Origin of the sequence: Streptomyces sp. RB17, from assembly GCF_009604455.1 — a bacterium.
Taxonomy (GTDB): domain Bacteria; phylum Actinomycetota; class Actinomycetes; order Streptomycetales; family Streptomycetaceae; genus Streptomyces.
In genome coordinates this window covers 1,130,578-1,185,537 of record NZ_WEGL01000002.1, presented here as the reverse complement: position 1 = coordinate 1,185,537, position 54,960 = coordinate 1,130,578, and the positions used below count along the sequence as shown (strand labels likewise).

Below are 54,960 nucleotides of genomic sequence, written 5' to 3'. Positions count from 1 at the left end.
TGTGCCGAAGACGATCGTCCGTGAGCCCCGCAGCCCGAACCGGGCCAGCCCGTACGCCGCCGGGGCGGAGATCGCCAGGCAGACGACGACCGCTCCGAGCGAGACCACCAGCGACGTCAGCAGGTGACCGCCCTGGTCGGTCAGGGCCTTGGAGAAGCCGGACAGGTCCAGGCTGCCCGGCACCGGGTCGACCTGGAGCAGACCTGCCCCCGGCTGGAGCGCGGTGTTGAGCATCCAGTACAGCGGGAAGAGCATCACGCACAGGATGAGAACGCCGGCGACGGTGGATGCCCATCGGCGCCTGGATGTCGTGGGCGTGGGAGAGGCCACGGACGTCACTTCCCCTCGGTGCGGTTGGCCCGCAGGTAGAACACCGCGAACACCGCGGAGACAAGGATGAGTACGTTGCCGACGACCGCGCCCGCGCCGAAGTCCAGCTGCACGAACGAGCTCTGGTAGGTGAGCGTGCCCAGGGTCTGGGTGGCGTCGGCCGGGCCGCCGTCGGTGAGGGCGAGGATCAGGTCGAGGATCTTCACCGTCGACATGAAGCCGAGCACCAGGACGACCGTGATCACGGGCCTGAGCATCGGCAGGGTGATCGAGCGGAAGGTCCGCCAGCCGGAGGCGCCGTCCAGGGAGGCCGCCTCGTAGAGCTCCTTGGGGATCTCCTGCAGACCGCCGTAGAGGATGACCATGTTGAAGGGGATGCCGATCCAGATGTTGACCAGGATCGCCGACAGCAGGGCCATGCCGGGGCTGGTCAGCCACGGGGTGTGGCCGCCGGGTCCGAACGTGCCCAGGAACGAGTTCAGCACGCCGGTGTCCTGGTCGAGGATGCGGCGCCAGACGACGCCGGACACCACCATGGGCACCAGCCACGGCAGCAGGATCAGGGACCGCAGGACCCCGCCCAGCGGGAACCTCCCGTTGAAGAACACCGCGAGGGCCAGGCCGATGCAGAACTGCCCGAGCAGCGAGCCGGCGGTGAACAGGAGGGTGTGCCACAGCGCCTTGCCGAACAGCGGGTCCTGGAAGACCTTCGACCAGTTGTCGAGGCCGTTGAAGGGGGCATCGCCGGTGAAGAAGGTCTTCGGCGTGTAGTGCTGGAAGCTCATCACGACGTTGCGGACGAGCGGGTAGCCGAAGAACAGCAGCATGAAGACGACGGCGGGAGCGACGAACCCCCACTGCGCCAGACGGCGCCGCAGCCGGATCCGCCGCGGATCCGGGGTTCCGGTCCGTTGCCGTGTCGTGGCACGCGCCGGGACGGTGACGGTGGACGTGGTCATGTGCGCTTACCTCAGTTCCCGCTCGTGGCCCGCTGCTGGGCGCGCGTCAGGGCTGCTTTGCTGGACTCGCCGGTCAGGGCCGACTGGAAGGCGCTCTGCAGGGCGAGCGACACACTCGACCAGCCGGCACCGAGCTCGGCCGTACGGGAGCGGGCGGCTGCCACCTGGTCGGCGAGGGCGTCCAGTTCCGGCACCCGCTTGCGCCACACGGCGGCGGCCTTCTCGTTGGCGGGGACCATCCAGCTGTTGAGCGCGTAGGTGAGCTGCTCCTTCTCACTGGACAGGCAGGCGACGATCCGCCCGGCCATCCGCTCCCGCGCCCTGTCCCCGGTGTTCGGCACCGTGAGCGCGGCACCGCCGAGGGGGCCCACGGACTTGTCCCCGGCCTGCGGCACCGGGATCCGCGCGATACCCCAGTGCAGGGACTTCTTGGTGTTCAGGGTCTCGACCTGCCAGGGGCCGTTGATCATCATCGCGGCGTTGCCCGCCATGAACTGGTCGTTGACGTCCGCCTGCGTCCAGCTGACGGTCGACTTCGACAGCGAGCCGTCCCCCAGCAGGGACTTCCAGAAGTCCAGGGCCTCGACGACCCGCGGCCCGTCGAGCTGCCTTTCGTCGCCGCCGTTGGACCACATGAACGGCGTGAACTGGAAGACGCCGTCCTCGGCGCCGCCCGCGCTCAGCGCCAGGCCGTACTGCTTGCCGTGGGTCAGCTTCTGCGCGGTCCGGCGCAGCTCGGCCCAGGTGCCCGGGATCTTCAGGCCCGCCCTGGCGAGGATGTCCTTGTTGTAGAACAGCGCGAGCGTGTTCACCGAGCGGGCCGCGCCGTAGTACGTCCCCTTGTACGAGCCGAAGTTGACGATGCCCTGGGGGATGTCGTCGGTGCTCAGGCCCAGTGTCCTCAGGTCGATCAGCCCGCCGGCCTCGGCGAACGTCGGCATCTCGGAGGCGTCGAACTGGACGATGTCCGGGAGCGACTTCGAGGACGCCATGCGCAGCGCCTTCGTCATCACCTGCGCGGCCGGGACGCTCTGCTGCTCGATGGTGACGCCGAGCTGCTTGCCGCACCGGGCCATCGCCTGCGCGTCCCAGCGGTGGTAGGTCTCGTCGGTCGAGGAGTTCATCACGGTGTACACGTCGCGGTCGCGCTGCTGTCCGCATCCGGTCAGGGCCGCGCCGGCGACCAGGACGGAGACGGCGGCGAGCGGCGCCACGGCCCCGCGGGTGCGTCGGCGGCGTGCGGCAGCCGGAGTGGGTGCTGTCACGGTGGGTGCCCTTGCGTAGGAGAGGGAGGTACGGCGGCTCAGCGGGTGCCGGGCAGGTGGTCCATGGCGTCGAGGACACGCCGTGTGGCGTCGCCGAGCCGGTCCCGTCCCTGCCGGCCGACGGTCCACCGACCGAACGTGACCCTGTCCTGGGAGGTTTCGTTGAAGCGCTTCGACATGCTGCGACCCTTGCTGTCGTCTCACTCGGCATCGTCGCCGGAGAATTTGTTCGCCGGGATGACTAATACGTCAATCCTCGGTGTCGCGCTAGCCCTGTGTACGTGTCCATCTGAACACCCTCCGAAGTCACGCTTCGCACCCAAACCTAGATAGTCGCAGTTCAGCGACCATCTGCGCGCCCAGTTCGACCTCGCGATCCGCTGTGCGCTGTGTACGATCGAATCGCCGGGTGGCAGTCTCCGCAGTCCCCCGCCGACCAATCCCTCTCCCCCGAGGAAGACCATGAAGTTCACCAACGGGTTCTGGCGCATACGCGACGGCGTCCAGGTGGCGTATGCCACCGAGGTGCGCGACGTGCGCACGGAATCGAAGCGCTTCACCGCCTACGCTGCCGCGCAGAAGGTGACGCGCAGAGGGGACACGCTCAACGCGCCGCTCCTCATCGTCGACTGCTTCTCGCCTGCCGAGGGCGTCATCGGTGTCCGTGTCACTCATCACGCCGGCAAGCGGCACCCGGGGCCCGACTTCGCCCTCGCGGCCGAGCCCGGCGGGGCGGGCGAGGTACGCCGGGACGGCACCGTCACCGAGCTGACGAGCGGGCCGCTGACACTGCGCCTGGACCGTGCCGCGCCGTGGTCCCTGGCCTTCCACGACGCGGACGGACGAGAGCTGACCAGGGCCGGCCGCAAGGGCACCGCCTTCGCCACCACGGACGACGGCACGCACCACATCCTGGCCCAGCTCGCGCTCGGTGTCGGCGAGCAGACCTACGGCCTCGGCGAGCGCTTCACTCCGTTCGTCAAGAACGGCCAGGCCGTCGACATCTGGCAGGCCGACGGCGGCACGAGCAGCGAACAGGCCTACAAGAACATCCCGTTCTACCTGTCCTCGCGCGGCTACGGCGTGTTCGTCAACCATCCCGGCAAGGTCTGCTTCGAGGTCGGCTCGGAGTCCGTCGGGCAGGTTCAGTTCAGCGTCGAGGACCAGACGCTGGAGTACTACGTCGTCGCCGGTCCCACGCCGAAGGACGTCCTCACCCGCTACACCGCTCTCACGGGCCGTCCGGCGCTGCCGCCGGCCTGGTCCTTCGGGCTGTGGCTGACCACGTCCTTCACCACGGACTACGACGAGCGGACGGTGACGTCGTTCGTCGACGGCATGGCCGAGCGCGGCATTCCGCTGTCGGTGTTCCACTTCGACTGCTTCTGGATGCGCGAGTACCAGTGGTGCGACTTCGCGTGGGACCCGGAGGTCTTCCCCGACCCCGAGGGCATGCTCGCCCGGCTGAAGGCCAAGGGGCTGCGGATCAGCGCCTGGATCAACCCGTACATCGCGCAGAAGTCCCCGCTGTTCGACGAGGCCGCCGCGCTCGGTCACCTGGTGCGCCGGCCGAACGGTGACGTGTGGCAGTGGGACCTGTGGCAGGCCGGCATGGGACTGGTCGACTTCACCAGCCCGGACGCCCGCGCATGGTTCCAGTCGAAGCTGAAGCCGTTGCTGGACCAGGGCGTGGACTGCTTCAAGACCGACTTCGGCGAGCGCATCCCGACCGACGTCGTCTGGCACGACGGCTCCGACCCGGAGCGGATGCACAACTATTACACCCACCTGTACAACCAGACCGTGTTCGAACTGCTCGAGAAGGAACGCGGACAGGGCGAGGCAGTGCTCTTCGCCCGCTCGGCGACCGCCGGAGGCCAGCAGTACCCCGTGCACTGGGGCGGCGACTGCTGGTCCTCCTTCGAGGCCATGGCCGAGTCCCTGAGGGGCGGCCTGTCCCTGTCCCTGAGCGGCTTCGGCTTCTGGAGCCATGACATCGGAGGCTTCGAGGGGACGCCCGACCCGGCGGTCTTCAAGCGCTGGCTGGCCTTCGGTCTGCTGTCCTCCCACAGCCGCCTGCACGGTTCGTCGTCGTACCGGGTGCCGTGGGAGTTCGGCGACGAAGCCGTGGCCGTGGCCCGGCAGTTCACCCTGCTCAAACACCGGCTCATGCCCTACCTGTACGGCGCGGCCGTCGAGGCCCACGACACCGGTGTCCCGGTGATGCGGCCCATGGTCCTGGAGTTCCCGCACGACCCGGCATGCCGGACGCTCGACCGCCAGTACATGCTCGGCGCCGACCTCCTGGTCGCCCCGGTGTTCAGCGAGGACGACGAGGTGGAGGTCTACCTCCCCGACGGCACCTGGACCCACCTCCTCAGCGGCGAGCAGGTCGCCGGCCCGGCCTGGCGCACCGAACGGCACGGCTACGACAGCCTTCCGCTCTACGTCCGCGAGGGCGCCGTCCTGCCGCTGGCCTCGGACGACCGCCGGCCCGACGGCGACTGGCTGGCCGATCCGACCCTGCTCGTCCACCCGTCGGCAGCCGCCGAGCACACCACCCGGGTCACCGTGCCCGACCCGACGGGCGCGCCGGCCGCCGTGTTCCACGTCCGGCGCACGGGAAGCGTCGTACACGTGACCGCGGACGGCACCGACCGCCCCTTCACCGTGCGCATCCTCGGGGGCGCGAGCGCGACGGGGACGAGCGAGGTGACCGTCCCACTGGCATGACGTCCCGCCACCCGGCACGGCCGTCCGCGAGATCGGGCCGCTCGGTGTGCCGGCCCGAGGTGCCCCAACGCCGGAAGCCATGGCGATACGGCGGTCTGACGGGCCGGCCTCACCGGTGCTCATCGCCGAACCGGACGCCCTCACTCGCAACGCCTCACGCATGGCGCAGCCTTCGCGGTCCTGAGGGTTCGCCCTGCGTGGGCTCGCCAAGAGCCACAAGAGTGTGCAGCCGGGACCACACATCATCGGCGTGTTCGGGTCGCCGAGGCCTGGGGGGCCGACGCTCCCATCGCGCTGGGCTACTAGCCGCGCTCACCGACCGGATGCTGGTGGGATCCGGGGTCATGGACCGGGGAAGTCGCCGACGGCTGGGCGGGCACCGGCTTCGTACCCGAGGGCGCGGACGGCGCCTACTTCACCCACCTCGACGACGGCCTGACCCGCCGCGGCCGTAACCGCGGCGACCTGGACGTCTGCCAGGGCGCCGAGGTCGCCCTCGCGGCCGACGAGGAGTCCCTCGGCGCGATGACCGACCGGCGCAAGGAGGAACTGGCCTTCAGTCTGGGCGGCATGGGGTCGGCGTCCACCAACTTCTACGGCTGGCCGAGGTCGCCGCCGAGGTGCGCGAGCGTCGGCAGGCCGGCGCCCGGGACGGCGCGGCGGCGCTGGTGACCGACGAGGTGGTCCTGGCCACGACGCTGATGGGAGTCCGGGGCTCTCAGTTGCGAGGAAGCAGGTCGTGGCCCGGCGTCCTCCTGGCCTCCTACCTTCTGAGCAGTCGCCCGGTCGGCCGGTATCGGCCGTCGGTTGCGCGCATCCCTCCCGGACGACACGAAAGCAGAACACGGCATGCGTAACACCACCCTCGGCACCCACGGGCCAGAGGTCGGCGTCATCGGGCTGGTCCCGGCCCCCGTGGGCGCCCGGTACTGACCGTCCTGTCTCCGTGCTCCTCGCCGGTGACCGAAGGGCGACTCTCCTACCTCGATGGCTCCAGGCGGGCCGTGAGCAGGGAGCGCTCGGCGGGGTTGGCGGTGAGGCGGAGAGCCTGTCGGTCGGCCTCGGTGGCCTCCGTGTCGCGGCCGAGGTCGCGCAGGAGGGCGGCCCGGGTGGCGTGGAACAGGTGGTAGCGGCCCAACCGGTCGGCGAGAGCCTCGACTTCGGCCAGCGCGACGGCCGGGCCGTCGGTGTGGCTGATCACGACGGCGCGGTTCAGACGTACGACCGGTGAGGGGTCGACGGCCAGGAACATGTCGTAGAGGCGCAGGAGTTGGGGCCAGTCGGTCTCTTTCCAGGTGGGCGACTCGCAGTGTACGGCGGCGATGGCGGCCTCGATCTGGTACGGGCCCGGCCTGCCGAGCTTGGCCGCCCGCTCGATGAGTGCGGTGGCGCTGCGGATGCGCCGGGTGTCCCACCGGGTACGGTCCTGCTCCGCGAGCGGAATCAGCCGTCCCTCGCTGTCCAGACGGGCGGGCCAGCGGGCCGCGTGCAGGCGGATCAGGGCCAGCAGGGCGAGCGGTTCCGGCTCGCCCTGCAGCGAGCCGGCGAGGAGGGCGGCGAGCCATTCGGCGTCGTCGACCAGTTCACGCCGTACTCCCAGGTCTCCCCCGGTGGTGAAGCAGCCCTCGTTGAAGACGAGGTAGACCACACGCATGACCTGGGGCAGTCGTGCGGCGCGCTCCTCGGGCTCGGGTGCGCGGTAGGGGATGCCGGCGGTGGCGATCTTCTTCTTGGCCCGGGTCACCCGCTTGGCGAGGGTGGCCTCTGGTACCAGGAACGCCCGCGCGATCTCGGCGGTGGTCAGGCCCACCACGGCGCGCAGGGTCAGCGCGACCTGGGCGTCCGGGTCCAGCGCCGGATGGCAGCAGGTGAAGATGAGCCGCAGACGGTCGTCGGGCTCGCGCTCGGCCGTCTCGGGCAGCGCCTCGATACGGGCCGCGAGCTGCGGAAGCCGGTCCTGGAAGCGGCCCTCGCGGCGGATTCGGTCGAGGGCCTTGTTGCGCGCGCAGGTCAGGAGCCAGGCCCCGGGCCGCCTGGGCGGGCCGGTGCTCGGCCAGTGCCGCAGCGCCTCGACGACGGCCTCGCTGACCATCTCCTCGGCCAGGTCGAAGTCGCCGAGCAGGCGGACCAGGCTGGCGGTCAGCCGGCCCGCCTCCTCGCGGAAGACCCGCTCGATCAGCGACCGGGTGTCCCGGACGCCCGCCGGGTCAGCGCTCGACAAGCGGACGCACCTCCACCTTCCCGTCGGGCACCGGGAAGCTCGCGGCCAGCTCCAGGGCGGCGTCCAGGTCGGGCACCTCGACGACCGCGTAGCCGCCGATCGCCTCCTTGGCCTCCAGCAGCGGGCGGTCGATCATGGTGGAGCGGCCCTCCTCGACCACGACCGTGGTCGCGGTCTCGGGTTCGCGCAGCTGCTGGGCCTCGATGATCGTCCCGTCGGTGCGGTACTTGGTGAACCACTCCATGAGCCGGCCATAGACCTCGCCACGCTCCTGGTCGGAGCCCTCTTCCTGCCAGGCGCCGCGGGTCAGCAGCAGTACGTACTTCATGGTGTCCTCCTCAGCCGAGTTTCCTGTCTGCCTTCACGACGAACAAGCCGGCGCCGACAGGACAGGGACGCCCCGAAAACTTCAGGACCGACCTTCGACCCGGTCATCAGCCGACCATCGACCCGACCGTCAAGGGGACATCTCGGCGGCGGTGTCCGCCGCGCCGGGCGGCGCCGTGGTGCCCGGCCGTGCCCGGCGGACGGCCGAGCCGGGCGGCCGTTCCTTGAGTGCGCCGTAGCCGATGAAGTACGCGGGCAGCCGGCGCATCCACCGTGACTCGGCGAGCAGGCGTGCTATGCGCTGGGCCCTCGCCTCACGCCCGAGGGGTGGCCGGCCCTGCAGGACGGGAGCGATGATCCTGGCGTGGGCCACCCGCTGGAGGGTCTGGGTGACGACCGTGGTGGGACGGCGGCGGCGCTGCAGACGGCGTACGTCGGCCGGGCGCACCCTCCCCCGGCGCAGTGGCTCGGTAAGGTAGCGGGCGGCGGCCACGGCGTCCTGGACCGCGAGGTTGATGCCGATGCCGAAGATCGGGGACATCGCGTGCGCGGCGTCGCCGATGCACAGCAGGCCGGGCCGGTGCCAGCGGCGGAGGCGATCCAGTCGTACGTCGAGGAGCTTGACCTCGTCCCACGAGCGCAGGGCGTGCACACGGTCGGCGATCCAGGGCACCGCCGCGGTGAAGTCGGCCCGGAAGCGGTCGAGGCCGGCGGCGCGGCGCTGTTCGTCGGTGCCCTTGGGGATGATCCCGGCGCACTGCCAGTAGTCGCCGCGGTCGATCATCGCGGTCAGGAAGCGGTGACCGGCGGCGCCGTAGAGCCCCTGCGGGTCGCCGTCCCGGCGCGGCAGCCGGAACCACCAGGCGTCCATCGGGCAGGGGAAGCGGCGCAGGCGCAGTTCCGGGCGGGAGCGGGCCAGTGATCCGCGGCCGTCGCAGGCGACGGTGAGCAGGGCGCGCAACTCGCCGGTGCGGCCGTCGGCGGTGCGGTAGCGCACCCCGTTGACACGTCCGGATTCGATCAGGAAACCGGTCGCCTCCGTGTTCATCCGCAGCTCGAAGGACGGCTCGCGCCGGCCCTCGTCCGCGAGCAGGTCCAGCAGGTCCCACTGGGGCACCATCGCCACATAGTTGTAGGGGCCGCGCAGGACCGAGAGGTCGCCGACCGTGACCGCCGAGCCCTCGGGTCCGATCGGCAACTGGACGGTGCGGACCCGGCGCTGCGGCAGCTCGGCGAAGCGTTCGGCCAGACCGAGCTCGTCCAGCAGGGCCAGGGTGGAGGGGTGGACGGTGTCGCCGCGGAAGTCGCGCAGGAAGTCGCCGTGCTTCTCCAGCACCGTCACCGGGACACCGGACCGGGCCAGCAGCAGAGCGAGCACCATGCCTGCGGGGCCGCCTCCCACGATGCAGCACGTGGTCTGTTCCATGGCGGTTTCTGCCCTTCACGAGACCAGTAATTCACCATGCGGCGAATATCTAGCGTACTCCTCCGGACGCCTTCCGACCTCCCGCGCACCGCGCCGCCGCGCCGGTCGGCGGCGTCTCGGAGACGCCGCTGTGGCCGAGTTCGGGGCCGAGTCCGAAGTAGTGCCGGAAGTTGTAGATCAGCGGGCTCCAGGCCGCGGGCTCGATGTGCTGGGTTCCGGGGACCAGCAGGCGTGGATCGGCGTGCACCTTCAGCACTCCGGCCTCGACGATCAGGAAGTCACCGGCGGCGTCGGTTCCCACCCGCACGGCCCGCGCCTCCAGCTGGATCGGGCACTCGGCCACCCGTGGTGGGCGGACCGTGTGCGAGGTCTGGGCCCGGAAGCCGGCCGCCGTGAACTTGTCCGGCTCGTAGCGGGCGCGGCGGGGTCCGCGCCCGGCCGCTGCGGGCCGCCCGGTGAGCTCGCCCAGGCGCTCGACGGCCGCCCACTGCCCGGGTTCGGGCAGACTGATCACCAGCTCCGGCCGGGCGGCCAGGTTCGCGCCGGTCTGGCCGTGCCTCCCCAGCCCCAGCACCACCACCTGCCCGAGCGCCCATGCGGACGAGATCGGCGCCAGGTTGAAGGTGCCGTCGGCGTTCTCGGTGGTCAGCAGCACGACGGGGGTACCGAAGTAGAGGATGCTCGGTGTGATGGCCAGGTGGCTGACGGTGTTCCGGGCCGGGTGCGGTGCCGTTTCCATGCGGTGACGGTAGGGCGCCGACCGTTCGGCGGGAGCCGAACCGTGCACGCGCGATCATGGCGGGCTCACTGCTCCCGGTGCTGGCTCCGGATCCGCGCGGCCACCTCGTTCTGTTCGGTCTCCCACCAGGGGCGCACCCGTTCGGGAGCGCCTGCCTGACCCTGGTCCGGGGAAGGCGCCGTGACGGGCGCGAGTTCCGCGTCGAGGCGGCGGTCGAGGGCCACGGTCTGGACCCGCTCCGCCCGCGCCCACTGGAACAGCAGCGCCAGCAGGAACGGCAACGCGACCAGCTCGGCGATGCTGAGCATCGCACCCCCGCCGATCTGCTGGTCGTGCTGGACGTCCGGGGACCACACCGGCGCGTGGTGCAGGTACCAGGCACCCGCGATCAGCGTGCCGTGCGTCATCACCACGATTCCCGGAACCGCGTCGACGATGCCGTCGAGGAACACCAGCGCCGCTCGCACGGGGTGGGTACACCAGGCGGGCAGTGCCTCTTCGTGGGTCAGCATCGGTACGACGAACAGGGAACCGGCCGCGAGCAGGTGCAGATACATCAGCTCGTGCAGCCAGCCCACGCGCAGGGCGGTCTCGAAGTACGGCGTGAAGTACACCGTCAGCTCGGTGCCGAGCACCAGGGCCGTGCTGACCAGCGGGAACGTCAGCACCCGCACCAGGCGGCCGGTCATGGCCCGGCGCACGCGTCCGGCGGCCGTCTCCGGCAGTGCCTCGACGGCGAGCCGCAGCGGATCGCCGAGGGCCAGGCCCAGCGGTGCGACGAGGTCGAGGAGGATGTTCTGCACGGCGGCCGGCCAGAACAGCACGTGGTCGTAGACGGCCAGGGCGGACATCGTGGCCACCACCAGCGCTCCGAGGCCGAGCAGCGCGAACGCGGCGACCCGGGCGGGTGGCCAGGAGACGCCGCGCTTGCGCAGCCGTGAGACGCCCCAGCCGTAGAGGGCGCCCAGGACGATGACCAGAAGCAGCGCGGGGACGTCCAGGTGCCACGTGGACAACAGACGCCCCGTGGTCAGCTCGGGGAGCTGGCCCGCCGACAGTTCGGTCATCGCGTGACCATCCATGCAGATCGTCCTCCTTCGGCTCGACAGGGAAGAACCTGCTCGGATCCATGACGGCACGACGCTAGTCCCCCGCGGCCCGACGGCGGGCAGCGGGGTGCCGCACGCCGGGGTGAAAACCGCGGATCACGCGGGACCGCCCAGGGCGTGCCGCCGGCGCCGGAGAGGGGACAGCCCCGGACGGCGCGGAGGCCGTCCGGGGCTGGACCCGTGCAGGTGTGCCGGCGGTGGTGCACCCGTGGCAACGGCCACAGGCGGGTGGGTCAGCGGCGGTGGCCGCCGACGTGGTACTCGACGGCGCCGCGGTGGCTGCGGCCCCAGGTGACGGCGTCGACGAGGCGGCCGCGGTCGTTGCGCAGGGTCGCGGTGTCGGCGTTCACGTCCCACACGCGGGTACGGCGGTCCTGGTAGACGTCGGTCCTGGTGTCCCAGCCGACTCCGGTGTGCACGCGCACGGTGGCCCGTCCCGCGAGCCACACGTGATGGAAGGTGTAGGTGTGGCCGTCCCGGTCGGACAGCGTCCAGTGGTCCAGGTTCCTCGCACGGCGGGAGTCGTTCGTGACGTCCACCCACTGCTTGTTCAGCGAGCGGTTGGAATGGTCGCCCCGGAACTGCCAGGCGTGCTGTACGCCGCTGATGTACACCCCTGCCGGGTGCGTACGCCACGGCTGGTCACCGGCAGCCGCGGCCGGGAGCGCCACGGCGCCCACCGTGGCGGCGGCCACGGCGGCCACGGCGGTCATACGGCGGACGGAAGAAGAAACGGACACGAGGTCCCCCTTCACGAGGATGCGTGGTGGGAGTCGGCGACCGGTCGGCCGCACACGCACACCCTGCAACCTATGTCCCTGTTTGTGAGGGAAACGCGCATGGCATTACGGATCCTGCATAAATCCATGACCGTCACCTGTAATGTCCATTTATGTTCTGAATGCAGGACGTTGATGGTCCATCAGTCGCGCTCACCGTGGAAACACGAGCCCGAGGCAACCAACCTCGGATTCCGCCACCCCACACGCCACCCGAGCCGTCCACCCGAAAGTGTGTAACAGACCAGTACGCCGTCCGGGGCAGATGCTTGAGTGGCGTGCGGGATGCGAGGGTCAGCGCACGGGAAGTGCCGCGGTGTGCTCGATGCGGACGGCGTCCAGGTCCCGCGCGTCGAAGCCCAGCAGCCGCAGGATGGTCGGGGCGATCTGCGTGGTGTGCACCGGTCCGTCGACGCGTACGCCGTGCGGGGTGGCGGCGCCGGAGACGACGAGCGGGACGTCGAGGTCGTCGGCGTGGGCGCCCCCGTGCTCGGCGATCTTGCCCTTGCCGCCGGTGTAGACGACGCCGTACCGGGCGACGCCGACCAGGTCGGGCACGCGGGAGTCTCCCGGCCGGGCGTGCAGGTACCGGGCGGCGTCCGCACCCGCGTAGAGGGACTGCAGACCGCTCGCGGTGAAGGGCCTGGCCTTGCCGTCGATGTCGTTGCCGGTGCCGGACTGCGCGAGCAGGTAGGCCTGGGCGAAGTCGGTGGCGGCCCGGGAGCGGTCGGTGAGCCAGATCAGCATGGCGTCGTCGTCCACCGCGTGGGCGACGAGGTCGCCGGCGCCCGGGTGGGCGGACTTCCAGGCGGAGTTGAGGCCGTCGAGCAGCGGGCCGTCGTCGATGCGGGTCAGCGCCGTGGGGTCGATGGGCGACTGTCCGTGCTTGGAGGACAGGATGACGGTGGTGCTGCCGGAGAGGTGCTGCTTGCGCAGTTCGGCGAGGAAGGCGCCGACCTGCCGGTCCACGAAGTCGAGGTTCTTCACCAGAAGGAGACCGGGCACGCCCTTGGCCGCATAACCGCCCGTCAGACCGTCGGAGGTCGGCAGCTTCTGGGCGGTCGAGACGGACTGGAAGTTCATGCCGAAGACAGCCGGCGTGCCGACCTTGTGGGTACGGCCATGGTCGTAGCCGTCGATCTCGTTGAGCACGGCCTGTGCCTTGTACCCGTCGTACTGCTCGGTCGCGGCGTTGTCCTTCGTCCAGTCACCCGCGTCGTAGCCGATGGCCTTGCTGTTGATCTCGGGCGTGAACAGGTCCTGGATACCCTTGCCGGAGGGGCCGTTGAGGATGTCGTAGGCGGCGTGCTTGTCGGACCACGCGGTGCGCAGGCCGCCCGTGCGGACCACGTCGAAGACGGTGTTCACCCGCAGGTAGGAGTGAGGGTAGAGCGGTCTGCAGGTCTTCGGGTCGACCGGGAGCTTCGACGGGTCGATGAGACTGGCGGGGTCGCCGGTCATCTGCAGGATGCTGCCGGGCAGGCCGCTGAGCCCCTGGCCGGCGTCGAGGGAGTCCTTGTTCTTGTCCAGGTCTTCGGTGAGGTCGATCTCGGTCCCGGGCTTGGCACCGGCGCAGTCGGTCGTGCCGGCGGGCAGGAGGGCGGTGCTGTAGGTGTCGTCGTAGTAGACGCCCGTGGTGCCCGGGTCGCCGCCCGTGAGCTGACCGATCATGCCCGGGAAGGAGTCGGAGGGGTTGGTGGTCGCCGCGTGGGTGTACTGCACGCCACCGGCGGTGAGTTGGGCGAGCGCCGAGTGGGGGTGCCGGGCGAGGTACCAGGCCAGGTCGGACTGGTGCAGACCGTCGACGGACAGCAGCAGGACATGCCGGGCGGCCGGATGCGGGTGTGCGGAGGCGTGCGCCGAGCCGGGCGCGGTCGCGGCGGTGAGCGCGCCGACCGCGGCCAGCGCGGCCGCGGCCGCCGTGACGGAACGTGCGGGGCGGGCCGGACGTCGGGACATGGCTTCTCCTCGGACTGTGTCGAACCGGCGAGCGGGTGTGCGTCGTGCACCGACATCCGAGAGGCGGAACATGTACGCCAGCGGGCCGTCATGCCGTGTTCAGCCCAAGAAACGCATCGGCGCGGGCAAAGACTTACGCCACTTCGCCGTCCCCCTCAACGGTGGCTCATTGTTGCCGTCCGCCGAACTGCCAGTTGTGGACCTCGATCTCGGCATACCGGTCCACGGTCAGCACGGCCCGTGCCGAGTCCGGGTCCGGGGCGCGGACCAGCGCCGCCGTCCCCAGCCAGGTGTTGCCGTCGTCGGACAGCAGCGGCCCGTATGCGATCAGCTCGTCCAGGACGGGGGGCACGGCGAGGTCGGCGGCCTGCCCCCGGCCGAGGCCGAGCACGAGGTACCGCGAGCCGCCGGTCCGTCCTCCGGGGAAGTCCCACATGGTGCGGCCCAGCATGTTGCGCCATCGGCGCAGCAGCACGTCACGGTACACACCGGCCTGGTAGCCGGGCTCGCCGAAGGCGAACGCCCGGGCGGCGGCGGGATCGGGCAGGTCGACGATGTGCACACTGCCGGTGGGCACTTCGCCGTCACCGGTGAGGGTCGGACCACGGGCGATCATCTCTTTGTCGAACCGGTCCATGTAGGACCAGTGCGCTTCCAGCAGCTCCATGCGCAGCGCCAGGGAACCTCGCCGGTCACGGTGGTAGCAGAAGAATTCCATGCCCGCAGTCTGTCGTTCCCGGGGCGCGACGGCACATCGATTGTCACGGAGGCCGCCGGCACCGGCCACTGCAGTGATCTTCTTCATGGCCGCCTGGCCCAAGGAATCGTAGGATCCCGGACATGAGCAGTGACGCGACCAGCGCGCAGTTGCAGGGGATGGACAGCACCGCCGGATACGCGGAAGGGGCTGAGGCGTTGGCCGAGCAGTACGAGAGCGTGACCTTCGCCGAGGTGCACCGCGAGGTGCTGCATCTGATCCCCGCCCGGCCGGGCAGGGTGCTGGACATCGGGGCGGGCAGCGGGCGTGACGCGGCGGCGCTGGCTGCGCAGGGCCACCGGGTCGTCGCCGCCGAACCCACCGTCGAGCTGCGCTCGCTGGGCCGGCGCCGCCACGCCGACCGGCAGATCGAGTGGACCGATGACGCGCTGCCCGAACTCCCCGGCCTGATCGCAGCGGGGAGCCGCTTCGACCTGATCCTGCTCACCGCGGTCTGGATGCATCTCGATGAACGGCAACGCGCCCTGGGGATGGGCCGCGTGGCCGGCCTGCTCGCGACGGGCGGACGGATCATCCTCTCCCTGCGCCACGGCCCGGTACCGATGGGCCGCCGCATGTTCCCCGTCACCGCGCAGGAGACGATCGGTCTCGCCCGCGGACACGGCCTGGACGTCCTCCACCACGCCCAGCGGGAGGACCCGCATGGCCGCCCGGGAGTGTCCTGGACCTATCTCGGCTTCGAGCTTCCTCGGTGAGCGGCGGGCCCAACTCCGCGCATGGGTCCAGGGTCGTCGGTGCGGAAGTGGTCCAGGATGGGTCCATGGCAACCGTCCTGGCTTTTCACGCGCATCCCGACGACGAGGGGTTCCTCACGGGCGGCACGCTCGCGCGAGCCGCCGACGAGGGACATCGTGTGGTGATCGTGGTCGCCACGGACGGGCTCATGGACGCCGTGCCGGAGAGCGGAGCGCCACGGCTGGACGAACTCCGGGCGAGTGCTGCCGTGCTGGGCGTGCAGCGTGTGGTGCATCTGGGGTATGCGGACAGCGGCCATGGTGCGGTGCTCTTTCCGGATCCGCCGGACCGGGCACGTTTCGTGCGGGCGGATCCGCCGAGATGCGTCCGGGCTGGATGGCCGTGTGGATGCCGTCGGAGATGACTGCCGCGAGATCTGTTGGAGTCACAGGGCCGACGCAAGTGGGGCCGACGGCCCCACCGACATCGGTTTTCCGGGTGCTGGTGCTCACCAGCCGGTGACACGAGGCCAGAAGGTCTCGATCGTCGGTGCCGGGCCGCCGCCGGTGGGGCGGGTGCCGTCGATGACGTGATAGCCGCGGTGCTGGGCAGCGGTGGCGCACGCATGGTTGGGCAGGATGCGCAGGCGGGTGCCCACCGGCAGGTCGGGCAGGTCGGCGCCGTCGCGGGCCGTGAGCGTGCCGTGCTCCTGGCTCGCGGCCGTCATGACCAGGCCCGGAATGACGTTGCCGGCGAGGTCGGTGACCAGGCCGTAGCCCTGGTCCTGGGCCTGCGCGGCCGTACCGCGGTCGCGCGACATGGCCATCCAGCCGCCGTCGGTCATGATCCACCCGTACTCGGGGCGGTGACCGATGACGGTCACGACCACCGACACGGCGATGTCCTCGACCCGGCAGACGCCGAGACCGGCCATGACCAGGTCGAAGAAGACGTAGTTGCCCGCGCGCAGTTCGGTGACGCCGGTGAGGTCCTCGGCGGCGTGCGCGGTGGGGGTGGAGCCCACGCTGACGACGTTCACGGGCAGACCGGCCGCGCGCAGTCGTTCGGCGGCGGCCACGGCGGTGTCGCGTTCGTTCTTCGCCGCCCGGCGCTGTTCCTCGGCGGTGCAGGCGAAGTAGGACTCTCCGGCGTGGGTCAGGACGCCGTCGAGACAGCCCGCGTCGTGCAGCACGCGCCCGATGGCGAGGAGTGCGGGGTCGTCGGGCTTGAGGCCGCCGCGGTGGCCGTCGCAGTCGATCTCGATCTGGGTGGGCAGGGGTATGCCCGCTCGGCGGGAGGCGTCGGCGACGAACGAGGCCTGCTCGACGCTGTCCAGCAGGATGCGCAGGGTGATGCCGTGGCGCAACAGGGCTGTGACGCGAGGGAGTTTGTGCGGGTCGATGCCCACGGCGTACGTGATGTCGGTGTAGCCGACGTTCGCGAACGCCTCGGCCTCCGCCAGGGTGGAGACGGTGACCGGACAGGGCGTGCCGGAGTGCAGCAGAGAAGCCGCGTCGAGGCTCTTGGCGGTCTTGACGTGTGGACGCAGGGTGACCGCGAGCCGTTCGGCCCTGGTCTCGAGGCGCGCGATGTTCCGCCGCATCGTGCCGACGTCCACGACGGCGAACGGGGTGTCCGGATCGGCCAGGGTGCGCGGGGCCGAAGGGGCGGCGTTCGCCTGGATGTTCACCGGAGGATGCACGGAAAGACGTCCTTACTTGGCATAGTTGTAGACGGTCGCCCGGGACACACCCAGCAGGTCCGCGATGGTCTGCGCGGCGTCGCGCGAGTCGAAGTATCCGTCCCGCTGCAACTGCCGTACGAGCGCCTTCTTGTCCCCCCGGCTCAGCGAACGGGGCGTCGCGGCGCGCTCCGCCGCATGCGCCTCCACCGCCCGACGCAGCTCGCGCGCGGTGCGGTCCCGCAGGGTCTCCAGGGGCTGCTCGCGGTGCTCGGTGTCCGTGGCCACGAGGTTGGACAGGGTGAGGGTCACCGGCGACAGCACGGACACGTCCAGGTTCAGGCAGAGAGCCGCGATGTACTCCCCCGCGGCGTTCTTGATGCCGATGGACGTGCTTTTCGCGGGCCGTCCGTCCGGAAACTGGTTGGGGTAGTTCTGAATGACGCTGGGGTAGTCGGGATCCTCGATGCGGGCCAGGCCCAACTCGGTGGCGCAGTCCCCGACCTGACGGCCGGAGAGGTTGTTCTCGATCGCCCGGATCGCGTGCTCCGGATCCCGCAGGTCGTGCAGCACCACCTCGCACAGGCCGGGGAACATGCGCCCCAAGGCTACGGCGATCTTCTCGGCCTCGCGGATGAGGTGCTCGTCCGCCTGCGCCTCGTCCACGGGAGCCTCTCCAGAAACTGCTTAGACTGATTTTCTATCTCTGGATGTCCAGTCTAGGCGAGGCCTCGTGTTTGTCCAGCGGCCGGCGGTAGGTGTCGGCCAGGGCACTGATCGTCTGTGTCATCAGTGCCCGCAGTCCGGCGGGCGCCACGACCTCGGCCTCCGCGCCGAGGCTCAGCAGCATGCCGACGGCGTGTTCGGCGGACTCGATGGGGATGACGGTCTGGACCCGCCCGTCGGGGCCCGGCGGCCCGGCGCTGTCCAGGGCGGCGTGTGCCACTGCCGGTTCCATGAGGTCGGGCAGCTGCGTCAGGATCCGTGGGGTCAGTCGTACGACCGCTTCGCCCCGGAGCCGGCGGGCGTCGAAGTCGGCCAGGTAGGTCTGCCAGTGTGCGGCCAGGTCGAAGTCATGAGGGCGCTCGAAGCGGTCCTGCAGCACCTGGGTCCGGAGGAGCTGGGAGACGCGGTAGGTACGGACGCCTGCCGGCCGGGCCGCCACCAGGTACCAGCGGCCCGACTTGAGCACCAGCCCGTACGGGTCGAGCGTCCGGGTCACCTCCTGGGGCGCCGTCCACCGCCGGTAGCGGACGCGGATGCGGCGCTGCCGCCACACCGCTTCGGTCACCGCCGCCAGGTGCGGAGTGGGATCCGCTTCGGCGTACCAGCCGGAGGTGTCCAGGTGGAACCGCCGCCGTATCTCACCGGTCCGGTCGCGCAGTTCCTCGGGCAGGGCCGCCGTCAGCTTGAGCTGGACGGTGGCGAGTACGGTGCCGAGCCCCAGGTCGGCGGCCGGTCCGGGCAGTCCGACCAGGGAGAGCGCCTCCGCCTCGTCGCGGGTCAGTCCGGTCAGGCGGGTGCGGAAACCGTCGAGCAGTCGGTATCCGCCGTCGTGTCCGGGATCGCCGTAGAGCGGGACTCCGGCCGCGGAGAGCGACTCCATGTCCCGGTACACCGTGCGGACGGACACCTCCAGTTCGTCTGCCAGCTCCTGGGCGGTCATCCGGCCGCGGGTCTGGAGCAGCAACAGGGCGGACAGCAGTCGGCTCGCACGCATGACGGAAGTCTGCCCCACTCCACTGACATGGTCTGTCAGGGAAGCCGGGCTACGCTCCCGGCCGGGCGTGCACCCCACGCACGGACGGACACGGCAAAGGACATGAACAGATGAGCAACACAACCACCCGCAAGCCCGGCATCGGCGACTTCGACTTCCTGGTGGGCACCTGGGAGGTGACGAACCGGCGGCTGGTCGCACCGCTGACCGGCAGCACCGAGTGGGACGAGTTTCCGGGCACCGTGGTGTGTCACGGCACCCTGTTCGGCGGGGCCGCCAACCTCGACGAGATCAGCTTCCCGACCAAGGGCTTCAGCGGCCTGACACTCCGCCTGTTCGACCCCGTTCGCGCGCAGTGGTCTCTGAACTGGGTGAGCAGCCGGACCGGGAGGCTGCAACCACCTGTCGTCGGCCGGTTCCACGACGACGGACACGGCGAGTTCCACGGGGACGACACCCACGAAGGCACCCCGGTCCTGTGCCGCTTCACATGGTCGCGGATCACACCGGTCTCCGCTCACTGGGAACAGGCGTTCTCGACCGACGGCGGGCGGAGCTGGGAAACCAACTGGACCATGGACTTCCGCCGGACCGGGGAGACTTCCGCGTGACCAGGGCGCCTGCCGCGCAGAAACCCCCGACCCCGCCCGTCGGGAGTCCGACCGTCTGACAGGGGGCGGCGCTGTACGTCGGCGCGGTCCTCGGCACCGGCGTGATCGGCCTCCCCGCGCCGGCCACCCGGGCGGCCGGGCCCGCCCCACTGCTCGCCTGGCTCGGGCTGGTGCTGTCGTCGGTGCCGCTCCCGGCCACGTTCGCGGCGCTCGGCGCCCGCTACCCGGACGGCGGAGGGGTCTCCACCTACGTCCGGCACGCCGTCGGCGCACGGGCGGCGGCGGTGGTCGGCTGGTGTTTCTCTTTCGCCGTACCCGCGGGCACTCCGGCTGCGGGCATGTTCGCCGGTGCGTACGTCGCCGACGCGTTCGGCGGCGGCCGGCGCCCGCTGCTGGTCACCGCCGCGGGCTGCTGGTCGCGGGGCGGTGGCCAACGGATTCGGTCCGACGGTCTCCGGCCGCATGCAACTCGCGCTCGCCGTGCTGCTCGTCGCGCTGTTGCTGACCGCGCTGCCGCACACCCACCCGCGGAACCTGCGTCCGTTCGCGCCGCACGGCTGGACCGCGATCGGCTCGGCCGCGGCACTGCTGGTGTGGAGCTTCGCCGGCTGGGAGGCCGTCACCCACCTCGCCGCAGACTTCCGGCGTCCGGCACGTGACCTGCCCCGCGCCACCGCCGTGGCCGTCGCCGTCGTGGGCGTGCTGTACCTCGCCGTCGCCGCCACCAGCGTCCTGGTGCTGGGCCCGGCCGCCGGCACCTCCGACGCCCCGCTGGCCGAACTGCACGCCCCGGGCATCGGCGGCACGGTCCACGTGCCGGCCGCGGCCGCCGCTGTGCTGCTCACGCTCGGCACGATGAACGCCTACTTCGCCGGCGCGGCCAGGCTGGGCGCCGCCCTCGGTCGCGACGGCGCGCTGCCCGCACGGATCGACCGGGGCGGCAGCGTCGGCGAGGTGCCACGCCGCAGCCTGGCGGTCGTGACGGGGCCGTCGGGCCTCGCCCTGGCCGCAATCGCGCTGGGTGACGGCACGGCCGCCGCTCTACGGCTCCTGCCCCGAGGCAGCCCGCCGCACAGCTCTGCGCTCCTCGTGCTCGCCGCCCTCCTCGTCCTGACGGGCTGGTACCTGCCGTGGCCGCTGGTCATCACAGCGAGCGCACTGTACTGCCTACGACGGCACCGAGCGGAGAGTTCGGTCACGGTGCCTTCCTACGCGGGCGGCGGCCTGTCCCGCATCCCGGGACAGGCCGCCGGTGTCCGGCGGTGCCTGGTTACAGCGCGCGTTCCAGGCGGTCCGCCATCAGCTTGACGAAGCGGGCGGGGTCCTTCGGCTGTCCCCCCTCGGCGAGTACCGCCAGACCGTGCAGGAGTTCCGCGGTCTCGGTGAGCTCCGTGCGGTCCTGGCGCTCCTTGTAGGCCTGGTTGAGGCCCTTCACCAGCTGGTGGTCCGGGTTGAGCTCCAGGATCCGCTTGGCGCGGGGAACTTCCTGGCCCATCGCGCGGTACATGTTCTCCAGCGCCGGGGTCAGGTCGTTCGCGTCGGAGACGACACAGGCCGGGGAGACGGTGAGTCGGGAGGACAGGCGGACCTCCTTGATGTCCTCGTCCAGTTGCTCCTTCATCCAGCCGAGCAGGCCGGCGTAGTCCTCGTGCTGCTTCTCCCGCTCGCCGTCGGAGGTGTCGTCGTCCTGGGCGTCGAGGTCGATCTGCCCCTTGGCGACGGACCGCAGCTTCTTGCCGTCGTACTCGCCGACGGCGTCAGCCCACACCTCGTCGACCGGGTCGGTGAGCAGCAGCACCTCGATGCCCCGGTCCCGGAAGGCCTCCATGTGCGGGGAGTTCTCGATGCTCTGCCGGGACTCGCCGGTGAGGTAGTAGATGTCGTCCTGGCCGTCCTTCATCCGCTCCACGTAACTCTTGAGCGTGGTCGGCTCGGTGTCGTCGTGCGTGCTCGCGAACGACGCGAGGGCGAGGACGGCGTCGCGGTTCTCCGGGTCGGTGACCAGTCCCTCCTTCAGGACGGTGCCGAACTCCCGCCAGAACGTGGCGTATCGCTCGCGGTCCTTGGTCATCATGTCCTTGACCGTGGACAGGACCTTCTTCGTCAGCCGGCGCCGCATCATCTCGATGTGCCGGTCCTGCTGGAGGATCTCGCGGGACACGTTGAGCGAGAGGTCGGCCGCGTCGACGACGCCCTTGACGAAGCGGAGGTACGACGGAAGCAGCGCCTCGCAGTCGTCCATGATGAAGACGCGCTTGACGTACAGCTGCACACCACGCCGGAAGTCCCGCGTGAACAGGTCGTGGGGAGCGTGCGCGGGCAGGAACAGCAGGGCCTGGAACTCGAAGGTGCCCTCCGCCTGCAGCCGGATGGTCTCCAGCGGGTCGCGCCAGTCGTGCCCGATGTGCTTGTACAGCTCGTGGTACTCGTCGTCGGACACCTCGTCACGCGACCGCGCCCACAGTGCCTTCATCGAGTTGAGCGTCTCGGGTTCGGGCGCCGTGTCTCCGTCACCGGTGCCCTCGGGCACCATCCGGATCGGCCAGGTGATGAAGTCCGAGTACCGCTTGACGATCTCCCTGATCTTCCACGGGGAGGTGTAGTCGTGGAGCTGGTTCTCCGGGTCGGCGGGCTTGAGGTGGAGGGTGACCGAGGTGCCCTGCGGTGCGTCGTCGACCGGCTCCAGCGTGTACGTGCCCTCGCCGCGCGAGGTCCAGCGGGTGCCCTGGCTCTCGCCGGCGCGCCGGGTGACCAGGGTGACCTCGTCCGCCACCATGAAGCCGGAGTAGAACCCGACGCCGAACTGTCCGATCAGCCCCTCCGCCCCGGCCGCGTCCTTGGCCTCCCGCAGCTCCCGCAGGAACGTGGCGGTGCCGGAGTTGGCGATGCTGCCGATGAGCTGCCCGACCTCGTCGTACGACATCCCGATGCCGTTGTCCCGCACGGTGAGGGTGCGGGCGTCCTTGTCGATGTCGATCTCGATGTGCAGATCGGACACGTCGGCGTCCAGGGAGTCGTCCCGCAGCTTCTCCAGACGCAGCTTGTCCAGCGCGTCGGAGGCGTTGGAGACGAGCTCACGCAGGAAGACGTCCTTGTTCGAGTAGACCGAGTGGATCATCAGCTGCAGCAGCTGACGGGCCTCTACCTGAAACTCGAGCGTTTCAGTCGGCATGTTCGCGCATTCCTCACTGGTGTTATCGCCGGAAGTGATGCCAGCCACTGTAAAACACCATGTCAGGACCTCGGCCGGAGTTGCCGACGGTGGCTGGATCCAGACCCCGTGGCCCGGCCCGGTTCCGTTCCGCCCCTGGATTACCTGGCAGGTCATCGACCGCGGCGCGCACCGGCGGCAGGATCGTGGGCAGCACAGCAGCCGACCGAACGGAGGGACAACATGACCGCCTACGCGATCGCTCACCTGCGCGAGGCCGCTCCGCACCCGGAGATCGCCGAGTACATCGCGCGCGTCACCGCCACCTTCGAGCCGTACGGCGGCCGGTTCCTCGTCCACGGCAGCCCCCACGAGGTGAAGGAGGGCGCCTGGCCCGGGCACGTCGTCGTGATCGGCTTCCCGTCGATCTCCGCGGCACGCGCCTGGTGGGACTCCGCCACGTACCAGGCCATCGCGCCCCTGCGTGCCCGGCACATCGAGGGCGACATCATCCTGGTGCCGGGCGTGAGCGAGGACTACGACGCGACCGTCACGGCCCGGGCCATGCTGGAGGCTCTTCCCGCCTCCCGTTGAGGCGGTGCCCGTTCGGGAGTGAGCCGAGGACCCCGCGGTTCCGGCGGACGAATTCGGCGAACGGCAGGGCTGCACGGCCGGTGAGATCGAGCACGGTCGAAGTGACGGTCTCGGCACCGCCGTTGCGGTAAGCCGGGCAACTCCTGTGAGCGCGTCGGCGTGGAACTGCGCGGTGATCGACAGCCGACGGATATTGCCTGTCGCGCCGGCCGGAAAGGGCGGAGACTCGTCTCATGGCTGACATGAGGTCGTTCCGAGAGGCGGTCACCGCGTGGGCGGCCGGTGGGCCCGGCGGCCCCGTGCGCGAGCTGGCCGCGCGGCTGCCGGTCCGGGCCGCCGTTCTGCTCGAAGGGCTGAGCGACGTGGCGGCGGTCGAGGCGCTGGCCGCGGGCCGCGACCGGGACCTGGCGGCCGAAGGCGTCTGCGTTCTGTCCATCGGCGGTGCGATGAGCGTCGGGCGCTTCGCCCGCCTCCTCGGGCCGTCCGGCCTGGGTCTGCGCCTCACCGGACTGTGCGACGAGGCGGAGCGTGGCTACTACGCCCGCGCTTTGGAGGGGGCCGGCTCGGCGCAGCACGGGTTCTTCGTCTGTACGGCGGATCTGGAGGACGAGCTGATTCGCGCGCTGGGCGTGACCCGGGTGCAGGAGCTCGTTCGAGCGGAGGGCGAACTGCGCGCCCTGCAGAGCTTCCTGCGTCAGCCCGCGCAGCGGGGCCGCTCCTCGCACCAGCAGTTGCGGCGCTTCCTGGGCACGAAGAAGGGGCGCAAGATCCATTACGGCCGCGTCCTCGTCGAGGCACTCGCCCCCGACCGCGTACCCGCCCCGCTCGACGGCCTGCTGACCAGCCTGTGACCGCGGGGCGACGCCGGTCCTACCTCATCATGCCCGCATGATCGAAGGCATCCGCACCGACGAGGCCCCGTTCGTCCGCTTCCCCGACGGCACCGAGCCGCCCCTGTCCCAAGCCCGACCGTCAACAGGGTGTACCGCGAGTCCTTCGCGGACTGCCCGCAGTTTCCGGCCCGGACGACCGTCGTCACGCAACCCGTGCGTGACGACGTGCGCATCGAGATCGACGGTGTGGCCGTCCTGGGGCGGTAGCGAAGGGGCCTCACGAGACGGCCCCCGGCCGGCACATCTGTGAGAGGACGTCGACCACGCCCTGACGGACCTGCCGGTCGGCGGCATCCCCCGGCACTCGCCCCGGTGGATCCCGGTCACCGTGTTTCTGGTGACGACCTTGTCCCCTCAGGACGGTTCGGATGCGCGGGCGAGCATCCGCTGTCGGGACTCCTCCGCCTGCGCCGAGGGCTGGAACGCAGCGCCAACTGCCGTACCTCTCCCCTTACTTCACTCCTTGACGAAAGTAGGTCAGCTCCTTTAGGTTCACGTCGTCTCAGCGGCGCGCCACCCCCTCCCCCACGTGAAAGGCGCCCCCAACTCATGGCCGAGTCCCCTTCCCAAGCCGCCGGCACCAAGACGTCCGGTGTCAACCGTTCGCGACGCCTGCGACGGTCCGCCCCGGTCGGCGCCCTCGCCGCGCTGGCCCTCGTGCTGTCCCTCCCGGGCCGCGCCGACGCCAACGTCCTGCAGCTGCTGCCGCAGAACGCCGACGGACTGGAGCAGACCTTCTCCCCCGCCTACGACTACGACGGCGACGGCTGCTACGCCACCGCCGCCATCGGCGCCGACGGCACCATCAACCCGGGTCTGAAACTCGGCGGCGACGTCAACGGCCACTGCCACGACTACGCCCAACTCGCCAACGCGAACACCTACTCACGCGAGAAGTGCAACAACGGCTGGTGCGCCGTCATGTACGCCAGCTACTTCGAGAAGGACCAGGCGACCTACGGTCCGGCGGCCATCGGGCACACCCACGACTGGGAACACGTCGTCGTGTGGATCAACACCAACGAGGTCCAGTACGTCTCGGTGTCCCAGCACACCGGCTACCAGGTGGCCGCCCGCTCCTCGGTCCGCTTCGACGGCACCCACCCGAAGATCGTCTACCACAAGGACGGCCTGTCCACCCACGACTTCCGCTTCGCCAACAGCAACGACGAGCCGCCGGAGAACGTGACCGGCGGCTGGTTCTACCCGCGTCTGGTGGGCTGGAACGGCTACCCGGCCGGTTTCCGGGACAAGCTGATGAGTGCCGACTTCGGCGCGGCCACCATCAAGATCAGGGACAGCGACTTCGCGTACGCGCTGGCGCACTCCATGCCCTCGGGCATCCCCTTCGATCCCAACGCCTGACCCCGGAGACGCGCCGGATATTCCGTTGAGGCTCCCATGGACGGACCATAGGGTCACCGGCATGTCTCTGCGCCTTCACATGCGTCAAGCCCTGCGAGAAGCGATGCGTGCCCGCGACAAGGTCGCGGTGAGCGCCCTGCGTTCCACCCTTGCCGCGGTGGACAACGCCGAGGCGGTGCCGGTGAGCTCGGCCGAGCTGCGCGGCTCGGCGATCGAGCAGGTGCCGGTCGGTGTCGGCGCCACCGAGGCTGCCCGGCGGGAGCTCACCGAGCAGCACATCACCGACATCGTGCGAGCCGAAGCCGACGAACGGCTCACGCTCGCAGCGCAGTTCACGGCCCCCGTGCAGGCCGGCCGGGCGTCGCAGCTCCGCGCGGAGGCCGCCGTTCTGCTCCGTCTCCTCGACTGATCCGGCACCAAGGAGCATGGGGGGCGGGCCCGGCTTCACCCATTCAGGCGGTGGCGGGAGCCGCCGCCCGGAGCGGGGCGAGTGCCTCGGCCCAGGTCAGCAGTTCGTCGACCAGGCCGTGCACCTCGGGCACATGCAGCTCCTGCGGACGGAAGTCGGTGAAGCTCACGAAGTCCTCGCGCAGCGACAGCGCCACCTGCGGTCCGATGTCCGCCATGCGCAGCACGCCCGCCTGGGCGCGCAGCTTCTGCACCGCCATCACCGCGCCGAAGACGCCGTAGCCCACGTAGCCGACCGGCTTGCCGCCCCACTCCTCGTGGAGGTAGTCGATGGCGTTGGTCAGGGAGGCCGGAGGGGCCGTGTTGTATTCGGGTGTGACGACGATGAAGGCGTCGTACGAGCCGATCCGCTCGGCCCAACGCCTGGTGTGCGGTCGTCCGCCCGGCGCCACGCGTGCCGGGACCGCCTCGTCGAGCAGCGGAAGCGCGTAGTCCTTCAGGTCCACGACCTCGAAGTCGGCCGCGTCGCCCGCGTGTTCGGCGGCGAGGTCCCGTACCCACGCGGCCACCCGGTCGCCCTTCCGGCCGGGGCGGGTGCTGCCGATGATGATGCCGATCCTGATCACGTCCGATTCTCCTGTTCTGCTTCCGGTACGAACTTGCGTGTGGCGGCAGGGTCTGCCGGTTCCTGACCCGCCATGTCCAGGCGAGCCCGCTGTGCTTCGTGCAGCAGGGCCCAGGCATCCGCGACCGGGCCCATGTGGCCGAGCTTGTCGGGATTGCTGACCGTGCGGATCGTCTGGATACGCCCGCCGAGGACGTCGAGGGTCCAGATGTTGACGACTCTGCCGTCGCGATCGCGAAAGACCGCGCCCGGCCGGCCGTTGACCTGACGTGGCTCCATCACTCCGCCGATACGGAGGAACGGCAGGAGGAGCTGGTCGAGCATCTGGCACATCTGGTCGACGCCGTGGATCCCCCCGGCCCACCGCGGGGCCTTGCCGCCGCTGTCCGCGGCCATCTGGACGTCGTCGGCGAGGAGTTGCCGCAGCCCGTCGACGTCACCCTCCTTCAAGGCGTCGAAGAACCGTCCCGCGAGTTCCTCGCGTTCCTTCCGGTCGGCCTCGAAGCGGGGCCGGCCGGCGTCCATGTGGCGGCGCGCGCGTACGGCGAGCTGGCGGCAGGCCGCCTCGGAGCGTCCCACGGCGGCGGCGATGTCGGGGAAGCCGAAGGCGAACACCTCCCGCAGGACGAAGACGGCTCGTTCGAGCGGGCTGAGCCGCTCCAGCAGGAGCAGGCAGGCCATGGACAGCGAGTCGGCCAGTTCCGCCGCGTGCTCGGGGTCCTGGTAGGGGTCGGTGAGCAGTGGCTCGGGGAACCACGGTCCGACGTACTCCTCGCGCCGCACGCGGGCCGAGCGCAGCACGTCGATCGAGAGGCGGGTGACCGTGGCGGAGAGAAACGCCCTGGTCGACGTCGGCCGGGTCGGGGAGAGGTCGTAGCGCAGCCAGGTCTCCTGGACCGCGTCCTCGGCCTCGGCCACGCTGCCCAGGATGCGGTACGCGATCGAGAACAGCAGCGGCCGCACTTCCTCGAACTCCTCGACCCGGCTCACGCCAGCCCCTCCTTGAAGCCCTGGCGCCACGAGGGATGGCGCAGCTGCCAGCCGAGCTCGCGCTTGGCCTTGGCGTTGGAGAAGCCACGGCCCTCGGTCATCATCGTCACCACGACCTCCCCGGCCAGCAGCCGGGCCAGCCACTTCGGCACCCTCCTCGGCGGCTTGGCGCCCGCGCAGGCCGCCAGATGGGGCAGCCATGCGCTCTCGGGGGCGGGTTCGTCGTCGACGATGTTGAAGGCGCCCCTCGCCTGCTGCTCCACGGCGAGGACGGTGGCGCTCGCGGCGTCGTCGAGATGCACCCACGAGGCGTACCCGGTGCCGTCCCCGACCAGGGGGAACTGCCGCTTGCGGACGAGTTCGAGCTGGTCGTCGGTGGCGCCGGGCCCGTAGAACCCGCCGTAGCGCAGGATCGCGCCGCCGGCTCTGCCGACCGCGTCCTCGACGTGACGCAGCGCGGACATCGCCGCGTACGCGGGCGTCCCCTCGTGCAGGTCCAGGGGGTCCTCCTCGGTCTTCACCCATCCGCCCTCGCGGATTCCGTTCCAGTTGGCGTAGCCCTGCGCGACGACGTGCGGTACGCCGGTCGCCTCGGCCGCCGCCAGCAGGTGGTCGGTTCCCTCGGTGCGCAGCCGGATGGTGGGCGCGGACCATCGGTCGAAGTGCTTCAGATCGGGTTTGCCCGCGTGCGCGAGGCTGATCCCGGTCATCTGGTGCACGATCACGTCCGGCCGGGCGGCCGCCACCGCCTCTCCGACGGACACCGCGTCCAGTCCGTCCATGACGACGGCTTTCGCGCCCAGTCTCTCGGCCTGTCCGAGCTTGGCCGCGCTCGTCGTCGTGGCCGTCACCTGGTGGCCCCGGGCCACGAGCTGGGGCACCAGCCGTCGCCCGAGCACGCCGGTCCCGCCCGCCACGAACACCCGCATGACCATCACCTTCCTGATCCCAAGTCGTTCTCCGGGATCTGAGACGAGACAGCCCGGCCGTCTGTGACATGCGCGAGATCGCCGTCGTGCATCTCGCCCCGATCAATCGCCGGTCGGCGCACCGACGGCCGTCTGTCCCTGTGTCATGAGGCCCTGGCCGGACGGCTCTCGGGGCTGGACACGCATGCCGACGGCGCGATCCGCGTTGTCGCGTGCCACGACGCGCTGATGCGCCGCCGGGTGGATCCCCCGGCGCTCGACCGGGCGTCGGCGGACCTGGCCGAGTACGCACCGGGGACTCGGCCGCACGGCACGAGGCGGGACGCTCCGCGTCGCTCGGGACGGCCGGGAGACCGCGGCCCCGCCGTCGACGGCTTCCGGCACGGCGCGGGTCGCCCTCGACGGGGAGGTGTTCGGCACGATGCTGCTGGACCGGCTCGCTCTCTCGGTCGCCGTCGTCGGTACGGCCCGGCGCACACCGGCACCGCGGACCCGTCGCCCCTCGGAGAGCTGGGCCTGCACGCGCTGCCGGCCGCCTTCGCACTCGGCTTCCTGGCCATCGCCGCGACCGGGGGCTCCAGGCCGCCCCTGCCGGCTGCGGCGGCTGCTTGGCCTGGTGGGCCCGCGCCGGCCGGGGCGTCGTATCGACTGCGCGTGCGTTCCGGCTACTTCAGGATATTGACCGCCCGGGCGACCACGAGGACCACGGTCACCAGGGACACCGACGACTGCAGCATCATCAGCATCTTCGACCAGCGGGACAGCGGCATGACGTCGGTCGGGCTGAAGGCGGTGGCGTTGGTGAAGGAGAGGTAGAGGTAGTCCAGGAACGCCGGTTCCCAGTCCGGCGGGGCCAGCTCCGGGCTCTGCATCTGCACGAAGAGGAAGTCGGGGAACTGGTGCTGTCCCCGGACCCGGGCCATGGGGCCGCCCCGGTCCGACTCCCAGTACCACAGGGCGAACACGATGACGTTCGTCACCCAGATGACACCACCGGTCAGCAGGAGGGGGACGGCATTGTCGCCGCCTTTGCCGTTCACCAGGTCGCCCACGAGCCGGACCGCAGCCCAGCCGTTGGCCAGGCTGATGATGCCGGTCAGGGCCAGGCCCAGGTACCGCAGCAGGCGGGTACGGGGCTCCACGCGCCGAGGATTGCCCGCGATCAGTCCGGCCAGCAGCAGCAACTCCAGCGCGGGAAGAGCCCAGACCGTGCGCAGGAGGATGAGCCGGTGCGGCAGGGTCAGCTGCAGGGCGACGGCCGCCAGGATCACCGCCGTCACCGTCCAGCGTGGCTCACCGCGGGTCGCGCGGCGCCAGGCGGGGACCAGTTCGCGTTCTCCGCTCTCCAGCAGCCGCTCGATCCTGGCCAGTCGGCTCCGGGCGTCAGCCATGTCGTCGTTCATGACGAGGATTGTCCCGGCCGGGTGGGTGGCGGCCGGAGCCGGGACTCCGGTGAGGCGGTCGGGCAGGGTGTGGAGCGTGCCCGACCATCGAGGGAGCGGCCGGCAGCAGGTCGGGCGGATGCGCCTCGGCCCGAGCGGGGTGCCGCCGAAGCGGACCCGCTGCCGTCCCGCGGGGGCGTCAGGCGGGCCGCTCGTCCCCTGCCGGTCGGGCCACACCGGGCCGGCGCTCGCCCACGGGCAGCAGGGTGCGGCGGTGAGTGTCGTTGATCATGGTCGCCGCCGCCGTGTACCAGGCGGCGAGCCCGGTGAGGATGCCGAACCATCCGCCCACCTGGGTCATGGCGTGCGGCTGCGGGCCGGTCTGGAAGGCACCGATGGCCAGGAAGAGGTAGGTGAGCGTGAGCAGGGCGAGCATCGCCAGCACACCGAGGTTGACCCGCAGCGCGGCCACGGCCATGAAGGCGGTGAAGATCGCCCACCCGAGCAGGAACAGACCGAGCGCGTTGTGCGTGTTGCCGGCGAACGCCAGGCGCGGCGCGATCCACCAGTAGGACAGCCAGAAGGCGCCGTACGAGCAGAACGTCGTCGCGCCGAAGGTATTGCCGCGGCGGAACTCGAACAGGCCCGCCGCGAACTGGGCGACGCCGCCATAGAACGCGGCCAGCCCCAGTACCGGCACGATGGCGCCGGCCTCCTTCAGCAGATCGGTGTTGACGATCGAGAGCATCAACGTGGTCAGGGCGAAACCGGCCAGGCCCAGCGGGGCCGGATCGCCCCGTGCCTCCGGGCGCGGGCCCACCGCAGGTGGCTGCTCGGGATGAAGGCTCCTCGTGTCCTCGTTCATGACCGGCATCCCTTCGACCGGAGTCGCCTGTGCCTACCCTTACGAAAAGTACCCATTTGTCGTAATTGGTAGACGTGTCTCCGGTCGTTCGTCTGCCTCGGACCGCTTGTGGTCGCCCCGCGCCCGCCGCTGCTCCGGCGTCTGCCCCGGTCAGGGCTCGCGGTGCTCGTGGGCCGCCTGTTCCAGCGCCTGCGCCTCGGCCTGGGCGATGCGGGTCTCGGCGGCCACGTCGATCGAGCGGGTCAGCCACCAGTACAGCAGCGCGGAGACCGGGAGGCCGATGAACAGCGAGATGTCGGCTCCGTCCAGCGCCTTGGCGGCGGGGCCCACGTACAGGGTGCCGACGGAGAAGAACGGGATCATGACGGCGAAGCCGACCAGGTAGGAGATGATGCCGTGCCAGCCCCAACGGCCGTAGATGCCGCGCGGGTTGAAGATCTCCGCGATAGCGTAGTGGCCGCGGCGCACGATGTAGTAGTCCATGAGGTTCACGGCGGTCCACGGGATGAACAGGTAGAGCACGAGCAGCAGGAAGTTGTTGAAGTTCTCGAGGAAGTTCGCGGTGGCGGCCAGTGCGCCGACCAGGGACAGCGCCGCGGTCAGGCCGATGGTCAGCAGGCGCACGGCCAGGGTCGGTCGTACCCGCTTGAAGGAGTCGATGCCGCTGATGAGGGTGAGCGAGCCGCCGTACATGTTCAGCGCGGTGACGGACACCAGGCCCAGGGCGGCGAAGAGCAGCACGATCGCGCCGAAGCCGTCGAACACCTTGTCGCCGGCCGCGTTGATCGACTTGATGGTCTCGAAGTCCTTGCCCGCCCAGGCGGCGAGCAGCGTGCCGAGCACCATCAGCCAGATGCCGCCCAGCGCGGAGCCGAAGTAGGTCCAGTAGAAGGTCTTGCGGACCGTCACGTTCGGCGGGAGATAGCGCGAGTAGTCGGAGACGTAGATGGCCCAGCTGATCTGATAGCCGGCGACGACGCCGAACTGCGCCAGGAACGGCGTCCACTTGAAGGCGCCGAGGTCGAAGGAGCCCGCCGGATAGTGCAGGGTGACGAGGACGCCGACGGTGAAGATCCCGAAGACGACCAGGAAGGTGTACGTGAGGATCCGCTCGGCCTTGTGGATGATGTCGTAACCCACCAGCGCGATGACGAGCGCGACCACGGTGACCACGACCACCCACAGTTTGACACTGCCGTGCAGGGTGGTGTGCAGGGAGTCGGCGGCGAGGATGCTGTTGAAGACGTTGAAGCCCGCGTACTGCACATACGCGAAGAGCCACACCAGGAGGGCGCCGACGTAACCGAACTGGGGGCGCGACTGGATCATCTGCGGCAGGCCCAGCTGCGGTCCCTGTGCCGAGTGGAAGGCCATGAAGAAGGTGCCGATGACGGTGCCGGCGACGATGGCCAGCAGGGACCAGATCAGGTTGCCGCCCCCGGTGATGCTGATGAGGCCCACGGCCAGGGTCGCGATCTGGGCGTTGGACATGAACCACAGCGGGCCCAGATGCCAGAGCTTGCCGTGCCGCTCGTCCAGGGGGACATAGTCGATGGACCGGACCTCAAGGCCGGACACCCTCGGCTCGGCTGATGTGCTCATGACGCCTCCCGGCGGCCGATCTTCCTGTGGGACACATTGTGATCCGAAGGGGGCCGTGGTGACGAGTGGTGCGTCGCGCACACGCTGTGCGATGACCGCTCACGTTCGGTGCTTGGCGCTGCTCCGCTGCGATCTGTGGCACATGTCAGGCGTGGTGCAGGGCGTCCGAGAGGCGGACGAAGCGGTGGCCCCGTGCCAGCAGGTGCGGGACGGCGCTCGCGATGCCCCGCGCGGTGCCGCCCTCGGGGTGGTTCATGTGGCACAGGACGATGGAACCGGCCCGAGCCGAGGCGACGGTCGTGTGCACCTGCTCGGCGGTGAAGGTGGCGCCACCGTCACCGTTGACGGAGAAGCTGACGAAGCGCTCCCCGAGGTCGGTGACGATACGGGCCGCGACATCGTCGCAGTACGCGGTGCCGGACCGGAAGAAGCGCGGCGGGGTGCCCAGCAGGCCGGTCAGCTTGGCCCGGTTGCCGGCGATCTCGTCGTACACCTCGCCCGCGCCACGGGTACCGGGAATGCCATACGCGGAGCGGCCGGTGACGGACAGCGGGCGGTGCCGGGTGCCGTGGTTGGCGATCTCGAACAGCGGGTCGGCGGCCAGCCGGTGGAACTCCGCCGGGTTGGCGTCGATCCAGCGGGAATTGATGAACAGCGTCGCCGGAATGCGCCGTGCGCGCAGGATATCGACAAGGGCCCGGTCGTACCCGCTGCCGCCCGGGCCGCCGCATGCGTCGAAGGTCAGCGCGATGTCGCGTGCCGTGTCGGGCAGGGAGTGCACCACGCCCGGGGCGTCGAAGCCCCAGGTGTGCGGCACGCTGCGCCCGTAGCGGGCCACGATCTCCGCCCGGGTGACGGGAGGCCGCGTGGTGGAGGCCGTGACCGGGGCGACGGCACTGGTGGTGGGCGAGTCTGCCGCGGCTGTCCCCGGCGGAGGGGAGGACGCGGCCCCGGAGGCGCCGCCGCCGTTGTTCGGGCCCGCGCAACCGGCGAGCAGCCCTCCCGCCATGGCGGCCAGCACCGCACGGCGACCAGCCGTCATCCGCTCTCCCACGCCTGATCGAAGGCCGTCACCTCTGACAGCCACGCATGACGGCAACCGTATGCAGCGGACCGTCGGCGGCCGTGAAGACGGCGGTAAGAGATCATCCAGAATCGGGCGCGAGGTTGGGTCGGCGATGCAGAAGGTGGTTCAGGTCGTGTGGGAGTCATCGCACACAGCCCGACCCTGCGCGGGGCAGAGCCGGGCCATGTCGTCGCCGCACAGCCGGTCAGCCCTGGCGTGCCTTGAAGCGGGGGTTCTTCTTGTTCACGACGAAGACCACCCCGCGGCGGCGCACCAGCTGGGCGCCGGGCTTGGACTTCAGTGACCGGAGGGACTTGCGGACCTTCATGGCTGGTTCTCCTCGTGCTCAGGGCACACGGCGGTCAGCCGCGGGGCGCGGCAGGACGGCCGTAACGGCGCTGGAAGCGTTCGATGCGGCCGGCGGTGTCGACGACCCGCGCGGTGCCGGTGTAGAAGGGATGGCTGGCCGACGAGGTCTCCACGTCGATCAGCGGGTAGGCGGTGCCGTCCTCCCAGACGATCGTCTTCGACGCGGTGGCGGTCGACCGGGTCAGGACGAGGGTGTCGGCGGCCCGGTCGCGGAAGACGACGAGCCGGGATTCGGGATGGATGCCTGGCCTCATGGGTGTGCCTCCTTGTGGCCGTCGACCCGAGAGGGCGGCGGCGTGCTTCAGCGTTCCTCGCGGAAGGTGACGTGCCGACCGGCGACCGGGTCGTACTTGCGCAGGACGAGCCGGTCGGGGTCGCTCAGACGGTTCTTGCGTGTCACATAGGTGACGCCGGTGCCCGCCGTCGACTTCAGTCTGACGACGGGACGTACGGTGCTGCGTGCCATGAGAATCTCCCTTCACCCACACCTCGGATTGTCCCGAGCATGTCAGCAATGGCTTCAACAGTGCCGGGCGCTCCGACATTCCCGGTGCTGTCGTACGGCCGCCTCCAGGCCATGCGAGCGGCTCGGACGTGGTCGGACAAACCACGCGGGGCTCGCAGGCATTCCCGCGGCTCAGGGTGGGCCGCGGCGAGCCCCTCGCACGGGCTCTCCTCCCCCGTGGGACACCCGTGGGACGGGTCACACATCCCGCCTCCTGACGGCCAGCACGGCGACGGCGATCGCGATCAGGGGCCACAGCCCGTACACCGTCCAGGCACCGGGGACCGTGGCGCTGAACTTGCGGGAGTCGGGATCCGGTGCCCAGTTCTGGACCAGGCGCTGCCAGGCGGCGACGACCATGGTGTGGTTGACGTCGGCGGACCACCGCTTGCTCTGCGAGAAGACGGTGGGCAGCATCAGCAGCGTGAAGGCACAGGTGGCCATGGTCGCGGCCCCGTGCCGGATGAGGACACCCAGACCGAGCCCCGTCAGAGCGCACACGGGGGCCAGCAGCGCGGAGGCCACGAGCGCCCTCGGCACACCCGGGTGCGTGATCGGCACCCCCGCGTGCCGCCCGTTCAGGATGACCTGGGAGACGAGGAAGGCACCGGTGGAGACGGCCGTACCCACGGCGGTCCACAGCGCGGCGGTGACCGTCGCCTTGGCCAGGACCACCGAGCCGCGGGCGGGGACGGCCACGGTGGTGGTGCGGATCAGGCCGCTGCCGTACTCGCTCACCACCGTGATGGCGCCGACACCCCCGGCGACGAGCATCAGCGTCATGTAGCCGGGCTGCGGAAAGGCGTCGAAGGGCAGGAAGTCGGCGGGGCGGCGCGGGGCCGTGCCGGCGGCCGACAGGTTGCGGTAGTCCGCTCCTGCCGCCACGGCGGCGGAACCGATCACGAACAGGGCGGCGACCCCGATCGTCCACCAAGTGGAGTGCAGGGAGCGGATTTTGATCCACTCGGCGGCGATCAGGTCGCCGAAGCGGACGGGTGGGAGCACGGTGTGTGTGGTCATCGGGGTTGTCCTGCCAGGTAGTCGACGCTGTCCGCGGTGAGTTCCATGAACGCCTCCTCCAGGGAGGCCGTGCCTGTGGTCAGCTCGTTCAGCGGCAGCCGGTGTTCCAGCGCGAGCGCCCCGATCCGGTCCGCCGGCAACCCGGTCACGGCGAGTCTCCCGGCGCCCGCCGGACCCTGCGGTTCCACCGATGCGCCGGCGGCGGTCAGGGCCGCCGCCAGCTCCGCGGCCCGCGGGCTGGCGACCAGGACACCGGGGCGCGTGCCGCGGGCCGCGAAGTCCTCCAGCGACTCTGCGGCGATCAGCCGGCCCCGGCCGATGACGACGAGTTGGTCGGCGGTGTTCTCCATCTCCGACATCAGGTGGCTGGAGAGGAAGACCGTACGTCCCTCGGCGGCCAGTCGGCGAAAGAGGCGCCGCGCCCAGAGGACGCCCTCCGGGTCCATGCCGTTGATCGGCTCGTCGAACATCAGCACCGGCGGATCGCCGAGCAAGGCGGCGGCGATACCGAGCCGTTGCTTCATACCGAGCGAGAAGCCGCCGATGCGCCGCCGCGCGGCCTGAGCCAGCCCCACCTCCTCGAGGACGTTCGCCACCCGGCGCGGCGGGATGCCGTTGCTGCAGGCCAGGGCGGACAGATGGGCCGCCGCGCTGCGCCCGCCGTGGACGTGGCCGGCGTCCAGGAGCGCGCCGACGTGCCGCAGACCGCGCGGATGGCTGCGGAAGTCGACCCCGCTGACCGTCGTGGTGCCGCCGTCGGGTCTGTCGAGGCCGAGGACCATTCTCAGGGTCGTGGTCTTGCCGGCTCCGTTGGGTCCGAGGAAACCGGTGACCCGGCCCGGCCGCACGGTGAAGGTGAGACGGTCCACAGCTGTCCTGTCGCCGTGCCGTTTGGTGAGTTCGTTGACTTCGATCACGGCCACAACGGTGACCGGAGGGGCCAGGGCCGCACATGATGCCGTGGGCGTCAAAGACACGTGGCGGACTGGTCCGGGGGCGTACGACCCCGGGCCGATGCCCTGCCTTCCGGGGGCCGGTTAGTCTCACGGCATGACCGCCACCCACCAGCCGGCTGCCGACGGGCCCCATACCGTGCAACCCGTACCCCGGAAAGGCCCGTTGACGGTGACGCGAGCGGCGGCCACGGCCTGGGCGGGCGGCGTGCTGTACGTCGTCCTGCTGCTGATTCTGGTGGGGGGCGCGCCGCGGAACTCGGGCCCGCTTGTCGCCGTCGGCTCGCTGCCGGCCGTGAGTCTGCTCGTCGGTGTGCTGCGCCGGACACCGCTGACGGCCCTGGCCCTGACGCTGCTCGGCGCCACCGCCGTGGTGGTGGTCCCGATGCGCTCCACCTCGGCGAGCCTGACCTTGGCCTATCAGGGGCAGTTCCTGTCGTACCTGGCGGCGGACCTCGTCCTGGGATACATCGTCGCCACCTGCCGGCGCCTGGCCTCCGTCGTCGCCGTATCGCTCTCGTTCAGTCTGCAGTTCCTCACCATCGGCCTGTTCGCGCACGGCCCGGACTTCCTGATCGTCGACGCGGTGATCGGTGTTCTGGTGATGGCGGCGTCCTGCATGCTCGGGCTGCTGAGCCGAGAGCGCCGGGAGCACACGGTGGCGCTGCGGGCGCAGGAGGTGACCGAGGCGGTCACCGCCGAACGGCTGCGGATCGCAAGGGAGTTGCACGACGTGATCGCGCACTCCGTCGGCATCATCGCGATCCAGGCCGGAGTGGGCGGCAGGGTCATCCACACGCAACCCGACGCGGCCCGCGACGCCCTCCAGGCCATCGAGTCCACCAGCAGACAGACCCTGTCCGGCCTGCGGCGCACCCTGGTGGCGCTCCGTCAGGCCGAGCCGGAGACGGCAGCGGGAGGCGCGCCGCTCGGCCCCTCGCCGGGTCTCGCGGACATCGAACGGCTGGCGACGGCGACGGCGGACGCAGGCGTGCGCGTCGAGGTGCGCATCGACGGGGAACGGCGGCCCCTGCCGGCCGACGTCGATCTGTCGGCCTACCGGATCGTGCAGGAGGCGCTGACCAACGTGGTCCGCCATGCGGGCACCGGGCATTGCACGGTCGCCATCGACTACGGGAACGAGGAGTTGTCCGTGGAGGTCCTCGACGAGGGGCGGGGTGTCCCGGGGGACGGCACGGGCCACGGCTTCGGCCTCGTCGGCATGCGGGAGCGGGCCACCCTGCTGCACGGGGAGTTCAGCGCCGGCCCGCGACCCGAGGGCGGCTTCCGCGTGGTGGCCCGGCTGCCGCTGCCCGAACCCGTCGGGGCGACGGTGGAGACCCGATGAGCATCCGGATCGTCCTCGCCGACGACCAGCAACTGGTGCGGTCCGGCCTGCGGGTCCTCATGGCCGACCACCCCGACCTGGAGGTCGTCGGCGAGGCCGCCACCGGCGAGGAGGCCGTCCAGCAGGTCCGGGAGACCGCCCCCGACGTCGTGGTCATGGACATCCGCATGCCCGGCATGGACGGCATCGAGGCCACCCGCCGGATCACCGCGGGCCCCGCGTCGACCCGGGTGCTGATCCTCACCACGTTCGACGAGGACGACCATGTCCACGGCGCGCTCCGGGCCGGTGCCAGCGGCTTCGCCGTCAAGGACATGGCGCTGGACGACATCCTCGCCGCGATCCGCGTGGTCGCCGCCGGCGACGCGCTGCTCGCGCCGGGCGTGACACGCCGTCTGATCGCGGACTTCGTCGAACGCCGGACGGCCGCTCCGGAGCGCTCCACCCGACTGCTCGACGGCATCACCGAGCGGGAACGGGAAGTGCTCACCCTGGTCGGGCGCGGGCGGTCCAACACCGAGATCGCGCAGGACCTCTTCATCACGGTGGCCACCGCCAAGTCACATGTCTCCCGGCTGCTCACCAAACTCGGTGCCCGGGACCGGGTTCAGCTCGTGATCACCGCGTACGAGGCGGGGCTGGTCACGCCGTGGAGCTGAGCCTCGTACGACGATGTGCCCCGCCCTGGAAGTGCAGGTCCGTCAATCCCTGCCCTGGAACTCGCCGCGCGCTCTCGGTCACTCGTGTCACGGCTGCACGTCACGGTACGCCGCCGGTCGGCTGAGCTGCCGGCGACGCTTCGAACACCCCGAGGCCCCCGGTACGGCCTCACTGTCAGGACTGTTCGCGGCGGATCGCTCCGCTCGTGGTGAAGCGGGACGGAGGCATGCCGAACGCGCGAGTGAAGGCGGCGGTCAGTGCGGCGGGGGAGGCATAGCCGAGGCGGCCGGAGACCTCGGTGACGGACGATGTACGCAGCAGCGGCACCGCGGCGAGCAGGCGGGCGCGGGTGCGCCAGACCGCCGGGCTCTCCCCGGTCTCGGCGCGGAACCGCCGGGTGAAGGCCCGTTCGCTCATGGCCGTCCGTGCGGCCCATTCCGCGTTGGTGACCCCGGCGTCCGGGTCGGCCAGGTACGCACGGCAGATCGCCGCCAGGTCGGGAGCGGCGGGGATCGCCACATGGAACGGCAGCGGCGTGAGCGCGGCGATCTCGTGCAGGAGGAGCGCCACGACGCAGCCTTCGCGGCCTGCGAGGCCGTAGTCGGCCTGGAACTCGACGGCGGTCAGCAGCAGTTCGCGCAGCAGGGGCGGAACGTCCACGACCGTGCAGGTGCCGGGCCACCAGGGCACGGCATCCGGCTCGATGTACAGGCTGCGGGTGCTCACCTCCAGCATGCGGACCCGGTGCCGGGTGGTGGCCGGGATCAGCACGGCGCGCTCCGGCGGAACGGTCCAGGTGCCCTGGGGGGTGTCGACGACCATGACGCCGGTGGCGCCGTACAGGAACTGTGCGCGCCGGTGCTCGTGCCAGTCGAGGACCTGGCCGGGCGGGTAGTCGGTACCGAGGGGCAGGACGGCGCGGTCCACATGGTCGAGGTCGTCCAGGGAGACGTTCTTCACGCGGCCACTGTAGGTGGCCGAGTCTCGAAGGAATGGTGCCGGGCATCGCATGCGGGAAGCTGGTCGTGGCTGGTGGGGTGGCCTCGTGGACTTCTTGGCACTTCTCGGAATCGGACTCCTCACCGGGGCGACCACCGTGTTGTTCGGGTTCGGCGGCGGATTCGTCGCGGTCCCGGTGGTGGTGTGGGCGAACGCGGCCCTCGGCGCGGACGCCATGCGGGTGGCGACGGCCACCTCGGCCCTGGTCATGCTGGTGAACGCGGCGTTCGCCACGGCCGTCACGCCCCGGCGGGTCCTGGCCGCCCTGCGCGGCAGCGGCACGCTGCTGCTCCTGCTGGCGGCCGGCGCGGCGGGCGGTGCGCTCGCCACCCGCCACGCCCCGCCCGGTCAGGCCCGCTGGGGCTTCCTCGGGTACGTCGCTCTCACCATCGTCGATCTGCTCCTGCGCCCCGGTTTCCTGCGCTCGCGCGGACGGGGCGGAGAGAGCCTCGAGGGTGCGGGCGAGGAGACCCGCGAGGGAACGGTCAAGGAGACCTGCGAGGTGCCCCGTCCGCTGCCGGCCGTGCTCGGCGCGCCGATCGGAGCCGTGGCGGCCTTCCTCGGTGTGGGCGGCAGCGTCATGACCGTCCCGGCGCTGCGCCGCGCCGGACATCCGATGCGGGTGGCGACCGCGCTCGCCAATCCGCTCACCCTCGCCGTCGCGCTTCCCGCCACCGCGCTCTCCCTGGGCGGCGAAGCGGGCGTTCCCGCCGCGGACTCACATCCGCACCTGGTCGGGCTCGTCGACCTCCGCGCCGCCGGGGCGCTGCTCATCGGCGCCCTGCCCGTCATCGCGGTGCTACGGCGGCGCCCGCCCCGGATCCCTGACCGCGGCTACGCCTGGACCTACCTCGCGCTGCTCGGCGTGGTGGAGGTCGCGATGCTGCTCGCGGGCTGAGGCGGGCGCAGAGCCTGCGGGACCGCTGTCGTCAGGACGCCCTGCGCCGGCGCCTGATCGGTTCTCCGACCTGGTGCATATGGGTGAGGGCCTCGCGGTAGGACTGGAGCAGGCCGGTCTCGTGGTAGGGCACGCCGATCTCCGCGCAGTACGCGCGCACGATGACCTGGGCCCGCCGCAGATGGGGTGTGGGCATGCTCGGGAACAGGTGGTGCTCGATCTGGTAGTTGAGCCCGCCGAGCAGCACATCGGTCAGCCGGCCTCCGCGTACGTTGCGGGAGGTGAGGACCTGGCGGCGCAGGAAGTCCGGCCGTTCGTCGCCGCTGAAGGTGGGCATGCCCTTGTGGTTCGGTGCGAAGGTGCACCCGAGGTAGACACCGAACAGGCACTGGTGCACGAAGAGGAACGCGACCGCCTTGCCGGGCGAGAGCACCAGGAACAGCGCCGACGCATAGGCCGCGAGGTGAAGGAGGAGCAGGCCGCCTTCCAGGACCCGGTGCTTCATGGCGGGCGAACGCAGCGCCCGCACGCTCGAGACATGCAGGTTGAAGCCCTCCAGCGTCAGCAGGGGGAAGAACAGCCACGCCTGGTGTCCCCCGATGAGACGGGCGAGGCCACGGCTGTCGCGGGCCTGGGCAGTGGACCACACCAGGATGTCCGGGGAGACGTCCGGGTCGAGTTCCTCGTGGTTGGGGTTGGCGTGGTGGCGGGTGTGCTTGTTCATCCACCAGCCGTAGCTCATGCCGATGCCGAGATTGCCGAAGAGCCGGCCCCACGTCTCGCTCGGCCGACCGCGCCGGAAGACCTGGCGGTGTGCCAAGTCGTGGGCGACAAGGGCGACTTGACCGAACGCGAAGGCCAGGAAGGCCGCCACCGCCAGCTGCCACCAGGTGTCCCCGAGCACGAGGAAGGTGCCCCAGCCCGCCGCGAGCAGCGAGGTCACCAGAGCGAGTCGTGCCGTGTAGTAGCCGGGGCGCCGCTTCATCAGACCCGCCTCGGCGATACGCCGGGACAGCCGGGCGAAGTCGCTGCCGGATCCGGAACCGGCCGTGCGGGCACGGGCGGGTGACGCCTCGGCGGCGACCGAGGCATGAGTGGAGATCGTCATACCGTCGAGTCTGGGCGTGCCCGTTCGGCCGGAACAGCCGGTCAGTCACCGGACCGGATGGGGGGCTTTCCCTACGACGGTCCAGGGTGCTGCCACCACTCCAAGCCGCAGACCTTGTCCTTCTCGCACGAGATGGGGCACCGGGAGCGGACGGCACGGTCCGCTCCCGGCCTCCGGTCAGTGCCCGGCGAGGAGTTCGAGCGTGTCGATCACTCGGTGGGAGAAGCCCCACTCGTTGTCGTACCAGGCGACCACCTTGATGTGCCGGCCGTCGACGCGGGTCAGGGCCGAGTCGAAGATCGAGGAGGCCGGGTTGCCGGTGATGTCGGAGGACACGAGCGGGTCGTCCGAGTACTCCAGGATGCCGGCGAGCGGGCCCTCGGCCGCGGCGCGGTACGCGTCCAGGACGTCGTCGCGGGTCACGTCGCGTGCGACGGTCGTGTTGAGTTCGACGATCGAGCCGACCGGAACGGGCACGCGGATCGAGTCGCCCGACAACTTGCCGTGGAGGTTCGGCAGCACCAGGCCGATCGCCTTGGCCGCGCCTGTCGTGGTGGGCACGATGTTGACGGCGGCGGCGCGGGCACGGCGGGCGTCGCGGTGCGGGCCGTCCTGCAGGTTCTGCTCCTGCGTGTAGGCGTGCACGGTCGTCATGAATCCGTGCTCGATCCCGGCGAGTTCGTCCAGCACGGCGGCCAGCGGTGCGAGCGCGTTGGTGGTGCAGGAGGCGTTGGAGACGATCGCGTGCAGGTCCGGCTCGTACGCGCCGGTGTTGACCCCGTACGCGAGCGTGACGTCGGCGCCGTCGGACGGCGCGCTCACCAGCACCTTCCGCGCGCCGGCGTCGAGGTGTGCGCGGGCGGCCTTCGCCGAGGTGAAGCGGCCGGTCGCCTCCAGGACGATGTCCACACCGAGGTCGGCCCACGGCAGCTGGGACGGGTCGCGTTCGGCGAGGACGGTGATGCGCCGGCCGTCGACCACGAGGACGTCCCCGTCGACGGTCACGGGGCGGCCGAGCCGGCCTGCCGTGGTGTCGTAGGCGAGCAGCCGTGCGAGGGTGGCGGGCTCGGTCAGGTCGTTCACCGCGACGACGTCGAGGGCGCTGCCGCGTTCGAGCAGAGCGCGCAGTACGTTGCGTCCGATGCGGCCGAATCCGTTGATGGCGATGCGCGTCATGGGTGGTGTCCCTTCGGTTCCCCTCGGTTCCCGACCAGCGTCGCGTGCCGCGTCCGCGCGGGGCAGTGTCCGGAGCGCCATGGTTCGCAAGGATCGCGCCAGGCGCCCGGGCTATTCGCCCTGGGTGAAGGTGCGCCGGTATTCGCTCGGGGTGGTGCCGAGGATCTGCTGGAAGTGGGTCCGCAGATTCGTGCCGGTGCCGAGGCCGACGTCGGCGGCGATCTGCTCGATGCTGCGCTCGGAGCGTTCGAGCAGCTCCCGGGCCAGGTCGATGCGGGCCCGCATGACCCACTGCATGGGCGTGTATCCGGTGTCCTCGACGAAGCGCCGGGAGAGCGTGCGGGGCGAGACTGCGGCGTGCCGGGCGAGCACCGTGAGGGTGAGGGGCTCGCCGAGGCGGTGCAGCGCCCACTCGCGGGTCGCGGCGAATCGTTCACCGAGCGGTTCGGGCACGCTGCGCGGCACGTACTGTGCCTGGCCTCCGCTGCGGTAGGGGGCGGCGACCAGGCGCCGCGCCGCATGGTTGGACACGGCGACCCCGAGGTCCTTGCGCAGGATGTGGAGGCACAGGTCGATGCCGGAGGCGGCGCCGGCCGACGTCAGCACACTGCCCTCGTCGACGAAGAGCACGTTCTCGTCGACCCGGACCAGTGGGTGCTTCGCGGCGAGGGCCCGCGCGTAGTGCCAGTGCGTCGTCGCCCGCTTGCCGTCGAGCAGTCCCGTGGCCGCGAGCGCGAAGGCCCCCGTGGAGATGGCGGCGAGCCGGGTGCCGCGGGCGTGGGCGGCGAGGAGCGCGTCGACGACGGACCGGGGCGGATCCTCGCGGTCCGGAAACCGGTATCCGGGGATGAAGACGATGTCCGCCCACGCGAGCGCGTCGAGCCCATGGGCGACGTGGTACGACAGCCCGTCACCGCCCGCCACGAGCCCTGGCTGCGCCCCGCACACCCGGACCTCGTACGGCATGCTCGCCCGGGTCGTGAACACCTGCGCGGGGATCCCGACATCGAGCGGTTTGGCGCCTTCGAGAACCAGGACGGCGACGCGTTGCAGACGGGGGGACGGCACGGGACACAGGGTACGAGAGGCTCGGGAAACGCTGTCGGGGTCGACGGAGGAGAGGCGGAGTTCGAGTTCGAGCTCGTGGCGGATCGGGATGCCGTCCGTCCCGAGCCGCGGGATGGTCGGTTACAGCGCTCGTGACCGGGCCACGGCGTCCCGGTGGACGGCGACGAGGTCGACGCCGTAGCGCTGGTAGCACCGCAGGGCCCGTACGGTGTCGTTCGTGGTCACCGGCCAGAGCCGCCCGGAACCCGCGGTACGCGCCGCTCGCACCACGGCGTCGACGAGCGCGGTTCCCGCGCCGACTCCCTGCCGCACGGAGTCGAGCGTGACGATTTCGCACGCCGCCCCGTCCGTGCGGTAGGTCACCACTCCGACCGGCTCCCCGTGCACCCTCGCCACGAACCCCGGCAGGGCGGTCGGCCCCCCCGGCTCACCGAGACGGTCCCACCCCATCGGGCGGTGAACAGCTCACGCAGCCAGGCCGAGTCCCCTGCGGTGACCGGCTCCACGGCCGGCTCCGCCTCAGCGCGCTCGTCGACACCCATGCGCCCAGGGACTCGGACGGTCCGGGTACGACGGCGGGCCCCGCCGGAGGTGTACCGACGGGGCCCGCTGCCCAAGGGCGTGCGGCCGGTGAGCGGGTCAGTCCGTGCCGGACTCCATCGCGGCGCGGTCCAGGGCCTCGTCCTCCTCCGAGACCTCGCCGCGGGAGGCGATCGCCTCGGCGCCGCCCTGCGGCATGGCGCCGATCAGGCCGGTGGAGGCGGCCTGGGCCGCGCCGATCAGGGCCGGGTGCGCGGTGCCGACCATGCCGAGACCGGCGTACTGCTCCAGGCGCGCGCGGGAGTCGGCGATGTCCAGGTTACGCATGGTGAGCTGGCCGATCCGGTCCGACGGCCCGAACGCGGAGTCCTCGGTGCGCTCCATGGACAGCTTGTCCGGGTGGTAGCTGAACGCCGGGCCCGTGGTGTCGAGGATCGAGTAGTCCTCGCCGCGCCGCAGCCGCAGCGTCACCTCACCGGTGACCGCGGCGCCGACCCAGCGCTGCAGCGACTCGCGGATCATCAGCGCCTGCGGGTCCAGCCAGCGGCCCTCGTACATGAGGCGGCCGAGCTTGCGGCCCTCGGTGTGGTACTGGGCGAGGGTGTCCTCGTTGTGGATCGCGTTGACCAGCCGCTCGTACGCCGCGTGCAGCAGGGCCATGCCGGGGGCCTCGTAGATGCCGCGGCTCTTGGCCTCGATGATCCGGTTCTCGATCTGGTCCGACATGCCGAGGCCGTGCCGGCCGCCGATGGCGTTGGCCTCCATGACCAGCTCGACCGGGGAGGCGAACTCCTTGCCGTTGATCGTCACCGGGCGGCCCTGGTCGAAGCCGACCGTCACGTCCTCGGGGGCGATCTCGACCGACGGGTCCCAGAACCGCACGCCCATGATCGGCTCGACGGTCTCCACACCGGTGTCCAGGTGCTCCAGGGTCTTCGCCTCGTGGGTGGCGCCCCAGATGTTGGCGTCGGTCGAGTACGCCTTCTCCGTGCTGTCGCGATACGGCAGACCGTGCGCGAGCAGCCACTCGGACATCTCCTTGCGGCCGCCCAGCTCGGTCACGAAGTCGGAGTCCAGCCAGGGCTTGTAGATCCGCAGGTGCGGGTTGGCGAGCAGACCGTAGCGGTAGAACCGCTCGATGTCGTTGCCCTTGAAGGTGGAGCCGTCGCCCCAGATCTGCACGTCGTCCTCGAGCATCGCCCGCACCAGCAGGGTGCCGGTGACGGCGCGGCCGAGGGGCGTGGTGTTGAAGTACGCACGCCCGCCCGAGCGGATGTGGAACGCGCCGCACGAGAGCGCGGCCAGTCCCTCCTCGACCAGCGCCGCACGGCAGTCGACCAGGCGCGCGATCTCGGCACCGTAGGTCGTCGCACGGCCGGGTACCGAGGCGATGTCGGGCTCGTCGTACTGGCCGATGTCGGCGGTGTAGGTGCACGGGACGGCGCCCTTGTCGCGCATCCACGCGACGGCGACCGAGGTGTCGAGGCCGCCGGAGAAGGCGATGCCGACGCGCTCGCCGACCGGAAGGGAAGTGAGGACCTTGGACATAGGAAGAGTATGCATCATTACGCATGTCCATGCATAGCCCGACTCCCCGACCAACGTCTTGCGTCCCCTCCCGGCTCCTTCGCCCCGCCGGCCACCGACGCGGGCCGCACACCCGGGCAGGGCCTCGATGCCGGCGCCACCGCTCTGCGCAGTCGCGTGCTTCAGCAGTGGTGCCATCCCCCGCACGACCGCACCGACCGCCCCAGCCGAGCCGACCGCCCCGACCGCCCCATCCGACCCGACCGCTCCGGCCTGGCGAGCGCCCCTCGTCTGCGCAAGCATGGAGCCGCCACCCGTCACCCCGAGCCGCCTCCCGCGCCGGCCGAGGGAGAAGGAGATCCGGTCATGGCCACGTCCAGCACCGTCCCGTCGTTGCGCACCACCCCGGAAGGCCTTCGCTGGGAACCGAGCGAGCGCTGGGTACGCGGCCGGAAGGGCGATGTCACCGTTGTCGACAGCCGCCACCCCGTACTCGTGTGGGAGCCCGGCGTACCCGTGCCGCTGTACGCCTTCCCGCGCGCGGAGGTCCGCGAGGACCTGCTGCGGCCGGCGAAGAACCCACCGGTCGGAACCCATACCGGGTCGACGGTCTTCTACGACCTCGAAGTGGATGGCGAGCTGCGGGAGAACGCGGCATGGACGTTCCCCGCCGACGATCTGGCCGGCCACATCGCCTTCGAGTGGTTCCAGCGCACCGGCCGGGGCCTGGACCACTGGTACGAGGAGGAAGAGGAGATCTTCGTCCACCCCCGCGACCCGCACAAACGGGTCGACGCCATCGCCGGCAGCCGGCACGTCGTCGTCGAGATCGCCGGCCGGGTCGTCGCCGACAGCCACCGTCCGGTGCTCGTCTTCGAAACCGGCCTGCCCACCCGCTACTACCTCCCCCGCGAGGACGTCCGCCTCGATCTGTTCCGCCCCACCGGTCACCACACCGGCTGCCCCTACAAGGGCACCGCCGAGTACTGGTCCTGGGACGGGGAGCACGGCGACGCGGACGTGCCGCCCGACGTCGTGTGGAGCTACCCCGAACCCCTGCCGGCGGTGGGCGCGATCAAGGGGCTGCTCGCCTTCTACAACGAAGCCGTCGACATCACGGTCGACGGTGAGCGCCTCGCACGCCCGGTCACGCACTTCACCCGGCCGCCGTCCTGAGGCGGGGCTGCTCGGCGGTGAGCTGGAGCCGGGCGTCGGACAGCAGGGGGAGGGCAGATCCTCGGCCCGCGGGAAGACGGCCTGGTCCTCGGGCGTCTGGGTAGCGCTCGCCGAGCAGCGGCGCGCCGACCATCGTCGGCAACCGGAACAGCAACGACGCCCGCCCGGCGAGTTGGGCCGGGACACCGGGGGCGTCGGCCGCGGGGTAGGCGAACAGCACCGTCCGGCGAGCGGCGGCGGCCACGGGGTCGTGCCGGCCCTGTTCGGTGAGTGCGTACTCGTACCAGGGGCGGCCGGTCCTGGTACGGGCGCCGCTCCAGCACCTGGTGCTCGGTCAGGGTGCGCAGCCACTCGGTGAGGATCTTGCGGGAGACACCCAGTTCGCCGGCGAGCCGGTCGCAGCGCACGTGGCCGCGCGCGATCTCCCGCAGGACGAGCAGGCTCCACCAGTCCCCCACCGCCGCCGCGGCCTGCGCGGCGCCGCAGGCGCCGTCGGCCACCCGCCTCTGGTCGTGAAGGAGGACGACGCCCTGCTCTCGGCCGCCGGGAACAGCGATGCCGCGGATCCGCCGGCGATACAGGTGCTGGCTCGCCCGGGCCCTGCCGGACGGCGGCCACCTGGTCACCCTGGAGAGCGACCCGCACTACGCTGCCGTCGCCACCGCCAACATCGCCCGTGCCGGGCCGGACCACATCGTCGACATCCGCGTCGGCAGGGCCCAGGACACGCTGCCCCTGCTCGCGGGCCGAGAAAGCCGGCCCGTTCGCGTCATCGTCCGCGACAACGTGGTCCGCAAGGGCGCGGCCACCGACGCGGCAAGCGGCGCCCCGCGCGTCCAGGGGGTTGCGCCGCTTCACCGAACTCATCGCCGTTCACCTGCGGTTGACCGCCAGAACCCTCCAGACGGTCGGCTCGAAGGGCTACGACGGCTTCACCCTCGCCCTGGTCACCGGGTGAGTGAGCGACCGGCGGGACGCAACCGCCCGCCGGCCGCCGCAGCGGCGTCGGTGTTCAGCTGCCGGTCAGCAGCCGCCGTACGACATACCCCGCGGAGTCCACGCCCGACCTGCCGCCCTCGACGAGCGCCGCGACCGAGATGCGGGAGTTGTAGGCGGTCAGCCAGCCATTGGTGTGGTCGCCTTCCTCCGCGGTGCCGGTCTTGGCGCCGACACCCACCAGTCCGCCCAGGCGCGGCGCCGCCGTACCGCTGGTGGCCACGTTGCGCATCATCGACTGCAGATATCCGGCCGTGCGGGCGGAGATGGGCCGGGGCGCCGTCTCCTGGTGCTGTCCCGGCAGGATGACCGGCTGCTCGAAGCCGGCCCCCCGGACGGTGGCCGCCACGGAGGCCATGAACAGGGGCGTGGCCGTGACCTTGCCCTGGCCGATGAACTGGGCCGCCTGGTCGCCGCCCTGGACGTCCGGCGGGATGCTCGGGTCGGTGGTGGCGACTCCCCCGCCGATCGACCAGCTGCCCATGCCGAAGACGTTCACCGCCTCGTCGTGCAGGGCGGAGGCGTCTCCGCCCTGCACCAGGTAGCGGAAACCGTCCTTGATGAAGGAGGTGTTGCAGGACACGGTGAACGCCTGGGCGAGGGAGGAGCCCGGGTTGGGCCGCACGCCGGAGTCGTTGTGGAACGACTGGCTGTTGGCCATCTGCTCGTCCTGGCACGACGCCGGGCTGCTCGGGTTGAGGCCCGCCTTGTCGAAGAGGGCCGCCGAGGTGATGATCTTCATCGTGGAGCCGGGGGACTTGATGCCGTTGATGGCGATGTCGCCGTCGTCGCCCGAGTGCGCGATCGCCAGGATGTGGCCGTTGCGCCAGTCCAGCGCCACAGTACCGGCGGGCTTCTGCTGGAGGTGGTCATCGTTCACGGCCCGCTCGGCCACCGCCTGGAGGCCGGCGTCGATGGTCGTCCGGACGACCGCCGGGCGGCCCTTGGAGAAGACCTTCAGCGTCTTCACGCCGGCGCCGCTGCCGTCGACGACGGCCACGCCCGTTCCGGGCATGCCACCCGTGGGCTTCGCGTTCTTGCCGATCGTGCCGGCGATGTCCCGCAGCGACGCGAAGCCGGACAGATCGGTCTTGCCGTCGCTCGCCACGACCTTCGTGCCGCCCGCGCCGGCCGGCAGCTTGCCCGCGGTCAGCGACTGGCCCTCACTCAGGCCCGGATAGAGCACCGAGTCGTTCCAGTGGACCGCCGAGTGACCGTTGGTGCTCTTCAGCACGGCCACCGCGCTCGGGTAGCTCCAGGTGCCACCCGCCACCTGAGCGGTCACGTCGAAGGTGACCTTGGTGGCACCCGGCGTCACCGAGGACGGGCCCGCCGAGACGATGTGACCGAACGACAGCTTCTTCAGGTGCAGTCCGTCGGCGTAGTCCCGCAACGCCTGCGAGGCCGTACCGGGTACGTCGGTGACGCCTGCCGCGCCGTCCAGGTGCTTCTGGGACCAACTGTCCAGGAACGCGCGGGCCCGCTTCACCGCCTCGGCGTCCGAGGGGGGCGTGCTGGACAGCGCCGACGGGTCGAAAGCGCGCGCGTCCTGGGAGTCTCCGTCACCCTTCGAGCCCGAGGCCAGGCCGTGCAGGATGTTGTACGTACCGATTCCCCCCAGGGCGAGCAGCGCGGTGCAGGTACCGGCGAGGCCGATCTTCACAGCTCTGTTCATGCACAGGATCGTATGTATGTTCCATGAAATGGTGTGCGGATCTTCCGCGGATCGTTATCGGACTGTCAAACCGACTGCAGCGCTCCCCCGGAGCGATGCCGCCCGTCGTTCTGGCCGTCTTCGCGACCGGGTTGGGGTGATGCCCAGGCGACCTGACAACACAACCACAACCAACCACCAAGCACCGCGCCATACATCCGATGTGTCATGCAGAGGCCACTGCCGAATACATTGACACCCGTCCGAGTCGTCCCTACGGTCCCCCATACACCCGATGTTTCGATGGACCGTCAGGTTTGGAGGGCGACGATGACCTCGCAGCCGGAGAAACGCCCGCCGGTTCCCCGCAGATCCGTACTCGGCACCGCGCTGGGCGGGGCTGCGGTGGCGGCGCTGCCCGGTACGGCCCGCGCCGCACAGTCCGAACGGACGGGGCCGTCCGGTGGCGCCGGAGCGGCGGACGAAGGCGCCGGCCGGCCGTGGAGACTCCGCGACACCATGACCTCCGACAGCGCGTGGCAGGAGTTCCTGCGCGGCCAGGACCTGTTGTGGACCAGGCTGCCGACGCTCTGGTACGAGGGCCCGTTCCTCGGGGACGGGCTGCTCGGCAGCATGGTCTACCAGGAGCCGGGCGCGAACCGGATCCGCTTCACCGTCCAGCACGGCCGGGTCCAGGACCATCGCCCGGAGTTCGGCAGCGGCTGGGGCACCTGCCGGCTGCCGGTCGGGCATCTCACCCTCGATCCGGTGGGCACCATCACCGCCGTCGACTGGCGGCTGAGCCTGTGGGACGCCGAACTCACCGGCACCGTCACCACCACCGCCGGCACCCTCACCCTCTCCGCCCTCATCCACGACGAAGTCTTGGCACTCCGGGTGACAGCGAGCGGTGGCGAGAAGGTCACCTGGACGTTCCATCCCGAGGAGGCCGTCAGCCCCCGGAAGATCCAGGAGGCCCCGCCCGCCGGCTACACCGCCAACCCGCCCTGGACCACCCGGACCACCGACGACGGCACCGCGCAGGTGCTCCAGCCCCTGACCGGCGGCGGCCGGACCGCGACCTCCTACCGCCGCTCGGGCGACGACCTCCTGCTCAGCGTCGGGCACAGTTTCCCGTCCGGCACCGCCGCCGAGGCCGACTCGCTGCGCAACCTCCGCCGCGCGCCGTCGTACGACGTCCTGCGGCGCCGGCACACCGGCTGGTGGCACGCGTTCTACCGGAAGAGCTTCGTGTCGTTCCCCGACCAGCGGCTGCAGAGCTTCCACTGGATCCAGCTCTACAAGGTCGCCTCCGCCAGCCGCGCGGGCGGCCCCGTGATGGCCACCTGCGGGCCGTGGCTGGAGCCCACCCCCTGGCCTGCGGTCTGGTGGAACCTCAACGTGCAGTTGGAGTACTGGCTCATCCAGGGCTTCAATCACCCCGAACTCGACTCGCTCGCCACCACGCTGCGCCAGAGCCAGGAACAGCTCGCCGCGAACGTGCCCCCCGCCTACCGCTCGGACAGCTCCGGAATCGGCCGCAGCTCGGACATGTTCTGCGACCGCGAGGTGGGGGAACCGGGCACCGGAGCCGAGACCGGCGACCTCACCTGGGCGCTGCACAACGTGTGGCTGTCCTACCGGCACTCCATGGACACGTCCCTGCTGCGCGACACGATCTACCCCGTGCTGCGCCGGGCGATCAACTACTACCTGCACTTCCTCACCCCGGGCAGCGACGGCAAGCTGCATCTGCCGAGCACGCTCTCACCGGAATATCCCGTCGTACCGCCGCAGGACACCAACTACGACCTGGCCCTCATCCGCTGGGGCTGCCAGACCCTCCTCGAATCGGCCCAACTGCTCGGCATCGACGACGAGTTGAAGCCGCGCTGGCAGGAGGTGCTGGCCGGGCTCACGCCGTACCCGGTCGACGACAACGGCTTCATGATCGGCGCCGGCACCCCGTACGCGCAGTCCCACCGGCACTACTCGCACCTGCTGATGGTGTACCCGCTGTACCTCGTCAACTGGGACCAGCCCGACAACCGCGACCTGATCACGAAGTCGGTGGTCCGCTGGCACGCGCTGACCGGAGCCCACCGGGGCTACAGCTACACCGGCGCCGCCTCGATCTACGCGATGACCGGGGACGGCGACACGGCGATCGGCTACCTGCGGAAGTTCTTCGACCCCACCACCCGATACCCGTGCCGCGCCAACACGCACTACACCGAGGCCGGTCCGGTGATCGAGACGCCGCTGTCCGCGTCCCAGTCCCTGCACGACATGTTCTGCCAGAGCTGGGGCGGCGTCGTCCGGGTCTTCCCGGCCGTTCCGTCCACCTGGAAGGACGTGACCCTGCACAACTTCCGCGCCCAGGGCGCCTTCCTGGTCAGCGCCGTACGCAAGGCGGGGGCAACGCGGTTCGTCCGTGTCAGGAGTCTGGCGGGCGAGCCGCTGAGGCTCCGGCACGGTCTCAGCGGGACCCTCACCGTACTGCTGGACGACGGGACCCCGGCCCACGCCCGGGACCTGGGTGGCGGCACCCTTGCCATCGACCTGCCGAAGGGTCGCGAGGTGCTCGTGTACGCCGGTTCCCGGCCCGACCTCGTCATCTCCCCCGTCGCCGTCAGCGAGCCCGGCCCGGCGTGGGGGCTGCCGTAGTCACCGCCCACCGTCGCACCTCATTCCGAGGGAGAGTTCGCATGGCAGCTCCGCTCAGGACCGCGCTTCCCGCAGCGCGCGGACCGGCGGGTCGAGGAGCGGCACCGGACGAAGCCCGGCAGGCGGCTGCGGCGCCGGGTCCGTGGGAACCGGATCCTGCTGCGCGCGGCGGCGTAGTCGGCATAGGCCTTCTGCGCGGCGAGGCCCTATGAAGCCGTCGACGCCCGCTGGCGCTTCAAGCCCGACGCCTGAGCATCCAGCGCTCCTTGCCGCAGGTTCATGCTCCTGCAGGGCGTCGGCCGGGCGAGACGGTCCGGGACGGCGCCGACGGACTCGTCAGGAGCGGCGGTTGCTGAGCGGCGGCGAAGCGCTCGGCGTCGACGACACCACCAACGGCGGTTTCGCCGGCTTCGCCTGCCGCCGGAGTCCGGGCATCACCAGCTGCGGCCGCTGAACCCTCCCACCCGAGCGGCCGAACCGCCCTGCGCAACCGGGCAGTTCGGCCGCACCAAGACCGGAGACGCGCGCCACCGGCCGCAGTGCGCCACCTAGGCGCCCGAGGCCACGGCCTTCAGTTCGGCCAGTGACTCCTGGATCAGCTGCCGCATCGTACGTTCCTCGCCCGGTGCGATCCAGTGCTCGAAGGCGACCTTGAAAACGGCGACCCCCGCCTCGGCGGCCAGGCTCGCGGTCGGCTCCACGACACCGCGGTCACGCAGGGTGGCGGCGAGCGCGGCCGCCATCGAGGCGAGTTTGATCAGCTCGCGCTCCTGGAGTTCCGGGTTCTCCGTGATCACGGCGTGGCGCCGGCGCGCGAACTCACGCCGGTCGACGAACATCTCGGCGGCCGCGTCCAGCCCGGCCGACAGCGCGTCGAGCGGGACCGAGGCCTCCGGTGCGTCGGCGACCGCCCGCACGATCAGCGCCTCCAGGTCGCCCGCGCCCGCGAAGAGCACTTCGCGCTTGTCGGCGTAGTGCCGGAAGAAGGTCCGCTCCGTGAGCCCGGCCCGTTTGGCGATCTCCGCCACGGTGGTCTGCTCGTACCCGTGCTCTGCGTAGAGCTCCAGTGCGGCCTTCGCCAGGCGTCCGCGCGCGTCCGGCTCCCATCTTCCCATGCCGGGATCCTACCGTGATGACAGAGGCTGACATCAGGTGTAGCGTCTATGACAGTCACTGACATCAACTGTCTGGGGTCTCCCATGCGCATCTTCGTCACCGGCGCCTCCGGCTGGATCGGATCCGCCGTCGTACCCGAGCTCATCGACGCGGGACACCGGGTCGTCGGGCTCGCCCGCTCCGACGCCTCGGCCGCCGCGCTCACCGCGGCGGGCGCGGACGTCGTCCGCGGCACCGTCGACGACCTCGACGTCCTGCGGGACGCTGCCGCCGCGTCGGACGGGGTGATCCATCTCGCCTTCAAGCACGACATCGCCTTCAGCGGCGATTTCCAGGGCGCCGCCGAGGCCGACCGTCGCGCCGTCGACGTCTTCGGTGAGACACTCGCCGGCAGCGATCGGCCCTTCGTCCTCGCCTCCGGCCTGGCCGGCCTCGCGCCCGGGCGGGTGGCGACCGAGCGGGACACGGCCGGATTCGACGGCTCGCCGGTCTCGATCCGCGCCACTACGGCGCAGGAGGTGCTGGCGTTCGCCTCGCGCGGCATCCGTTCCTCCGTGGTGCGGCTCTCTCCGACCTGCCATGGCGAGGGGGACAACGGCTTCATGGCGATGCTGGTCGCCACCGCTCGCACCAAGGGCCTCTCCGGGTACACCGGCGACGGCGCCAACCGCTGGCCGGCCGTCCACCGCCTCGACGCCGCGCACCTGTTCCGCCTGGCGGTCGAGCACGCCCCCGCCGGATCGGTGCTGCACGGGGTCGCGGAGGAGGGCGTCGCGATGCGTGACATCGCCGAGGCGATCGGCCGGCACTTCGACGTGCCCGTGGCCTCCGTGGCACCCGAGGCCGCGCCCGAGCACTTCGGCTGGATGGCGGGCTTCGTCGGTCTCGACCTCCCCGCGTCGAGCACGCTGACCCGCGAACTGCTGGACTGGAAGCCGGCCCACCCGGGACTCCTCGAAGACCTCGACAAGGGGCACTACGCCCACGCCGGCGCCTGACGGGACTCCGCCGCCCGGGGGCCGGGACGCCGGGTGCCCTGCGGCAGGAGACCGGCGATCGGCACCTCACCGGGCTCGGCGCGCCGACCGTACATGCCGAGGCCGGCGACGGCCGACGGGGCGAGGCAACTCCCGCCCCACGTACGGAAGCTCGGGCAGGATGCCTGGGCGCGCCCGCGGCGCTCGTCGACGACGGGCCGCGGGGCAGCGGCGGCGCCCGGCAGGTGGTGGCGCCCGGCGGCCCCAGCGCGATCAGGCGCCGGGCGCCGGGCGCTTTCGAGTATCGCGTCGGGGTCGACGCGCCACTCGATGTGGATCAGCCGCCGGGCCTTGCCGACCTCGGCCAAGTCGCCCGGTTCCCCGTTCCTCACGCCTCCTTGTGCAGGCGGCCGTCCGGGCCTGCCGGATGTCACGCCGTAGGGACACCTGCCGGTGAAGCATCGGTCCCCCGGGCGGCGGCCGGACGGCCGGGCGGAGTCGGAAGTCCCCGGGGCGGAAGGCCGGCCGGCCCGGTGTCGCGCATGATGCGCTCGACCGTCTCCGGCAGCGAGCTGCCGGCCCCGATGACCGTCTCCACTCCCCCGGGCAGCAGGTCGCGCTGCCGGTACCAGCCCCGAAGGTCGGCCTCGCCCACCTGGCCGGCGATCGGCTTGGACGGCGTGGCGGGCCAGGGTCACGACCACGTGACCGCCGGCGTCCAGGGCACAGCGGGCCACGGTGTCGATCAGGTCGATGTTCGCCGCGCCCGGCCGGTCCTGCTCATGCGTTCGGCACCGACACCGATCTGCGGCAGGGTACCGGCCCGGCGGATCCCGGTGCCGCATCGAAGTGGCCGTGCATCGCTGTTCGCCGGACGCCGTCCGTGCCAGGATCACCAGTCGATGTGTGTGGTGACCCATCCGGCCAAGCCGTCCTCGTCACCCGCCGGGGGCAGGTCGGGACCACAGGTGAGTGGTGTGCAGGACAGTTGCAGATGGGTGAGGTAGCCGTACGGGCCGTT

The 54,960-nt window shown here is 71.0% G+C and carries 54 protein-coding genes and 4 pseudogenes (2 of these 58 cut by a window edge); 18 read left to right on the top strand and 40 right to left on the bottom strand.

What is annotated here, in order from left to right:
* The 4 genes in view from SRB17_RS12380 to SRB17_RS45370 are tightly spaced (at most 38 nt apart) and all read right to left on the bottom strand, a layout consistent with a single transcriptional unit that may run on beyond the window.
* On the bottom strand, positions 1-330 hold the start of the coding sequence (locus SRB17_RS12380) for a carbohydrate ABC transporter permease (RefSeq protein WP_323375342.1). The gene continues 498 nt to the left of window position 1, outside the view; 330 of the gene's 828 nt are visible here — the first part of the coding sequence; its start codon is at positions 328-330; the stop codon falls past the left edge of the window.
* Between the two features lie 5 nt (positions 331-335).
* Positions 336-1,289, bottom strand: coding sequence for a carbohydrate ABC transporter permease (locus tag SRB17_RS12375; protein WP_153537604.1), 954 nt, complete (start codon positions 1,287-1,289; stop codon positions 336-338).
* An 11-nt stretch (positions 1,290-1,300) separates the two neighbouring features.
* Positions 1,301-2,554: a sugar ABC transporter substrate-binding protein gene (locus tag SRB17_RS12370; RefSeq protein WP_323375341.1), complete on the bottom strand. Its 1,254-nt coding sequence runs from the start codon at positions 2,552-2,554 to the stop codon at positions 1,301-1,303.
* A gap of 38 nt (positions 2,555-2,592) precedes the next feature.
* Positions 2,593-2,733: a hypothetical protein gene (locus SRB17_RS45370; RefSeq protein WP_194294002.1), complete on the bottom strand. Its 141-nt coding sequence runs from the start codon at positions 2,731-2,733 to the stop codon at positions 2,593-2,595.
* 283 nt (positions 2,734-3,016) lie between these two features.
* On the opposite strand from SRB17_RS45370, the gene yicI reads away from it, so the two are divergent.
* Together yicI and SRB17_RS12360 are read left to right on the top strand one after the other, a co-directional pair.
* The gene (yicI, locus tag SRB17_RS12365; protein WP_153537602.1) at positions 3,017-5,287 is read left to right on the top strand and encodes an alpha-xylosidase; all 2,271 of its coding nucleotides are present in this window, start codon (positions 3,017-3,019) and stop codon (positions 5,285-5,287) included.
* A gap of 348 nt (positions 5,288-5,635) precedes the next feature.
* Positions 5,636-6,030 (top strand): annotated as a pseudogene (locus SRB17_RS12360) (LLM class flavin-dependent oxidoreductase); the annotation flags it as partial.
* A gap of 236 nt (positions 6,031-6,266) precedes the next feature.
* Here SRB17_RS12360 and SRB17_RS12355 read toward each other — a convergent pair.
* The 8 genes from SRB17_RS12355 to SRB17_RS12320 all read right to left on the bottom strand — a co-directional run bounded on the left by SRB17_RS12355 (position 6,267) and on the right by SRB17_RS12320 (position 14,565).
* Positions 6,267-7,508 (bottom strand): RNA polymerase sigma factor, encoded by a 1,242-nt coding sequence (locus SRB17_RS12355; RefSeq protein WP_153537600.1) that lies wholly within the window; start codon positions 7,506-7,508, stop codon positions 6,267-6,269.
* Positions 7,495-7,836: a YciI family protein gene (locus tag SRB17_RS12350; RefSeq protein ID WP_153537598.1), complete on the bottom strand. Its 342-nt coding sequence runs from the start codon at positions 7,834-7,836 to the stop codon at positions 7,495-7,497. Before SRB17_RS12350 ends, SRB17_RS12355 begins: the two co-directional genes overlap by 14 nt.
* A 129-nt stretch (positions 7,837-7,965) precedes the next feature.
* Positions 7,966-9,261: an FAD-dependent oxidoreductase gene (locus SRB17_RS12345; protein ID WP_153537596.1), complete on the bottom strand. Its 1,296-nt coding sequence runs from the start codon at positions 9,259-9,261 to the stop codon at positions 7,966-7,968.
* Between the two features lie 49 nt (positions 9,262-9,310).
* Positions 9,311-10,000, bottom strand: a complete 690-nt coding sequence (locus SRB17_RS12340) for a flavin reductase family protein (RefSeq protein WP_153537594.1) — start codon at positions 9,998-10,000, stop codon at positions 9,311-9,313.
* 65 nt (positions 10,001-10,065) lie between these two features.
* The gene (locus SRB17_RS12335) at positions 10,066-11,082 is read right to left on the bottom strand and encodes a cytochrome c oxidase assembly protein (RefSeq protein ID WP_228395952.1); all 1,017 of its coding nucleotides are present in this window, start codon (positions 11,080-11,082) and stop codon (positions 10,066-10,068) included.
* A gap of 260 nt (positions 11,083-11,342) precedes the next feature.
* A complete protein-coding gene (locus tag SRB17_RS12330; RefSeq protein WP_323375340.1) occupies positions 11,343-11,849 on the bottom strand; it encodes a lamin tail domain-containing protein in 507 nt (168 codons plus the stop codon).
* A 333-nt stretch (positions 11,850-12,182) separates the two neighbouring features.
* Positions 12,183-13,847, bottom strand: a complete 1,665-nt coding sequence (locus SRB17_RS12325; RefSeq protein WP_153537592.1) for an alkaline phosphatase family protein — start codon at positions 13,845-13,847, stop codon at positions 12,183-12,185.
* 166 nt (positions 13,848-14,013) lie between these two features.
* Positions 14,014-14,565: a YciI family protein gene (locus SRB17_RS12320; protein ID WP_153537590.1), complete on the bottom strand. Its 552-nt coding sequence runs from the start codon at positions 14,563-14,565 to the stop codon at positions 14,014-14,016.
* Between the two features lie 122 nt (positions 14,566-14,687).
* Here SRB17_RS12320 and SRB17_RS12315 point away from each other — a divergent pair, with 122 nt between their 5' ends.
* Positions 14,688-15,320, top strand: a complete 633-nt coding sequence (locus SRB17_RS12315) for a class I SAM-dependent methyltransferase (RefSeq protein WP_228395951.1) — start codon at positions 14,688-14,690, stop codon at positions 15,318-15,320.
* Positions 15,321-15,385: 65 nt separating this feature from the next.
* Complete coding sequence (locus tag SRB17_RS12310) at positions 15,386-15,724, top strand: PIG-L deacetylase family protein (RefSeq protein ID WP_228395950.1); 339 nt, start codon at positions 15,386-15,388, stop codon at positions 15,722-15,724.
* Positions 15,725-15,808: 84 nt separating this feature from the next.
* On the opposite strand, the gene SRB17_RS12305 is transcribed toward SRB17_RS12310, so the two are convergent.
* Genes SRB17_RS12305 through SRB17_RS12295 form a run of 3 tightly spaced genes read right to left on the bottom strand, consistent with a single transcriptional unit; the run spans position 15,809 to position 18,701 of the window.
* Positions 15,809-17,002 carry a DSD1 family PLP-dependent enzyme gene (locus SRB17_RS12305; protein WP_323375338.1) on the bottom strand — a complete coding sequence of 398 codons (1,194 nt, stop codon included), beginning with the start codon at positions 17,000-17,002 and terminating at the stop codon, positions 15,809-15,811.
* 12 nt (positions 17,003-17,014) lie between these two features.
* Positions 17,015-17,647, bottom strand: a complete 633-nt coding sequence (locus tag SRB17_RS12300) for a helix-turn-helix transcriptional regulator (protein ID WP_323375337.1) — start codon at positions 17,645-17,647, stop codon at positions 17,015-17,017.
* 34 nt (positions 17,648-17,681) lie between these two features.
* On the bottom strand, positions 17,682-18,701 hold the full coding sequence (locus SRB17_RS12295) for a helix-turn-helix transcriptional regulator (RefSeq protein ID WP_153537588.1): 1,020 nt from the start codon (positions 18,699-18,701) through the stop codon (positions 17,682-17,684).
* 110 nt (positions 18,702-18,811) lie between these two features.
* Here SRB17_RS12295 and SRB17_RS12290 point away from each other — a divergent pair, with 110 nt between their 5' ends.
* The 3 genes and pseudogenes from SRB17_RS12290 (at position 18,812) to SRB17_RS45365 (ending at position 20,620) form a co-directional block, all read left to right on the top strand.
* On the top strand, positions 18,812-19,312 hold the full coding sequence (locus SRB17_RS12290) for a hypothetical protein (protein WP_153537586.1): 501 nt from the start codon (positions 18,812-18,814) through the stop codon (positions 19,310-19,312).
* A gap of 101 nt (positions 19,313-19,413) precedes the next feature.
* Positions 19,414-19,629, top strand: a pseudogene (locus SRB17_RS47565) (amino acid permease); the annotation flags it as partial.
* Between the two features lie 109 nt (positions 19,630-19,738).
* Complete coding sequence (locus tag SRB17_RS45365) at positions 19,739-20,620, top strand: amino acid permease (protein WP_194294001.1); 882 nt, start codon at positions 19,739-19,741, stop codon at positions 20,618-20,620.
* On the opposite strand, the gene htpG is transcribed toward SRB17_RS45365, so the two are convergent.
* The gene (gene htpG / locus SRB17_RS12280; RefSeq protein ID WP_153537584.1) at positions 20,583-22,484 is read right to left on the bottom strand and encodes a molecular chaperone HtpG; all 1,902 of its coding nucleotides are present in this window, start codon (positions 22,482-22,484) and stop codon (positions 20,583-20,585) included. The genes SRB17_RS45365 and htpG overlap by 38 nt on opposite strands.
* A 222-nt stretch (positions 22,485-22,706) precedes the next feature.
* Here htpG and SRB17_RS12275 point away from each other — a divergent pair, with 222 nt between their 5' ends.
* The 4 genes from SRB17_RS12275 to SRB17_RS12255 all read left to right on the top strand — a co-directional run bounded on the left by SRB17_RS12275 (position 22,707) and on the right by SRB17_RS12255 (position 25,724).
* Complete coding sequence (locus SRB17_RS12275) at positions 22,707-23,057, top strand: DUF1330 domain-containing protein (protein WP_153537582.1); 351 nt, start codon at positions 22,707-22,709, stop codon at positions 23,055-23,057.
* A gap of 233 nt (positions 23,058-23,290) precedes the next feature.
* Entirely contained in the window at positions 23,291-23,908 is a 618-nt protein-coding gene (locus SRB17_RS12270) for a TOPRIM nucleotidyl transferase/hydrolase domain-containing protein (RefSeq protein ID WP_153537579.1), read from the top strand.
* 591 nt (positions 23,909-24,499) lie between these two features.
* Positions 24,500-25,315, top strand: coding sequence for an NPP1 family protein (locus SRB17_RS12260; RefSeq protein WP_228395949.1), 816 nt, complete (start codon positions 24,500-24,502; stop codon positions 25,313-25,315).
* 103 nt (positions 25,316-25,418) lie between these two features.
* Entirely contained in the window at positions 25,419-25,724 is a 306-nt protein-coding gene (locus SRB17_RS12255; RefSeq protein WP_153538316.1) for a hypothetical protein, read from the top strand.
* Positions 25,725-25,767: 43 nt separating this feature from the next.
* Here the strand turns inward: SRB17_RS12255 and SRB17_RS12250 are convergent, their stop codons facing one another.
* From SRB17_RS12250 to SRB17_RS12195, 12 genes are all read right to left on the bottom strand, one after another.
* Positions 25,768-26,349 carry an NAD(P)H-dependent oxidoreductase gene (locus tag SRB17_RS12250; protein WP_323375336.1) on the bottom strand — a complete coding sequence of 194 codons (582 nt, stop codon included), beginning with the start codon at positions 26,347-26,349 and terminating at the stop codon, positions 25,768-25,770.
* Positions 26,346-27,338, bottom strand: coding sequence for an RNA polymerase sigma-70 factor (locus SRB17_RS12245; protein ID WP_323375335.1), 993 nt, complete (start codon positions 27,336-27,338; stop codon positions 26,346-26,348). Before SRB17_RS12245 ends, SRB17_RS12250 begins: the two co-directional genes overlap by 4 nt.
* On the bottom strand, positions 27,335-28,273 hold the full coding sequence (locus SRB17_RS12240) for an NAD-dependent epimerase/dehydratase family protein (protein WP_228395948.1): 939 nt from the start codon (positions 28,271-28,273) through the stop codon (positions 27,335-27,337). Before SRB17_RS12240 ends, SRB17_RS12245 begins: the two co-directional genes overlap by 4 nt.
* Before the next feature lie 659 nt (positions 28,274-28,932).
* On the bottom strand, positions 28,933-29,670 hold the full coding sequence (locus tag SRB17_RS12235) for a DUF1345 domain-containing protein (protein ID WP_153537575.1): 738 nt from the start codon (positions 29,668-29,670) through the stop codon (positions 28,933-28,935).
* Between the two features lie 178 nt (positions 29,671-29,848).
* Positions 29,849-30,514, bottom strand: a complete 666-nt coding sequence (locus SRB17_RS12230) for an acetate uptake transporter (protein WP_153537573.1) — start codon at positions 30,512-30,514, stop codon at positions 29,849-29,851.
* A 150-nt stretch (positions 30,515-30,664) separates the two neighbouring features.
* Entirely contained in the window at positions 30,665-32,116 is a 1,452-nt protein-coding gene (locus SRB17_RS12225; RefSeq protein ID WP_153537571.1) for a purine-cytosine permease family protein, read from the bottom strand.
* Positions 32,117-32,261: 145 nt separating this feature from the next.
* The gene (locus SRB17_RS12220; protein WP_153537569.1) at positions 32,262-33,158 is read right to left on the bottom strand and encodes a polysaccharide deacetylase family protein; all 897 of its coding nucleotides are present in this window, start codon (positions 33,156-33,158) and stop codon (positions 32,262-32,264) included.
* A gap of 229 nt (positions 33,159-33,387) precedes the next feature.
* Positions 33,388-33,510, bottom strand: a complete 123-nt coding sequence (gene ykgO, locus SRB17_RS12215; RefSeq protein WP_153537567.1) for a type B 50S ribosomal protein L36 — start codon at positions 33,508-33,510, stop codon at positions 33,388-33,390.
* Between the two features lie 34 nt (positions 33,511-33,544).
* Complete coding sequence (locus tag SRB17_RS12210; protein ID WP_153537565.1) at positions 33,545-33,805, bottom strand: type B 50S ribosomal protein L31; 261 nt, start codon at positions 33,803-33,805, stop codon at positions 33,545-33,547.
* Between the two features lie 47 nt (positions 33,806-33,852).
* Complete coding sequence (gene rpmG / locus SRB17_RS12205) at positions 33,853-34,017, bottom strand: 50S ribosomal protein L33 (RefSeq protein WP_153537563.1); 165 nt, start codon at positions 34,015-34,017, stop codon at positions 33,853-33,855.
* Positions 34,018-34,254: 237 nt separating this feature from the next.
* Positions 34,255-35,076 carry an ABC transporter permease gene (locus SRB17_RS12200; RefSeq protein WP_153537561.1) on the bottom strand — a complete coding sequence of 274 codons (822 nt, stop codon included), beginning with the start codon at positions 35,074-35,076 and terminating at the stop codon, positions 34,255-34,257.
* Positions 35,073-35,993 (bottom strand): ATP-binding cassette domain-containing protein, encoded by a 921-nt coding sequence (locus tag SRB17_RS12195; protein WP_323375333.1) that lies wholly within the window; start codon positions 35,991-35,993, stop codon positions 35,073-35,075. The genes SRB17_RS12200 and SRB17_RS12195 overlap by 4 nt, the downstream gene beginning before the upstream one ends.
* A gap of 133 nt (positions 35,994-36,126) precedes the next feature.
* Here SRB17_RS12195 and SRB17_RS12190 point away from each other — a divergent pair, with 133 nt between their 5' ends.
* Together SRB17_RS12190 and SRB17_RS12185 are read left to right on the top strand one after the other, a co-directional pair.
* Complete coding sequence (locus tag SRB17_RS12190) at positions 36,127-37,377, top strand: sensor histidine kinase (RefSeq protein WP_153537559.1); 1,251 nt, start codon at positions 36,127-36,129, stop codon at positions 37,375-37,377.
* Positions 37,374-38,036 carry a response regulator gene (locus SRB17_RS12185; protein ID WP_153537557.1) on the top strand — a complete coding sequence of 221 codons (663 nt, stop codon included), beginning with the start codon at positions 37,374-37,376 and terminating at the stop codon, positions 38,034-38,036. Before SRB17_RS12190 ends, SRB17_RS12185 begins: the two co-directional genes overlap by 4 nt.
* Positions 38,037-38,211: 175 nt before the next feature.
* Here SRB17_RS12185 and SRB17_RS12180 read toward each other — a convergent pair whose 3' ends face one another.
* Positions 38,212-38,997 (bottom strand): helix-turn-helix transcriptional regulator, encoded by a 786-nt coding sequence (locus SRB17_RS12180; RefSeq protein ID WP_323375331.1) that lies wholly within the window; start codon positions 38,995-38,997, stop codon positions 38,212-38,214.
* Between the two features lie 85 nt (positions 38,998-39,082).
* On the opposite strand from SRB17_RS12180, the gene SRB17_RS12175 reads away from it, so the two are divergent.
* Complete coding sequence (locus SRB17_RS12175) at positions 39,083-39,934, top strand: sulfite exporter TauE/SafE family protein (protein WP_323375330.1); 852 nt, start codon at positions 39,083-39,085, stop codon at positions 39,932-39,934.
* A 31-nt stretch (positions 39,935-39,965) separates the two neighbouring features.
* Here SRB17_RS12175 and SRB17_RS12170 read toward each other — a convergent pair whose 3' ends face one another.
* The 5 genes from SRB17_RS12170 to argG all read right to left on the bottom strand — a co-directional run bounded on the left by SRB17_RS12170 (position 39,966) and on the right by argG (position 45,374).
* Complete coding sequence (locus tag SRB17_RS12170; RefSeq protein ID WP_153537551.1) at positions 39,966-41,042, bottom strand: fatty acid desaturase family protein; 1,077 nt, start codon at positions 41,040-41,042, stop codon at positions 39,966-39,968.
* Between the two features lie 177 nt (positions 41,043-41,219).
* Positions 41,220-42,218, bottom strand: coding sequence for a type I glyceraldehyde-3-phosphate dehydrogenase (gene gap, locus SRB17_RS12165; RefSeq protein WP_153537549.1), 999 nt, complete (start codon positions 42,216-42,218; stop codon positions 41,220-41,222).
* A gap of 111 nt (positions 42,219-42,329) precedes the next feature.
* Positions 42,330-43,286: a GlxA family transcriptional regulator gene (locus SRB17_RS12160; RefSeq protein ID WP_323375329.1), complete on the bottom strand. Its 957-nt coding sequence runs from the start codon at positions 43,284-43,286 to the stop codon at positions 42,330-42,332.
* 120 nt (positions 43,287-43,406) lie between these two features.
* Entirely contained in the window at positions 43,407-43,736 is a 330-nt protein-coding gene (locus SRB17_RS12155; protein ID WP_153537545.1) for a GNAT family N-acetyltransferase, read from the bottom strand.
* A 189-nt stretch (positions 43,737-43,925) separates the two neighbouring features.
* Positions 43,926-45,374, bottom strand: a complete 1,449-nt coding sequence (gene argG, locus SRB17_RS12150) for an argininosuccinate synthase (protein ID WP_153537542.1) — start codon at positions 45,372-45,374, stop codon at positions 43,926-43,928.
* Positions 45,375-45,719: 345 nt separating this feature from the next.
* On the opposite strand from argG, the gene SRB17_RS12145 reads away from it, so the two are divergent.
* Positions 45,720-46,529: a DUF427 domain-containing protein gene (locus SRB17_RS12145; protein WP_153537540.1), complete on the top strand. Its 810-nt coding sequence runs from the start codon at positions 45,720-45,722 to the stop codon at positions 46,527-46,529.
* Here SRB17_RS12145 and SRB17_RS46130 read toward each other — a convergent pair.
* Both SRB17_RS46130 and SRB17_RS48010 read right to left on the bottom strand, forming a co-directional pair.
* A complete protein-coding gene (locus SRB17_RS46130; protein ID WP_228396064.1) occupies positions 46,510-46,773 on the bottom strand; it encodes a hypothetical protein in 264 nt (87 codons plus the stop codon). The two genes, SRB17_RS12145 and SRB17_RS46130, sit on opposite strands and share 20 nt — an antisense overlap.
* 91 nt (positions 46,774-46,864) lie before the next feature.
* Positions 46,865-46,936: pseudogene (locus SRB17_RS48010) on the bottom strand (hypothetical protein); the annotation flags it as partial.
* Between the two features lie 178 nt (positions 46,937-47,114).
* Between SRB17_RS48010 and SRB17_RS48455 the strand changes: the two are divergent.
* Positions 47,115-47,487 (top strand): annotated as a pseudogene (locus SRB17_RS48455) (O-methyltransferase); the annotation flags it as partial.
* Between the two features lie 54 nt (positions 47,488-47,541).
* Here the strand turns inward: SRB17_RS48455 and SRB17_RS12130 are convergent.
* Positions 47,542-49,200 carry a penicillin-binding transpeptidase domain-containing protein gene (locus tag SRB17_RS12130; protein WP_153537538.1) on the bottom strand — a complete coding sequence of 553 codons (1,659 nt, stop codon included), beginning with the start codon at positions 49,198-49,200 and terminating at the stop codon, positions 47,542-47,544.
* Between the two features lie 309 nt (positions 49,201-49,509).
* Here SRB17_RS12130 and SRB17_RS12125 point away from each other — a divergent pair, with 309 nt between their 5' ends.
* Positions 49,510-51,846 carry a glycosyl hydrolase family 95 catalytic domain-containing protein gene (locus SRB17_RS12125; protein ID WP_153537536.1) on the top strand — a complete coding sequence of 779 codons (2,337 nt, stop codon included), beginning with the start codon at positions 49,510-49,512 and terminating at the stop codon, positions 51,844-51,846.
* 548 nt (positions 51,847-52,394) lie between these two features.
* Here SRB17_RS12125 and SRB17_RS12120 read toward each other — a convergent pair.
* The gene (locus SRB17_RS12120; RefSeq protein WP_153537534.1) at positions 52,395-52,961 is read right to left on the bottom strand and encodes a TetR/AcrR family transcriptional regulator; all 567 of its coding nucleotides are present in this window, start codon (positions 52,959-52,961) and stop codon (positions 52,395-52,397) included.
* An 84-nt stretch (positions 52,962-53,045) separates the two neighbouring features.
* Here SRB17_RS12120 and SRB17_RS12115 point away from each other — a divergent pair, with 84 nt between their 5' ends.
* Positions 53,046-53,960 carry an SDR family oxidoreductase gene (locus SRB17_RS12115; protein ID WP_153538306.1) on the top strand — a complete coding sequence of 305 codons (915 nt, stop codon included), beginning with the start codon at positions 53,046-53,048 and terminating at the stop codon, positions 53,958-53,960.
* On the opposite strand, the gene SRB17_RS12110 is transcribed toward SRB17_RS12115, so the two are convergent.
* Both SRB17_RS12110 and SRB17_RS46115 read right to left on the bottom strand, forming a co-directional pair.
* Positions 53,939-54,331: a hypothetical protein gene (locus tag SRB17_RS12110; RefSeq protein ID WP_153537532.1), complete on the bottom strand. Its 393-nt coding sequence runs from the start codon at positions 54,329-54,331 to the stop codon at positions 53,939-53,941. The genes SRB17_RS12115 and SRB17_RS12110 overlap by 22 nt on opposite strands.
* A gap of 500 nt (positions 54,332-54,831) precedes the next feature.
* Positions 54,832-54,960 carry the 3' portion of a hypothetical protein gene (locus SRB17_RS46115; RefSeq protein ID WP_228395947.1) on the bottom strand. The gene runs 543 nt beyond the window's last position, so only the last 129 of its 672 coding nucleotides appear in the window; its start codon lies off the right edge, out of view; it ends in the stop codon at positions 54,832-54,834.

What these genes read in the sequence shown, in the direction of transcription:
- SRB17_RS12375 (WP_153537604.1), bottom strand. Translation starts at nt 1,289, where the DNA reads ATGACCACGTCCACCGTCACCGTCCCGGCGCGTGCCACGACACGGCAA.
- SRB17_RS45370 (WP_194294002.1), bottom strand. Translation starts at nt 2,733, where the DNA reads ATGTCGAAGCGCTTCAACGAAACCTCCCAGGACAGGGTCACGTTCGGT.
- yicI (WP_153537602.1), top strand. Translation starts at nt 3,017, where the DNA reads ATGAAGTTCACCAACGGGTTCTGGCGCATACGCGACGGCGTCCAGGTG.
- SRB17_RS12350 (WP_153537598.1), bottom strand. Translation starts at nt 7,836, where the DNA reads ATGAAGTACGTACTGCTGCTGACCCGCGGCGCCTGGCAGGAAGAGGGC.
- SRB17_RS12345 (WP_153537596.1), bottom strand. Translation starts at nt 9,261, where the DNA reads ATGGAACAGACCACGTGCTGCATCGTGGGAGGCGGCCCCGCAGGCATG.
- SRB17_RS12340 (WP_153537594.1), bottom strand. Translation starts at nt 10,000, where the DNA reads ATGGAAACGGCACCGCACCCGGCCCGGAACACCGTCAGCCACCTGGCC.
- SRB17_RS12335 (WP_228395952.1), bottom strand. Translation starts at nt 11,082, where the DNA reads ATGGATGGTCACGCGATGACCGAACTGTCGGCGGGCCAGCTCCCCGAG.
- SRB17_RS12325 (WP_153537592.1), bottom strand. Translation starts at nt 13,847, where the DNA reads ATGTCCCGACGTCCGGCCCGCCCCGCACGTTCCGTCACGGCGGCCGCG.
- SRB17_RS12320 (WP_153537590.1), bottom strand. Translation starts at nt 14,565, where the DNA reads ATGGAATTCTTCTGCTACCACCGTGACCGGCGAGGTTCCCTGGCGCTG.
- SRB17_RS12315 (WP_228395951.1), top strand. Translation starts at nt 14,688, where the DNA reads ATGAGCAGTGACGCGACCAGCGCGCAGTTGCAGGGGATGGACAGCACC.
- SRB17_RS12310 (WP_228395950.1), top strand. Translation starts at nt 15,386, where the DNA reads ATGGCAACCGTCCTGGCTTTTCACGCGCATCCCGACGACGAGGGGTTC.
- SRB17_RS12295 (WP_153537588.1), bottom strand. Translation starts at nt 18,701, where the DNA reads ATGCGTGCGAGCCGACTGCTGTCCGCCCTGTTGCTGCTCCAGACCCGC.
- SRB17_RS12290 (WP_153537586.1), top strand. Translation starts at nt 18,812, where the DNA reads ATGAGCAACACAACCACCCGCAAGCCCGGCATCGGCGACTTCGACTTC.
- htpG (WP_153537584.1), bottom strand. Translation starts at nt 22,484, where the DNA reads ATGCCGACTGAAACGCTCGAGTTTCAGGTAGAGGCCCGTCAGCTGCTG.
- SRB17_RS12275 (WP_153537582.1), top strand. Translation starts at nt 22,707, where the DNA reads ATGACCGCCTACGCGATCGCTCACCTGCGCGAGGCCGCTCCGCACCCG.
- SRB17_RS12270 (WP_153537579.1), top strand. Translation starts at nt 23,291, where the DNA reads ATGGCTGACATGAGGTCGTTCCGAGAGGCGGTCACCGCGTGGGCGGCC.
- SRB17_RS12260 (WP_228395949.1), top strand. Translation starts at nt 24,500, where the DNA reads ATGGCCGAGTCCCCTTCCCAAGCCGCCGGCACCAAGACGTCCGGTGTC.
- SRB17_RS12255 (WP_153538316.1), top strand. Translation starts at nt 25,419, where the DNA reads ATGCGTGCCCGCGACAAGGTCGCGGTGAGCGCCCTGCGTTCCACCCTT.
- SRB17_RS12240 (WP_228395948.1), bottom strand. Translation starts at nt 28,273, where the DNA reads ATGGTCATGCGGGTGTTCGTGGCGGGCGGGACCGGCGTGCTCGGGCGA.
- SRB17_RS12235 (WP_153537575.1), bottom strand. Translation starts at nt 29,670, where the DNA reads ATGAACGACGACATGGCTGACGCCCGGAGCCGACTGGCCAGGATCGAG.
- SRB17_RS12230 (WP_153537573.1), bottom strand. Translation starts at nt 30,514, where the DNA reads ATGAACGAGGACACGAGGAGCCTTCATCCCGAGCAGCCACCTGCGGTG.
- SRB17_RS12225 (WP_153537571.1), bottom strand. Translation starts at nt 32,116, where the DNA reads ATGAGCACATCAGCCGAGCCGAGGGTGTCCGGCCTTGAGGTCCGGTCC.
- SRB17_RS12220 (WP_153537569.1), bottom strand. Translation starts at nt 33,158, where the DNA reads ATGACGGCTGGTCGCCGTGCGGTGCTGGCCGCCATGGCGGGAGGGCTG.
- ykgO (WP_153537567.1), bottom strand. Translation starts at nt 33,510, where the DNA reads ATGAAGGTCCGCAAGTCCCTCCGGTCACTGAAGTCCAAGCCCGGCGCC.
- SRB17_RS12210 (WP_153537565.1), bottom strand. Translation starts at nt 33,805, where the DNA reads ATGAGGCCAGGCATCCATCCCGAATCCCGGCTCGTCGTCTTCCGCGAC.
- rpmG (WP_153537563.1), bottom strand. Translation starts at nt 34,017, where the DNA reads ATGGCACGCAGCACCGTACGTCCCGTCGTCAGACTGAAGTCGACGGCG.
- SRB17_RS12200 (WP_153537561.1), bottom strand. Translation starts at nt 35,076, where the DNA reads ATGACCACACACACCGTGCTCCCACCCGTCCGCTTCGGCGACCTGATC.
- SRB17_RS12190 (WP_153537559.1), top strand. Translation starts at nt 36,127, where the DNA reads ATGACCGCCACCCACCAGCCGGCTGCCGACGGGCCCCATACCGTGCAA.
- SRB17_RS12185 (WP_153537557.1), top strand. Translation starts at nt 37,374, where the DNA reads ATGAGCATCCGGATCGTCCTCGCCGACGACCAGCAACTGGTGCGGTCC.
- SRB17_RS12170 (WP_153537551.1), bottom strand. Translation starts at nt 41,042, where the DNA reads ATGACGATCTCCACTCATGCCTCGGTCGCCGCCGAGGCGTCACCCGCC.
- gap (WP_153537549.1), bottom strand. Translation starts at nt 42,218, where the DNA reads ATGACGCGCATCGCCATCAACGGATTCGGCCGCATCGGACGCAACGTA.
- SRB17_RS12155 (WP_153537545.1), bottom strand. Translation starts at nt 43,736, where the DNA reads ATGGGGTGGGACCGTCTCGGTGAGCCGGGGGGGCCGACCGCCCTGCCG.
- argG (WP_153537542.1), bottom strand. Translation starts at nt 45,374, where the DNA reads ATGTCCAAGGTCCTCACTTCCCTTCCGGTCGGCGAGCGCGTCGGCATC.
- SRB17_RS12145 (WP_153537540.1), top strand. Translation starts at nt 45,720, where the DNA reads ATGGCCACGTCCAGCACCGTCCCGTCGTTGCGCACCACCCCGGAAGGC.
- SRB17_RS12130 (WP_153537538.1), bottom strand. Translation starts at nt 49,200, where the DNA reads ATGAACAGAGCTGTGAAGATCGGCCTCGCCGGTACCTGCACCGCGCTG.
- SRB17_RS12125 (WP_153537536.1), top strand. Translation starts at nt 49,510, where the DNA reads ATGACCTCGCAGCCGGAGAAACGCCCGCCGGTTCCCCGCAGATCCGTA.
- SRB17_RS12120 (WP_153537534.1), bottom strand. Translation starts at nt 52,961, where the DNA reads ATGGGAAGATGGGAGCCGGACGCGCGCGGACGCCTGGCGAAGGCCGCA.
- SRB17_RS12115 (WP_153538306.1), top strand. Translation starts at nt 53,046, where the DNA reads ATGCGCATCTTCGTCACCGGCGCCTCCGGCTGGATCGGATCCGCCGTC.